The sequence below is a fragment of the Ideonella sp. A 288 genome, from assembly GCF_002198735.1.
Classification (GTDB): domain Bacteria; phylum Pseudomonadota; class Gammaproteobacteria; order Burkholderiales; family Burkholderiaceae_C; genus Pseudaquabacterium.
In genome coordinates, this window is the sequence record NZ_MWLO01000148.1 from 57,672 (window position 1) to 114,564 (window position 56,893).

At 69.5% G+C, this 56,893-nt stretch carries 50 protein-coding genes (2 of these 50 only partly in view); 7 read left to right on the plus strand and 43 right to left on the minus strand.

The window, feature by feature from the left end:
- From EOINJALH_RS25195 to EOINJALH_RS25265, 15 genes are all read right to left on the minus strand, one after another.
- Positions 1-672: the beginning of a glycosyltransferase gene (locus EOINJALH_RS25195; protein WP_158219892.1), read on the minus strand. The gene continues 2,490 nt to the left of window position 1, outside the view; only the first 672 of its 3,162 coding nucleotides appear in the window; the start codon lies at positions 670-672; its stop codon lies off the left edge, out of view.
- A gap of 1 nt (position 673) precedes the next feature.
- Positions 674-2,635, minus strand: coding sequence for a PIG-L family deacetylase (locus tag EOINJALH_RS25200; RefSeq protein WP_088285358.1), 1,962 nt, complete (start codon positions 2,633-2,635; stop codon positions 674-676).
- A gap of 6 nt (positions 2,636-2,641) precedes the next feature.
- Positions 2,642-4,423, minus strand: a complete 1,782-nt coding sequence (locus tag EOINJALH_RS25205) for a bifunctional class I SAM-dependent methyltransferase/GNAT family N-acetyltransferase (RefSeq protein WP_088285360.1) — start codon at positions 4,421-4,423, stop codon at positions 2,642-2,644.
- Positions 4,420-5,691: an ABC transporter ATP-binding protein gene (locus EOINJALH_RS25210; RefSeq protein WP_088285362.1), complete on the minus strand. Its 1,272-nt coding sequence runs from the start codon at positions 5,689-5,691 to the stop codon at positions 4,420-4,422. The genes EOINJALH_RS25205 and EOINJALH_RS25210 overlap by 4 nt, the downstream gene beginning before the upstream one ends.
- 5 nt (positions 5,692-5,696) lie before the next feature.
- The gene (locus EOINJALH_RS25215) at positions 5,697-6,479 is read right to left on the minus strand and encodes an ABC transporter permease (protein WP_088285364.1); all 783 of its coding nucleotides are present in this window, start codon (positions 6,477-6,479) and stop codon (positions 5,697-5,699) included.
- A gap of 21 nt (positions 6,480-6,500) precedes the next feature.
- Positions 6,501-7,349, minus strand: coding sequence for a peptidylprolyl isomerase (locus EOINJALH_RS32420; protein ID WP_199873475.1), 849 nt, complete (start codon positions 7,347-7,349; stop codon positions 6,501-6,503).
- A 14-nt stretch (positions 7,350-7,363) separates the two neighbouring features.
- Positions 7,364-8,779 (minus strand): TolC family outer membrane protein, encoded by a 1,416-nt coding sequence (locus tag EOINJALH_RS25225; RefSeq protein ID WP_158219893.1) that lies wholly within the window; start codon positions 8,777-8,779, stop codon positions 7,364-7,366.
- 2 nt (positions 8,780-8,781) lie between these two features.
- Positions 8,782-10,152, minus strand: coding sequence for an HlyD family type I secretion periplasmic adaptor subunit (locus EOINJALH_RS25230; protein ID WP_088285368.1), 1,371 nt, complete (start codon positions 10,150-10,152; stop codon positions 8,782-8,784).
- On the minus strand, positions 10,149-11,927 hold the full coding sequence (locus EOINJALH_RS25235; RefSeq protein WP_088285370.1) for a type I secretion system permease/ATPase: 1,779 nt from the start codon (positions 11,925-11,927) through the stop codon (positions 10,149-10,151). Before EOINJALH_RS25235 ends, EOINJALH_RS25230 begins: the two co-directional genes overlap by 4 nt.
- Positions 11,924-13,708 carry a type I secretion system permease/ATPase gene (locus EOINJALH_RS25240; protein ID WP_088285372.1) on the minus strand — a complete coding sequence of 595 codons (1,785 nt, stop codon included), beginning with the start codon at positions 13,706-13,708 and terminating at the stop codon, positions 11,924-11,926. The genes EOINJALH_RS25235 and EOINJALH_RS25240 overlap by 4 nt, the downstream gene beginning before the upstream one ends.
- Positions 13,705-14,415, minus strand: coding sequence for a hypothetical protein (locus EOINJALH_RS25245; protein WP_199873476.1), 711 nt, complete (start codon positions 14,413-14,415; stop codon positions 13,705-13,707). Before EOINJALH_RS25245 ends, EOINJALH_RS25240 begins: the two co-directional genes overlap by 4 nt.
- A gap of 196 nt (positions 14,416-14,611) precedes the next feature.
- Positions 14,612-17,842, minus strand: coding sequence for a hypothetical protein (locus tag EOINJALH_RS25250; protein WP_158219894.1), 3,231 nt, complete (start codon positions 17,840-17,842; stop codon positions 14,612-14,614).
- A 370-nt stretch (positions 17,843-18,212) separates the two neighbouring features.
- A complete protein-coding gene (locus EOINJALH_RS25255; protein WP_144290164.1) occupies positions 18,213-19,634 on the minus strand; it encodes a hypothetical protein in 1,422 nt (473 codons plus the stop codon).
- 44 nt (positions 19,635-19,678) lie between these two features.
- A complete protein-coding gene (locus tag EOINJALH_RS25260; protein ID WP_088285378.1) occupies positions 19,679-21,808 on the minus strand; it encodes a CHASE2 domain-containing protein in 2,130 nt (709 codons plus the stop codon).
- Between the two features lie 61 nt (positions 21,809-21,869).
- Positions 21,870-23,249: a FecR domain-containing protein gene (locus EOINJALH_RS25265; RefSeq protein ID WP_158219896.1), complete on the minus strand. Its 1,380-nt coding sequence runs from the start codon at positions 23,247-23,249 to the stop codon at positions 21,870-21,872.
- A gap of 135 nt (positions 23,250-23,384) precedes the next feature.
- On the opposite strand from EOINJALH_RS25265, the gene EOINJALH_RS25270 reads away from it, so the two are divergent.
- Positions 23,385-24,083 carry a Crp/Fnr family transcriptional regulator gene (locus EOINJALH_RS25270; protein WP_088285382.1) on the plus strand — a complete coding sequence of 233 codons (699 nt, stop codon included), beginning with the start codon at positions 23,385-23,387 and terminating at the stop codon, positions 24,081-24,083.
- Between the two features lie 88 nt (positions 24,084-24,171).
- Positions 24,172-25,098, plus strand: a complete 927-nt coding sequence (gene rpoH, locus EOINJALH_RS25275) for an RNA polymerase sigma factor RpoH (protein WP_088285384.1) — start codon at positions 24,172-24,174, stop codon at positions 25,096-25,098.
- A gap of 55 nt (positions 25,099-25,153) precedes the next feature.
- Here rpoH and EOINJALH_RS25280 read toward each other — a convergent pair whose 3' ends face one another.
- The 5 genes from EOINJALH_RS25280 to EOINJALH_RS25300 are packed head-to-tail and all read right to left on the minus strand — an operon-like array spanning position 25,154 to position 29,213.
- Positions 25,154-25,780: an SCO family protein gene (locus EOINJALH_RS25280; RefSeq protein ID WP_088285386.1), complete on the minus strand. Its 627-nt coding sequence runs from the start codon at positions 25,778-25,780 to the stop codon at positions 25,154-25,156.
- The gene (gene cyoE, locus EOINJALH_RS25285; RefSeq protein ID WP_088285490.1) at positions 25,768-26,673 is read right to left on the minus strand and encodes a heme o synthase; all 906 of its coding nucleotides are present in this window, start codon (positions 26,671-26,673) and stop codon (positions 25,768-25,770) included. Before cyoE ends, EOINJALH_RS25280 begins: the two co-directional genes overlap by 13 nt.
- A gap of 7 nt (positions 26,674-26,680) precedes the next feature.
- A complete protein-coding gene (locus tag EOINJALH_RS25290; RefSeq protein ID WP_088285388.1) occupies positions 26,681-27,826 on the minus strand; it encodes a heme A synthase in 1,146 nt (381 codons plus the stop codon).
- A 6-nt stretch (positions 27,827-27,832) separates the two neighbouring features.
- Positions 27,833-28,507, minus strand: a complete 675-nt coding sequence (locus EOINJALH_RS25295) for a hypothetical protein (RefSeq protein ID WP_088285390.1) — start codon at positions 28,505-28,507, stop codon at positions 27,833-27,835.
- The gene (locus tag EOINJALH_RS25300; protein ID WP_088285392.1) at positions 28,491-29,213 is read right to left on the minus strand and encodes an SURF1 family protein; all 723 of its coding nucleotides are present in this window, start codon (positions 29,211-29,213) and stop codon (positions 28,491-28,493) included. The genes EOINJALH_RS25295 and EOINJALH_RS25300 overlap by 17 nt, the downstream gene beginning before the upstream one ends.
- A 68-nt stretch (positions 29,214-29,281) precedes the next feature.
- On the opposite strand from EOINJALH_RS25300, the gene EOINJALH_RS25305 reads away from it, so the two are divergent.
- Positions 29,282-29,503, plus strand: coding sequence for a twin transmembrane helix small protein (locus EOINJALH_RS25305; protein ID WP_088285394.1), 222 nt, complete (start codon positions 29,282-29,284; stop codon positions 29,501-29,503).
- 71 nt (positions 29,504-29,574) lie between these two features.
- Here EOINJALH_RS25305 and EOINJALH_RS25310 read toward each other — a convergent pair whose 3' ends face one another.
- From EOINJALH_RS25310 to EOINJALH_RS25340, 8 genes are all read right to left on the minus strand, one after another.
- Positions 29,575-30,459 carry a cytochrome c oxidase subunit 3 gene (locus EOINJALH_RS25310; RefSeq protein WP_088285396.1) on the minus strand — a complete coding sequence of 295 codons (885 nt, stop codon included), beginning with the start codon at positions 30,457-30,459 and terminating at the stop codon, positions 29,575-29,577.
- 57 nt (positions 30,460-30,516) lie between these two features.
- Positions 30,517-30,747: a DUF2970 domain-containing protein gene (locus tag EOINJALH_RS25315; RefSeq protein ID WP_088285398.1), complete on the minus strand. Its 231-nt coding sequence runs from the start codon at positions 30,745-30,747 to the stop codon at positions 30,517-30,519.
- Positions 30,744-31,367, minus strand: coding sequence for a cytochrome c oxidase assembly protein (locus EOINJALH_RS25320; RefSeq protein WP_234414030.1), 624 nt, complete (start codon positions 31,365-31,367; stop codon positions 30,744-30,746). Before EOINJALH_RS25320 ends, EOINJALH_RS25315 begins: the two co-directional genes overlap by 4 nt.
- A gap of 8 nt (positions 31,368-31,375) precedes the next feature.
- A complete protein-coding gene (locus EOINJALH_RS32030) occupies positions 31,376-31,495 on the minus strand; it encodes a cytochrome oxidase small assembly protein (RefSeq protein WP_234414039.1) in 120 nt (39 codons plus the stop codon).
- A 14-nt stretch (positions 31,496-31,509) separates the two neighbouring features.
- A complete protein-coding gene (gene ctaD, locus EOINJALH_RS25325; RefSeq protein WP_088285400.1) occupies positions 31,510-33,126 on the minus strand; it encodes a cytochrome c oxidase subunit I in 1,617 nt (538 codons plus the stop codon).
- A 34-nt stretch (positions 33,127-33,160) separates the two neighbouring features.
- Positions 33,161-34,324 (minus strand): cytochrome c oxidase subunit II, encoded by a 1,164-nt coding sequence (gene coxB / locus EOINJALH_RS25330; protein WP_088285402.1) that lies wholly within the window; start codon positions 34,322-34,324, stop codon positions 33,161-33,163.
- 8 nt (positions 34,325-34,332) lie between these two features.
- Positions 34,333-34,917 (minus strand): DUF2244 domain-containing protein, encoded by a 585-nt coding sequence (locus EOINJALH_RS25335; RefSeq protein WP_088285404.1) that lies wholly within the window; start codon positions 34,915-34,917, stop codon positions 34,333-34,335.
- 130 nt (positions 34,918-35,047) lie between these two features.
- The gene (locus EOINJALH_RS25340) at positions 35,048-35,998 is read right to left on the minus strand and encodes a methyltransferase domain-containing protein (RefSeq protein ID WP_234414031.1); all 951 of its coding nucleotides are present in this window, start codon (positions 35,996-35,998) and stop codon (positions 35,048-35,050) included.
- Positions 35,999-36,263: 265 nt separating this feature from the next.
- Here EOINJALH_RS25340 and EOINJALH_RS33005 point away from each other — a divergent pair, with 265 nt between their 5' ends.
- Together EOINJALH_RS33005 and EOINJALH_RS25350 are read left to right on the plus strand one after the other, a co-directional pair.
- Positions 36,264-36,728, plus strand: coding sequence for a ComF family protein (locus EOINJALH_RS33005; RefSeq protein ID WP_234414032.1), 465 nt, complete (start codon positions 36,264-36,266; stop codon positions 36,726-36,728).
- 29 nt (positions 36,729-36,757) lie between these two features.
- Positions 36,758-37,228, plus strand: coding sequence for a tRNA (cytidine(34)-2'-O)-methyltransferase (locus EOINJALH_RS25350; protein WP_088285410.1), 471 nt, complete (start codon positions 36,758-36,760; stop codon positions 37,226-37,228).
- Positions 37,229-37,252: 24 nt separating this feature from the next.
- Here EOINJALH_RS25350 and EOINJALH_RS25355 read toward each other — a convergent pair whose 3' ends face one another.
- The 4 genes from EOINJALH_RS25355 to EOINJALH_RS25370 all read right to left on the minus strand — a co-directional run bounded on the left by EOINJALH_RS25355 (position 37,253) and on the right by EOINJALH_RS25370 (position 39,746).
- The gene (locus EOINJALH_RS25355; RefSeq protein WP_088285412.1) at positions 37,253-38,236 is read right to left on the minus strand and encodes an NAD(P)H-dependent glycerol-3-phosphate dehydrogenase; all 984 of its coding nucleotides are present in this window, start codon (positions 38,234-38,236) and stop codon (positions 37,253-37,255) included.
- A 13-nt stretch (positions 38,237-38,249) separates the two neighbouring features.
- The gene (secB, locus tag EOINJALH_RS25360; protein WP_088285414.1) at positions 38,250-38,717 is read right to left on the minus strand and encodes a protein-export chaperone SecB; all 468 of its coding nucleotides are present in this window, start codon (positions 38,715-38,717) and stop codon (positions 38,250-38,252) included.
- A 181-nt stretch (positions 38,718-38,898) separates the two neighbouring features.
- Positions 38,899-39,159, minus strand: a complete 261-nt coding sequence (gene grxC / locus EOINJALH_RS25365; protein WP_088285416.1) for a glutaredoxin 3 — start codon at positions 39,157-39,159, stop codon at positions 38,899-38,901.
- Positions 39,160-39,251: 92 nt separating this feature from the next.
- Complete coding sequence (locus EOINJALH_RS25370; protein WP_404872797.1) at positions 39,252-39,746, minus strand: rhodanese-like domain-containing protein; 495 nt, start codon at positions 39,744-39,746, stop codon at positions 39,252-39,254.
- Here EOINJALH_RS25370 and gpmA point away from each other — a divergent pair.
- Complete coding sequence (gene gpmA, locus EOINJALH_RS25375; protein ID WP_088285494.1) at positions 39,745-40,488, plus strand: 2,3-diphosphoglycerate-dependent phosphoglycerate mutase; 744 nt, start codon at positions 39,745-39,747, stop codon at positions 40,486-40,488. The two genes, EOINJALH_RS25370 and gpmA, sit on opposite strands and share 2 nt — an antisense overlap.
- Before the next feature lie 55 nt (positions 40,489-40,543).
- Here gpmA and EOINJALH_RS25380 read toward each other — a convergent pair whose 3' ends face one another.
- From EOINJALH_RS25380 to EOINJALH_RS25420, 9 genes are all read right to left on the minus strand, one after another.
- On the minus strand, positions 40,544-41,665 hold the full coding sequence (locus EOINJALH_RS25380) for an HD domain-containing phosphohydrolase (RefSeq protein ID WP_088285420.1): 1,122 nt from the start codon (positions 41,663-41,665) through the stop codon (positions 40,544-40,546).
- A gap of 94 nt (positions 41,666-41,759) precedes the next feature.
- Entirely contained in the window at positions 41,760-42,641 is an 882-nt protein-coding gene (locus tag EOINJALH_RS25385) for a ribose-phosphate diphosphokinase (protein WP_088285422.1), read from the minus strand.
- Positions 42,638-44,191, minus strand: a complete 1,554-nt coding sequence (locus EOINJALH_RS25390) for a thymidine phosphorylase family protein (protein WP_088285424.1) — start codon at positions 44,189-44,191, stop codon at positions 42,638-42,640. Before EOINJALH_RS25390 ends, EOINJALH_RS25385 begins: the two co-directional genes overlap by 4 nt.
- A 9-nt stretch (positions 44,192-44,200) precedes the next feature.
- Positions 44,201-44,950 (minus strand): 1-acyl-sn-glycerol-3-phosphate acyltransferase, encoded by a 750-nt coding sequence (locus EOINJALH_RS25395; RefSeq protein ID WP_088285426.1) that lies wholly within the window; start codon positions 44,948-44,950, stop codon positions 44,201-44,203.
- Between the two features lie 8 nt (positions 44,951-44,958).
- On the minus strand, positions 44,959-46,266 hold the full coding sequence (locus EOINJALH_RS25400) for a dihydroorotase (protein WP_088285428.1): 1,308 nt from the start codon (positions 46,264-46,266) through the stop codon (positions 44,959-44,961).
- Positions 46,263-47,225: an aspartate carbamoyltransferase catalytic subunit gene (locus EOINJALH_RS25405; protein ID WP_088285430.1), complete on the minus strand. Its 963-nt coding sequence runs from the start codon at positions 47,223-47,225 to the stop codon at positions 46,263-46,265. The genes EOINJALH_RS25400 and EOINJALH_RS25405 overlap by 4 nt, the downstream gene beginning before the upstream one ends.
- Entirely contained in the window at positions 47,225-47,728 is a 504-nt protein-coding gene (pyrR, locus tag EOINJALH_RS25410) for a bifunctional pyr operon transcriptional regulator/uracil phosphoribosyltransferase PyrR (protein WP_088285432.1), read from the minus strand. The genes EOINJALH_RS25405 and pyrR overlap by 1 nt, the downstream gene beginning before the upstream one ends.
- Positions 47,725-48,117, minus strand: coding sequence for a Holliday junction resolvase RuvX (ruvX, locus tag EOINJALH_RS25415; RefSeq protein WP_088285434.1), 393 nt, complete (start codon positions 48,115-48,117; stop codon positions 47,725-47,727). The genes pyrR and ruvX overlap by 4 nt, the downstream gene beginning before the upstream one ends.
- A 30-nt stretch (positions 48,118-48,147) precedes the next feature.
- Complete coding sequence (locus EOINJALH_RS25420; protein WP_088285436.1) at positions 48,148-48,726, minus strand: YqgE/AlgH family protein; 579 nt, start codon at positions 48,724-48,726, stop codon at positions 48,148-48,150.
- A gap of 34 nt (positions 48,727-48,760) precedes the next feature.
- Between EOINJALH_RS25420 and EOINJALH_RS25425 the strand changes: the two genes are divergently transcribed.
- Entirely contained in the window at positions 48,761-50,230 is a 1,470-nt protein-coding gene (locus EOINJALH_RS25425; protein ID WP_088285438.1) for a deoxyribodipyrimidine photo-lyase, read from the plus strand.
- 35 nt (positions 50,231-50,265) lie between these two features.
- Here the strand turns inward: EOINJALH_RS25425 and EOINJALH_RS25430 are convergent, their stop codons facing one another.
- Together EOINJALH_RS25430 and EOINJALH_RS25435 are read right to left on the minus strand one after the other, a co-directional pair.
- A complete protein-coding gene (locus EOINJALH_RS25430; RefSeq protein ID WP_088285440.1) occupies positions 50,266-51,291 on the minus strand; it encodes a GGDEF domain-containing protein in 1,026 nt (341 codons plus the stop codon).
- A gap of 30 nt (positions 51,292-51,321) precedes the next feature.
- Positions 51,322-56,893, minus strand: the 3' portion of a protein-coding gene (locus EOINJALH_RS25435) for an Hpt domain-containing protein (protein WP_234414033.1). It continues 797 nt past the right edge of the window; the window shows 5,572 of its 6,369 coding nt (coding positions 798-6,369); its start codon lies off the right edge, out of view; its stop codon occupies positions 51,322-51,324.

Sequence of the window (56,893 nt, forward strand, 5' to 3'; positions counted from 1 at the left end):
CCACTGGCGGTAGATGCGCGCGCGGCCTTCGGACGCCACCTGCACGTCGGCATGCTCGGACAAGCCCGAATTGCCGACCAGCCGGTAGGTGGCCGACACGCCGGGCAGGTGCACGAACGCGTGGCGGCTGGCCAGCCGGCGCCAGAAGTCCCAGTCCTCGTACACCGGCAGCGATTCGTCGAAGCGCAGGCCTTCGTCGACGACACTGCGCGCGAACAGCACCGCATGGATCGGCAGGTAGTTGGCCAGCCACAGCCGTGTGTCGTCGAAGGGCTCGTCGAGCACGCCGGCCGGCTGGCCCTTGCTGTCGACGAGGCGCACACCCGTGTAGGCCACCTGGGCCCCTGGGGCCGCGGCCAATGCACCGAGCAGGCGGGCGACGTGGTCGGCGTCGAGCAGGTCGTCGTCGTCGAGGAAGATCAGCCAGCGGCCGGCCGCGCTGGCCAGGCCCAGGTTGGCGGCGGCGGCACGGCCGAGTGGTGCACCGCCCTGGTTGATCAGGCGCAGTGTGTGGCGGCCGCAGTGCACGCCCTGCCCGCTGTGGTGGCCACCGGCCGCGTTGACCACCACCACCTCCAGCCCGTCGGCGGTCTGCGCGGCCACGCTGGCCAGCGCCTGCGCCAGAGAGGGCCGGTCCATGCTGCGCACCAGGACGCTCACTTCACAGGTCATGTCACGATTCTCGATCACCAGCGGCCCAGCCCGCGGGCCAGTCGAATTGTCGGTCGCGGCCGGTGCACAGGTAGCCCTCGGCATGGGCCACGCCCAGCAACAGGCCGCGGTGGCGGGCCAGGCCGGCGGTGGCCTCGACATAGGCGCCGCAGGCCAGCGCGGTGCGGTGCCGGCCCAGCGCGTCGAGCTTGGTGTCGATCACCGCGCCGATGTCCAGCGCGTGGGTGATGGGCAGGGTGCTCCAGGTCTCGTACTCGCACAGGCGCTGCACGCCGGCGTGCGACAGCGCGGCGCGCCGGGCCGCTGCGGCCACGACACGGTGGTCGCGGTGCAGGTCGACGCGCGAGGGGCACAGCACCCAGTCGGGGCCGAAGTCGTTCACCTGCGCCGCCAGGGCCGCGTCGAGGCCGGGCTGCTCGGACAGTGCACCATCGGGAAGGCCCAGCAGCACCGCGTCGGCCACACCCAGGCGGGTCAGCGCGTCGCGGAACTCCTGCTGGCGCACCTCGCCCGCCCCCGGGGGCAGACCGCCCGCGCCCGAGCCGTCCGACACCAGCACCACGCGCACCGCCGCCCCGGCCTGCGACAGCAGCGCCAGTGCGCCGCCGCAGCCGATCGACTCGTCGTCGGGGTGCGGCGCGAACACCAGCACTCGACGCGCCTCGGCCAGCGGCAGCGGCTGCGGCAGCACGCACAACGGCGCGTCGGCGGCAAGGCCGGCGGCCTGTGCAGGCGCCGGCGAGGAGGACGGGACTGCGTGCAGGGCCTCGGCAGCCTGCGACACGCCGGGTGGCCCACGGTAGATCGCCTCGAGGCGCGCCGCCACCTGCGCGGCATCCGGCGCCTGCAGGGCCTGGCGTCGGCCCGCCTGGCCCTGCACCTGCGCCAGAGCCGGCCGATCGCTCCACTCGCGCAGCGCCTGCACCAGTGCGGGCAGCAGTTCGGCGTCGCCGGTGGGAAGCCACCGCGCACCCGCGCCGCAGACCTCGGGCACGCCGCCGGCCGCGGTGCACAACGCCGGCAGTCCGGCCGCCAGCGCTTCGAGATTGGCCAGGCCGAAGGATTCGTTGCGGGTGGTGCTGACGTACACGTCGGCCGCCGCCAAGTAGGGCGCCACGTCGTCGACCTCGCGCACGTCGAGCGTCACCGATGACGACGCGACCTCGGGCACCGCCTGCCGCAGTGCCGCGGCATCGCCCGCGCCCAGCACGGTCAGGCGCAACGGCCGGCCCAGGCGCACGCAGGCGCGCAGCAGCGCCTCGAAGCGCTTGACCGGGTTGAGCCGGCCGATGGCCAGCACCTGCCACTGGTCGGACGTCCACCCCAGGCGCAGCCGCGCCTCGGCGCGGTCGGGCAGCGACAGCACGGGCCGCGCATGCGGCACCGCATGCCAGTGCGCGGGGGGCTCGGGCAGCGAGAGGTCACGCGCCAGTTGCGCGCGGCCGGCGCGCGTGGGACAGACCACCCAGTCGGCGGCGGCCAGCAGGCTGGCTTCGAGCCGGCGGTGCTGTCGCAGCAGCGCCGGCGTGTAGCGCACGCCTTCTTCGCGGATGGCATCGGTGTAGCTGCCGAAGCCATGCTCGGTGACGCCCCAGCGCGCCCGCGCGCCCAGCGCCCGGCGTGCCAGGCGGTAGCCCCAGCCGATCCAGGGGTCGTGCAGGTGCACGGCATCGGCAGCCTCGCGCGCGGCCACCTTGGCGGCCAGCCGGCCCATGTTGAGCCGCTCGATCCAGATCGTGGCGAAGGTCTCGCCCGCGGGGCCATAAAGTATGCGCAGCCACGACTGCGCGCGGGGCGTCCAGCGGCGCTGCCAGGCGCGCGCGCCATCGCCGAGTTCGTCCTGCGTGAGGTAGCGCACCTCGTGGCCGCGAGCCTGCAACGCGCGCACCACGGGATCGAGGCTGCGGCCGATGCCGAAGCGCCGGTCGCTGCCCAACTCGCGCGTGACGTGCAGGATGCGCATGCCGGCCTATCGGAAATCGGTGTCGCCGGCCATCAGCAGCCAGCGGCCGCGGTGCGCGTCGGCGTCGGGGCCTGGCGAGTGGGCATTGGCCGGCACGCGGATGCCCAACGGGCGCAGGCCGATGTCCTGCGGCGCCAGCGCCTGCATCAGGTGCTGCTGCGACTGCGTGATCCATGCCTCGACCATCGGTGCGCCCAGCACGGCCGCGCGTTGCCGGGCCACCGCCAGCAGCGCCCCCCAGGCCGCAGGCGGCGCCACCGCGTCCACCCATTCCAGGTGCTGCTCGTGCCGGCGCAGCACCGCCACGCCGATCGGCCGGCGCGTCAGGCGGCGGCGCAGCAGCCACAGCTCGTAGCGGAAGCGCGGGTGGCCCAGGTAGCGGTGGCGCAGCCAGGCGGCGTCGCGCACGCCCAGCGTGGCCTGCGGCAGCGCCGCGGCCATGTCGCGCCACAGGCCATCGATCACGGGCACGGCCTCGCCGCCGTCGGCCAGGTCGGCGGCCTCCAGCGGCTGCGCCACGGTGCCGACACCGGTGCCGGCGGACGAGGCCGGCCAGGCGGCGCAGACCATCTCGTCGACGGCGGTGTACAGGCCCAGGTGCTCGGCCGCCGCCATCGCGCGGTCGGTCGGGAAGCCGAAGCCGATGCGGTGCGGCTTGCCCCAGCCGATCTGCTCGTCCAGGAAGGTGGCGGTGGTGCGCTGCAGCGGGCCGCCGCGGGCCAGCGCGGTGCGTGCTCGGGCGTCGACCATCACGTCGCACACCTGGCAGGCCAGCACCGGCTCGCCGTGGAAGATCACGCGCCGGCTCAGGCCGCCGTAATGCGACAGCAGTTCGGGTTCGGCGCCGTCGCCGCCCGGCGGCACACGCCCCGGGCGCACCAGTCCGACGGCATGGCCACGCCCGTCCCCGTACTTCCAGGCCCACTCCTCGGCCGACAGCGGGTGGCCGAAGATGCGCTCGAACAGCGTGCGCACCGCACCAGCCTGCGCGCCGCCCAGGCGCACCGGCCGGTCGGCCGACGGCTGCTCGCGCTCGAAGCGCAGCAGTGCGTAGCCGTAGACGCCCTCGCGGTACAGCGTCTGGCTGCGGGTGAGCGCGGCCTCCAGCCCGTCCATCGTGGCGGCGTCCAGCGACAGGTCGGCCATCAGGTCGTCGCGCCGGGCCCGCACGCCGCGCAGCAGGTAGTCGAGCGTCGGTGCGGCCTGTGCCGACAGCTCGGTGCGGTGCACCAGGCGCCAGCCGTGGCGGGCGGCCAGGTCGCAGAACGCGCCGATCTCGTGCAGGCCGGTGTGCGCGGCGTCACTGCGCCGCAGCGCGAACTCGTCCATCACCACCAGGTGGGTGCGGCCACCGTGCAGCAGGCGCTCGGCCGCGTCGAACAGCGCCAGCGGATCGATGTACTGCGCGCTCTCCTGGAACAGCAGCGCGTCCCACTGGCCGGCTTCGTGGGCAAAGTCTTCCAGCCGCGACTCCATCACCTCGACCAGCGGGCCGTGGCGGCGGCGCACCTCGGCCACCTGCGCCGCCTCGGGGGTGATGCCCATCGCTCGGTAGCCGGCCGCCGACAGACGGGCCAGCGTGGTGCCCAGGCCGATGCCCACCTCGAGCAGCCGGCCCGGTGGCGGCAGGGCCTGCCACAGGTGGCGGCTGGCGCGCTCCTGCGCCTGCAACACGGGTTCGTCGGCCGATTCGAAGGTGGGGAAGTGCAGGTACTCGACGCGGCCTTCCTGCATCTCGAGCAGGCGGGCGAAGACGTTGAGCGGGAAGGAGAAGTCCTTGACGGTCATTCGGGGGATCCGACTTGCCAGTGGTGCGGCAGGGCGACGACGCCCTGCTGCACGTCGTGCTGCACCACGTCGAGCGTGATCGCGTGCTCGGCGGCGGCGTAGAGGTTGATGGCGCGGTCGCACAGCACGTAGGCCGACAGCGTGTAGCGGCCCTTGAGCAGCGGCAGCGCCGGGATGCACAGCGTGGCCTCGACGCGCCCGGCGGCGTCGCGCGGCAGCGTGATGCCGTCGAGCCAGGTGCCGGCACTGCTGAGGGTGCGGCCGTCGGGGCCGTGCAGGGTGATGCCCAGCGTCGGGCAGGGGATGGTGGGGTCGCTGCGGAAAGCAACACGCACGGTGAGCGCATCGCGCCGGCTGTGCAGCGGCGCGCCGTCGTCGGTCGGCGACAGCCGCTCGAAGCAGTCGATGGTGGCGGCGGCCGAGGCCAGCGGCGGGCGCCGCACCAGGGCCTCGTCGCCGCCGTCCGGGCCGCCGCCTGCGGTGCCGTCGGCCGCGATGCTGCCACCGTCCGCCGCCCCGGCGCCGCGCGCGGCGGCGAGGAAGGCGTCGTAGGCCACCACGGCCTGCGAGGCCGGGCCATCGAAGCGCACGCGGCCGTCTTCCAGCCAGATGGCGCGCGGGCACAAGGACTCCACCTGGAACATCGAGTGCGAGCAGAACAGCAGCGTGGCACCCCGTTCCTTCAGCGCCATGATGCGCTCGAAGGACTTGCGGGCGAACTCGCCGTCACCCACCGACAGCGCCTCGTCGATGACCAGGATGTCGGGCTCGACGCTGGTGGCCATCGAGAAGGCCAGGCGCACGAACATGCCGCTGGAATAGCTGCGCACCGGCTGGTCGATGTACTCGCCGATGCCGGCGAAATCGACGATGCCGGGCAGGCGACGCTCGATGTCGGCGGCGCTGATGCCCAGCAACGGGCCGTTCAGGCGCACGTTCTCGCGCCCGGTGAGCTCGGGGTTGAAGCCGGCACCGAGTTCGAGCAGCGCCGCGATGCGGCCCTTGACCCGGCGGGTGCCGCGGCTGGGCTGCAGCACGCCGCAGATCACCTGCAGCAGCGTGGACTTGCCCGCGCCGTTGCGGCCGATCACGCCGATGGCCTCGCCGCGGCGCACGCGCAGGTCCACACCATGCAGTGCGTGGTGCTGCGGGCCGTGGTCTTCGCCGCCGGCCAGTTGCTGCCACAGGCGGCGCCACGGACGGGACTCGAGCGAGTAGCTCTTGTCCAGGCCGCACAGGTCGATCACCACGTCGTCGTCGCCGGCCATCGTCGTCACACCAGGTCGGCAAAGCCCGGCCGCAGGCGGGCGAACAGCGCGCGCGCCACCACCAGGGCCAGCAGCGCCCCGCCCAGCGACCAGCCGGCGGATTCCCAGTCGAAGGGCTGGCCGAAGAAGGCCGTGCGAAACGCCTCGATCGGACCGGACAGCGGGTTGATGGCCAGCACGGCCTTCAGCACCGGCGGCGCGGCCGATTGCGGAAAGAACACCGGCGACAGGAACAGCAGCCCACTCATGGCCAGCGGCACCAGGTGCTGCAGGTCGCGCAGGTAGCAGCCCAGCGCGGACAGGCCCAGGGCCAGGGCCAGCATCAGCACCACCAGCCACGGCACGGCCAGCAGCAGCCAGATGGCCGACGGGCCCAGGCCACCGCCCCAAACGGCCTGCAGCGCGCCCAGCACCAGCAACTGGATGGCCACATGCACGCCCACCTGCATCACCAGCGCCACGCACAGCAGTTCGAGCGGGAAGACGACCCGCTTGACCAGGTTGGCGTTGTCCTGCACCAGCCGCGTGGCCCGGGTGGCCACCTCGGCCACGGCCGAGAACACCACCAGGCCGGCAAAGACGCGCAGCGCGAAGTCGACGCCGTCGCCACCGGTGCCGGCCCAGCGCGCCTTGAACACGCCCTGGAACACCGCGCTGTAGATGCCCACCATGGCCAGCGGCCCGGCCAGGGTCCACAGCACGCCGGCCACGCTGCCGCGGTAGCGCGCCATGACGTCGCGCTTGGCCAGCGGCCAGGCACGCGCCAGGTGGGCGGCGAAGGCGTGCATCGGTGCGGTGGCCCTCTGCGCTTACTTCGACTGCTGTGCCAGCGTGATCGTCACGTCCGACACCGGCAGCTTGGGGAACCCGCCGCTGGCGGCGGTCTCGACCTTGCCGATTTCATCGACGATGTCCATGCCCGCGACCACCTTGCCGAAGACAGCCCGTCCGGGCTGCGCGTCGCTCACACGGTCGAACTGCGGGTTGTCGGCCAGGTTGATGTAGAACTGCGAGGTGGAGGTGTCGCTGGCATCGCCGCGCGCGACGCCGATGGTGGCGCGCAGGTTCTTCAGGCCGTTGGCCGATTCGACCGCGATCGGGCTGAACAGTTCGACCTTGGCCGCCGGTCCGGCGGTGTAGCCGCCGCCCTCCACCCGCGAGCCCGCCTCGACGCGGTGGAAGATGGTGTTGGCGTAGAAGCCGGCGGCGACGTAGTCGATGAAGTTCTTGGTCGAGATAGGCGCCGCCACCGGGTCGAGTTCGAGTGTGAAGGTGCCGCTGCGATCGCCCTGCTTCACGGCGACGAGCACCTGCGGCAAGGGCACGGTCAGCCGCATCGAGGCCAGCTCGGTGCCACTGGCGTCGTGGATGCGCGGGACCAGCAGCCCGGTGCCTTCGACCTTGCAGGTGAACTGCGCCAGCAGGTCGGTGCCGTTGGCGGCCTTGGTGACCGCGCCGCAGGGGCCTTCGACGGTCATCGTGAGCCCGCCCACGAGCAGCCCGGCCCCGTTGACGGTCACGGTCAGCGTTCGGCTGTAGGCCACGCCGGTGGCCGAGACGTTGGTCACCGCCGCGCTGCCGCCGCCGCCCCCGCCGCCGCAGGCGGTCAGGGCCATGGCCAGGGTGGCCGCGGCGGGCCACAACGGTCTGTTCGACATGAGCATCTTCACTTTCACGGTTGCTTGGGCGCGTCGGCCGTGCCTGCCACCGCCACCAGAGACTGGTCGAGGTCGGCGGCCGCGTCGGCCATCGGCACGCCGGCCTGCACCATCAGGCGCATGCGCGAGATCAGGTAGTCGATGCGGGCCTGCGCCAGATCGCGCTGCACGACGTAGAGCTGGGCCTGCGCATCGGCCAGCTCGGTCATCGTGCCCACGCCGGCCTCGAGGGCACGGCGCGAGCCCTCGAGCGCCAGCGCTGCCGAGGCCACGGCCTGGCGGTGGGCGGCGATCTTCTTGGCGCCGTTGGCGGTGGCCTGGTAGTGGCGTTGCACCTCGAGCTCGACGTTCTCGCGCTCGGCGCGGATCTCTTCCTCGGCCCGGGCCTGCGAGGCCAGGGCCTGCTTGATGCTGGCCTCGACGCCACCGCCGTTGTACAGCGGCACGTTGAGCTGCACGCCCACCGTGCGCAGCGTGGCCGACTGGCCCAGGCTGGACAGCGATTCGTTCTCGCTGCGCGCCATGCTGGCGATCAGGTCGAGCCGCGGGTAGTGCCCGGCCGTCTGCCGCTGCACGGCCATGCGCGCCACGGTCAGGGCTTGCTCGCGCGCGCGCAAGGTGGGGCTCTGGCGCAGCGCCAGGTCGAGCCAGGCCACCATGCCTTCGGGGATCAGCGAGGTCGGGGTGTAGTCGGGCGGCACCTGGCGCAGCGGCGGCGTGGGAAGCCCGGTGACTCGGCGCAGCGCACGGCGCGCCAGCTCGACCTGGTCCTGGGCATCGATCTGGCGGGCGCGGGTGAGATCGAGCGCAGCCCGGCCCTGCGCCACGTTGACGCGCGTGCCCTCGCCGCGCTCCAGCCGACGTTCGGCCTGCTGCAACTGGACGATCAGCGCCTGCTCCTGCGCATCGACCAGGCGCTTGCCCTCCTCGGCCAGCAGCGCCTGGAGGTAGGCCACGGCCAGGCGGTCGACAAGGTCCAGGCCCTGGCCCCGGTAGACCGACTCGGCCACTTCGGACTGCGCCTGCGCCTGCTGGTAGACGCTGGACGCCTCGCGGTTGAACAGCGGCATGCGCAGCGTCACGCTGGTCTGCGGCGCGTCGTAGTCGACGCGCAGCCGCACGTCCTGGTTGGAGCCGTTGGCGATGCGGCGCGTGCCCAGCACGCTGGATTCGGACACGTTGAGGTTCACCGTGGGCAGCAGCGCCGCCCGGGCCACGGGCACGCCTTGCCGTGCGGCCGTGAGCTCGTGGTTGGCCGCGCGGTAGCGCGCATCGTGGCCCCGCGCGGCCTCGTAGGCCTCGGCGAAGCTCATGGCCTGGGCACCGCTCGACAGTGCCATCAGGGCCAGCCACACCAGCCGGCGCGGCACCTTGCAGGGCGAGCCCGCCGCGCGCGCGGCGCGTCGGCCCGATCGATCGATCACGGACATCCTCATTCCTCGGTCATCGAAGCCGACAGGCGCTTGAGCAGCGGGTGCAGCAGGTAAGTCAGCATCGAGCGTTCGCCGGTCTTGATCAGCACCTCGCCCGTCATGCCGGGTTGCACAACGCGGTCGCCGAGCGCCTTCAGGCCCTCCGGCGTCAGCACCACGCGGGCCAGGTAGAAGCTCTGCACCATGCCGGCCACGCTCTCGGACACCGCATCGCCCGACAGCGACACCAGCTTGCCGTGCACCACCAGTTGCGGCGAATTGGAGAAGGCCGAGAAACGCACCTCGACGGCATCGCCCACCTTGACGCGGTCGATCACGTGCGGCGGGATCTTGACGTCGAGCAGCATCGATTCGCCGCGCGGCAGGATGTCCATCAGGTGCTGGCCCGGCTGCACCACGCCGCCGACGCCGCTGACCTGCAGGCCGATCACCTGGCCGGCCACCGGCGACTTGATCTGCATGCGGCCGAACTCGGCCGTGACGGCCGCGAGCCGCTCCTGGTTGGCCTGCACCTCGCGGCGCACGTCGGCGAGCTGGGTGCTGATCTCCTTGAGGTACTCCTGCTGGCGCTGGGCCAGGCGCAGGCGCGCCTCGGCGGCCGAGCTTTGCACGCGCAGCACGTTGGCCTCGAGGTCGGCGATGGTCGTCTGCAGTTCGGCCTGTTGCTGTTCGAGCTGCAGCGCCTGGTTGCGCGGGGCGAAGCCGTCGGCGGCCAGCGACTTGACGCCCGCCACCTGGCGCGCCTGCAGCGCCTGCTGCGCTCGACGGCCGTCGATCATCTGCTTCAGGCCCGCGACCTGCCCTTCCAGGCCGACGATGCTTTGCTGCGCGGCCGCGATGTCCGCCGCCTGGGCCGCCTTCCGCGACGCGAACAGCTGCTGCTGCACGGCCATGTGCTGTGCGGCATAGGGCTCGGTCGATTGCGTCAGGTCCGGGTGGAAGGTGATGCTCGCGGCCCGGCTGGCCTCGGCGATCAGGCGGCTCTCGGTGGCACGCTGGCCGAGGTAGTTCTGGCGGATCGATTCCTGCGCGGCGCGGGCGGTGCCATCGTCCAGCACCAGCAGCACGTCGCCCGGCTTGACCTCGGCGCCTTCCTTGACGACCACCTGCTGGATGATGCCGCCCTGCACGTGCTGGATGGTCTTGCGCCGGTTCTCGACCGACACCACTGCGCCGGCCGACACGCCTTCGTCCAGGGGCGCCCAGGCGGCCCACGCGAGGAACAGTCCGAAGCCCACGATGAGCACCCAGAACCCGAGCCGGATGGGACCTCGGGTGTCGGCGGTCTGGCCGGCGTCGTCGACGTCGGTGATGTCGCCGGGTGCGCCCGGTGTGGGCGAGCCGCCGGTGGAGTTGGTCAGTGCGTTCATGTGTTGGGCGTCCCAGGCTGAGCGGTGGGTGCGGGTCGCACCACCACGGGAAGTAGCTTGTCGATGCGGCCGGCGTCGAGCACGAGCAGGCGGTCGGCCACGGCGATCAGGTGCTGCTGGTGCACGATCATGAAGACGGTGGCACCGCGGGTCTTGAGCTCACGGACGGTGCGGGCCAGCGCGGCCTCGCCGGCGTCGTCGAGGTTGGCGTTGGGTTCGTCGAGCACCACGATGGTGGGCGCGCCGACGATGGCGCGGGCCAGGCCGATGCGCTGGCGCTGGCCACCCGACAGCAGGCTGCCGGCCTCTCCGATGGGCGTGTCGTAGCCCTTGGGCAGGCGCAGGATCATGTCGTGGATGCCGGTGCGCGTGGCCGCCTCGATGATCTGCTCGGGGTCTGCGGCGCTGAAGCGCGCGATGTTCTCGGCGATGGTGCCGTCGAACAACTCGATGTCCTGCGGCAGGTAGCCGAGGTAGGGCCCGAGGGCCTCACGCGACCACGACTGGACGGGATGGCCGTCGATCAGCACCTGGCCCTCGGTGTCGGGCCAGATGCCCAGCAGGCAGCGCGCCAGGGTGGACTTCCCGGCGCCGGACGGGCCCATGATGGCCACCACCTCGCCGGCCTTGAAGTCGGCGTCCAGGCCTTGCAGGATGGGGCTGGCGCGCCCAGGCGCCGTGGCCACGAGGCCGCGCAGGCTGACCTGCCCATGCACTGTGCCGCTGCGCAGCGCGGCATCGGGTGCGGGCTGCGACTGCAGCAGCGTGTCCAGGCGCCCGAAGGCCTGGCGGGCCTCGACGAACTGGCTCCAGATCTGCACGATGATGCCGATCGGTCTCAGGGCATTGCCCATCAGCGCGTTGCTGGCGACCATGGCGCCTGCGCTGATCTTGCCGTCGATGGCGAGCAGCGCGCCGAGCGCCAGCATCATGCCCTGCTGTGTGTACTGCACCCACTTGGCGAGGGCCTGGATGCGCCGCGTGGCTTCCTGCGCCTGCGCGTGGCTGGCCATCTGCTTGTCGTGCAATGCCAGCCACTGGTAGCGCAGGTTGCCCTGCATGCCCATCGCCTCCACCGTTTCGGCGTTGCGCAGCTTGGCCTGCAGGTACTGACCCGACTCGAGCGCCAGCTCCTGCGTCGCCTTGAGCCGGCGCGACGTGTAGCGGTGCGCTCCCAGCGCCATCGCGCCCTGCACCACGCTGAACACGATCGACGCCCAGCCCAGCCAGGGGTGCATCAAGAAGAGCGCGGCGATGTAGACCACGGTCCACGGGGTGTCGACCACCGCGAAGACGCCGTTGCCGGTGAGGAAGGTGCGCAGGAAGTTCAGGTCGGTGAGCGGCTGCTGCGAATTGCGCCGCGTGGCCGACAACTGCGCCAGGTAGGTGGCCGAGAAGACCGGGCGGTTCAAGGCCTCGTCGAACCGCCCCCCCGAGCGCACCAGCAGGCGCGAGCGCACCCATTCCGCAAAGCCCTGCACGAGATAGAAGAACACCATCAGCCCGGTGAGGGCCAACAGCGTGAGCGTGTTGCCGCTGAGCATGACGCGGTCGAACACTTGCAGCATGTACAGCGTGGGCGTGAGCTGCAGCAGGTTGACGAACATGCTGAACACGCACACCCAGGCGAACTCGCGGCGGAAGGTCCACAGCACGCGGCCGAGCTCGCTGCGCTCGAACAGGCTGCGGCGGGGGCCGGGCGTCGACGCGGCGGCCGGCGAACCGGTCGGCCGGGCGACCGTGGTGCTGGGCGTGTGGGCGGGCGTGGCGCTCATGCGGCACCTCCTCGGGGAGCAGGCGCTGTGAACGCGGGTTTGGGCAGTTGCACGGTGCGCCCGCGCGCCTTTTCGTTGGCTTCCTTCATCGCGGCCAGCACGTCGTCGCGCGGCCCGAAGGCGCCGACGGTGCCGTCGGTGAGCAGCAGCAGCTTGTCGGCCGCCGGCAGCACGCTGGAGCGGTGGGTGATCGCAATGAGCGTGGTGCCACGCGACTTGAGCCGTTGCATCAGGTCGAGCAGCGCCTTGTCGCCGGCCTCGTCGAGGCTGGAATTGGGTTCGTCCAGCACCACCAGCCGCGGCTGGCCGTAGATGGCGCGGGCCAGGCCGATGCGCTGGCGCTGGCCACCCGACAGCACTGCGCCCTCGTCGCCGATGGCGGTTTCGAAGCCTTGGGGCAGCTGCTCGATCATCGCCGTGATGCCCACCTCGTCGGCGGCCTGGCGCACCAGGGCCATGTCGACCTTGCCGAAGCGGGCGATGTTCTCGGCAATGGTGCCGTCGAACAGCTCCACGCCCTGCGGCAGGTAGCCGATGTGCGGGCCCAGCTGCGACTTGTGCCAGGCGTAGACGTCGGCGCCGTCGAGCCGCACCTTGCCGCCCTGGGCCGGCCACACGCCGATGAGCACGCGGGCCAGCGTGGACTTGCCGGCGGCCGACGGCCCGATGACCATCAGCGCCTCGCCCGGCGCCACCTGGAAACTCACGCCCTTGAGCACCGGCGCCTGGCTGGCGGGCGGGCTGACATAGACGGCCTCGACCGTGAGCACGCCCTTGGGTGCCGGCAGTTCCATGCCCGGCTCACGCTGGGGCACGTGGGTCAGCAGTGCCGACACCCGCGCGTAGGCACTGCGCACGCTGGCGATCTGCCGCCATTGGCCCACCAGTTGCGCCAAGGGGGCGAGCACGCGCCCGCCGAGGATCGACGCGACGATCACCATGCCGCCGCCACCCAGCAGGTTGTTGCCCAGCATCAGCCAGGTGGCGAGGCCGAGCAGCAGCGAACCCTGCATGTTCTGGATCATCTTGGCCGCCGCCGAGGCCACGCTGGCCTGGTCGGAGGCCTGCGACAGCCGCTGCAGGAAGCGCCTCTGGCTGGCCATCCAGCGCTGGTACATGGCGCCTTCCATGCCCATCGACTCGATCACCTGGGCATTGCGCAAGGTGCCGGTGGCGCGGTTCTGGGCCTCGATGGACGCCTGCATGGCCTCGCCATAGGGCGGCGACGTGCGGCGCTCCTGGACCAGGCCCAGGCCAGCCTGCAGCAGCGCCCCCAATGCGGCCATCAGTCCGAGCCAGGGGCTCATCAGGTAGAGCAGCACCAGGCACAACAGCGAGGCCGGCACGTCCATCGCACCGGTGACCGCCGGCGACGGGATGAAGTCGCACACGGCCCGCACGTCGGACAGGGCCTGCGTGGTGCCCCCGGGCTGCTTGCGCAGGTTGGCCTCGAAGCAGGCGTCGAAGACCCGGGGCGTGAGTTGCCGATCGACGGACTGCGCGGCGCGGAACAGGATGCGCGAGCGTGCGATCTCGAGCAGCTCGAGAACGACGTACACGCCCACCGCCGCCACCGACAGCCAGACCAGCGTCATGACGTTGCGGCTGTTGAGCACGCGCCCGTAGACCTCGAACATGTACCAGGACGGCACCAGCATCAGCGCGCCGATGACCACGCTCAATCGAAGGGCCTGCATGAAGAGCGCGCGTTGGCCCAGGATCAGGGCCTTCACCTCGGTGCCCGGGGCCTGTGGCGGCCTTGTGGAGGATGCTTTTTTCATGCGTTGGCCTGGGGGGTCTGGGGACTCGTCGGCGCGAGGGTGGCGGCGTGCGCGAGCGATGCAGCCGCCATGGCGGCTCCCGGCAACCCGACGCCGCCCTGATCAGAGCCGTCGAGGACCATAAGGTACTCGGGGAACTCGCTGGCGACGGGCGCGGCTTCCGCCGCCCCATCGGCCAGGTCGTCGCCTTCGGCGAAACTGAAGCTCAGGAGGTAGCCGTCTGGTCGTGACTGCAGCACGATCTCGCGCAGCTTGCCATGCCGGAACCGCAACTCATCCTGCGGCTCGAGCGGCAGGTTGAAGCGCATGCGGCCATCGAGCGTGTACATCGACACCTGCCCGTCCTTCAGGCTCAGCGTGTGCCGGTCGAAGTACACCGGCGCCTGGGGCTGGAACTGCACGACCGGCAGCGGCCGGCCCCCCAGCCGTTGCACATTGAATGGACTGGCCGGATGCTGATAGACCAGCCGGCAGGCGCGTGAGACCGAGTAGATGGCGTTGCACACCATCTGCGAGCCCAGCGCGGGGAACTGCTCGCGCAGCTGGCGATAGGCCATGTGGTGCAGTGCCACCCGGTTCCAGCAGGCGGTGCGTTGCGCCAGCGGCGCCAGCGTGTTGCACACCTGGGCAAACGCCTGCTGCAGCTCATGCAGGCGGGCGTTCTGGGCGGCCGTGGTTTGCAGCCGGATGTGCAGACTGGAATTCATATAGGAGCGGGATGATAGCGCACTCCTATATGAATTCCGGCATCCTCATGCGCCGACGGGCACCGGCGTCGCACCCACCCAACGCCGCAGCCGAAACGAAAAAGGCCTGCACCCAGGAAGGTGCAGGCCCTTGAATGATCACCCCGGCTTGGCCGGGGACAGCCACCACCCCGTGAAGGGCGGTGGATGCGGTCGATCAGACGAAGTTGTCGGCGGTCAGCGCGGCCCAGGCCACGTCGGCCAGGTCGATCGAACCCATCAGTGTGGCGGTCACGTCACCGACGGCGACCGAGGTCGTGTCGACAACTTGGTAGACCTTGCCGACGTTGCCGGTGGCGGCGTCGAACACGATGTAGACGTGCGACGAAGCGGTGGCGTCGTTGGCATACAGACCGGCGATCAGGGTCTGGCTGGCAGCCTCGGTGGCACCTTGGTTGCTGGCGTCAGCCACGGCCACGGTGATCGACTTGTTGGTGTCGATCGCCACGCCGAACTGCGCGCCAACGCCGTTCCAGGCGGTCAGGTCGAGCTGGTCGATGCCAGGGCCCGCCACGTCGAAGTTCAGGATGTAGTCGGTGATGGCCGTGTCGGCCGCACCGCTGTACACCACGACTTCGTTGCTGGAGTTCAGCGTGTCGGCACCGATGGTCGTGCCCAGCACGATCACGTCGCGGCCAGCGGCACCGGTGGTGGTGTTGTCGCTGGTGGTGACGCTGTCGAGACCAGCCACATCCGCCGCGGCGATCTGGCCGAAGGTGGAGGCGTAGTTGGCGGCGACGTCGGTCGTCGTCATGGCACCGGTCACGGCGGCATAGGTGGCCGCCAGGGCGGGGCCACCCGCCGGGCTGTACGCAGCGGCCAGGGCAGTGATCTCGGTCGAGGTCAGTTGCTCCACGGTCGGCAGCGTGACGACCACGGCCAGGTCGCCGGCAACGCGGTCACCGTCGATCAGCGAGGTGACCACCAAGCTGGCAAACGGGCCATCCGACGCGACCAGCAGCTTGCTCAGCACCGGATCGTTGTTGATGGCAGCCTTGATGGCCTGGTTGATGTGCAGGTCGGTGGTGCGGAACGTGGCGGTGCTGCCGATGACGGCCTTGCCGACCAGACCCTTGAACGTCACCGTCATGTTGCCCTTGTAGAGCAGGTTGGTGTCGTTGGTGTCCGAGCGCAGGTCGCCCAGTTCCAGCACGCCAGGCAGCGCAGCCAGGGCCGCATCGGCCGACTGGAACGCGGTGTTGAACACCCACGTGGCCTTCTGGGCACCGGTGTTGTCGTTGTAGCTCGTGTCGTTGCCGGTGCCGAGGTTGATGACGATGTCACCAGCTCCCGGGGTGTTGACCGTGTCGTCACCGTCGCCGGCGTTGATCGTGACGTTGGCATTTTCCTTCTGGTGCGAGTACCAGAATTCGTCACCGCCGGGGTTGGCGGTGTTGGTGATGCGCGTCGTGATCTTGTCGTTGCCGGCGTTGCCGTTCACCACGAAGGTGAAGTCTTCGCGGCCGACTTGCACGTTGCTGTTGCTGCCGGCGATGCTGCCGTCGATGTCGACGGTGATCGAGTCGGCGGCCGAGCCACCCGAGTAGATGAAGTCAGCAACCTGCTGGACCTTCTTGCCCGTGTTGGAGGTGTTGTCACCAGCCGGATCGGGTTGGGTGTCCACCGTGTTGATGTACTTGGCGAACGAGTTCTCGCTGATCTGCGCGTCGAACGAGAACGCACCCTTCAGCGCGGAACCGTCGATCAGGCGAACGTCGGTGAAGCCGTAGTTGCCATGGATGTCGCCAGGGGCGCTGGTGTTGACGCCAGGATGATCCTGGTTGGTGCTGTCGTTCGTGCCCGAGAAGCCCAGCACCGACAGCGTGCCGTTGCCGGCCGCATTGGTGTTGGTGCCGTTGACCAGCACGACTTCCTTCAGCGTGTTGGCGGTGGACGACATGATCTCGAGCTTGCTGTTGCGCTCGACGGTGACATCGAAGCGCTCGACGCCCTTCGACGACGAGGTCTCGCCGACCGACAGGCCGCCGATGACCAGATCGCCGCCGTTGCTGCCGCGGCCCACGTCGTCCAGGATCACCTTGACCGTGACCAGGTCTTGCGACGTGGTGGCGGTGGTGTTCTGCACGGTGTGCAGACCGGAACTGGCGGGAACGGTGCCGTCGGCGGTCAGGAAGGCGCCGGTGGCCAGCGTGTCGCCGCTGCTGCTCGACAGGGTGATGACCTGACCGACTTGCGGGCGGCCAGAGATCGTGTCGATCGCGGTGAAGGTGCCGGTGATGCCGACGGAAATGTTGGCCAGCAGCGGGTTGGCGGCGACGGCGGCCTGCACGGCAGTCAGCAGCGCCGCGTAGGTGGTCGCGTCATCGATGGCTTGCGACTGCAGCTTGATCAGCGTGCCACCCAGCGTGAACTGGAAGCCGTTGAACGGGCTTTGCAGCAGGGGATCCAAACCGGCATCGGCGCTGCGGGTGTCCATCAGTTCGATGTTCAGGACCGAGGCGGTGTTGCTGTTCGAACGCAGCGAATGCTGGTCGAAGTACAGCGCGTAGTCGACGTGGCCCGGATCGGTCGACACCATCGCAACGGTGATGTCCTTGGTGATCTGGGTCGACAGGATGCGCACGTCTTCGACGATGACGTCGGCACGGCTGTTGTTCGATTCCCAGCGGTTGACACCGACGGTGCGCTCGGCGTCGACGTTGACGCGGCCTTCGAAGGCCACGTTGTTGTCGCCCGTGTCGGTGGCGCGCGACTGGGCGCGGATCATGAACGTCTCGATGCCGGTGGTCTCGGGCGTGACGGCGAAGTTCTGCGACGCACCCATGTCGGCCAGCAGCATGTCGGTGCCAGCACCGCCGGAGACGACGTCACCGGATTGCAGCGTGTTGCTGTTGTCGATGATGCGGGCGGCGAAGCTGTCGTTGCCAGCGGTGCCGGACAGGAAGTCCAGGCCGGTGGTCAGGTTGAAGCTCGGCGTGACGTTGACCACGTCCGACAGCAGCGCGTCGGAGGTGCCGGGGGTCTGCGCGTAGGTGACGGCAGAGGCGACTTGCGCGTTGAACGCGGTGGCGGCGGCGCCCCACAGCGGGTCGCTGGTCAGCGTGGAGAACACGTTGACGAGGTTGGCGACGGTGGAACCCTTGGTGCCGGCAGGCGCGGCGGCCAGGGCGGCAGCGACAGCGGCTTCAGCACCCGCGGCGTTGGCGCCGGTGATGCCCAGGTTGGCGACAACGGCAGCGGCGACAGACGCGTCGGTGGCGGAACCATAGCTGGCGTTGAAGGCGTCATTGATGACGGAGTTCAGGCCACCGCTTTGGAATGCGGCCTGTTGCAGAACCGAGGCCGTCGTGGCGGCGCCGAGCTTCACGCCCCACAGGGCGGCAGCGGCGCGGGCGACGATGGTGTTATTGAAAGTGGGAGTTGCCATTCAGAACGCTCCAGTTGGATGCTTTGGGAAGGTAGATTTCTTTGCAAAGAAATCGAGTGTGAGTGATCAAGCTTTCACCCGCACTCGACTCAACGCCGGCAAAAACCGGCGGCGTTGAGTCGAATTGGGTTCGAGTCTGGTGATCATCGTGGACGCAGTGTGTGTCGGTTTCCTGCCACCCCATGTGATCGCCATCACATGGACCGGCTGCTTTTTGGTGGGGCGCCTTGGACCGCGCCTCCCCAGCCAGAACCGACAACCGCGGGATTATTGCACCCGACTCAGGGGGTGGATTCCAGGGGGGCCCCGGAACGAGACGCTGTGCACGCCCAGAGAGTTGTATCTCAACAACAGTGAGCAGTGCCATGCACTACCAAGCCCACCGAATGCCCGCATAGATCGATTGTGCGTCGTAATTGAAGAGGGCCAGATTGCTGGACTGCCGGATGGCATGCCACTGAAGCAAGGCTTCGGCACCCGGCCAGCGGTCGGAATGCAAGGGCCGGGACAGTTCGACCGCGAGTTGCGGTTGTGTCAATGTGCGCCGCGCGTTGTACTCGAGCAACGGGCTGTAGCCCTCGGCGTCGTTCACACGCCCCAATCGGGCCGTGGCATCGAGGCGAACGTCCGCCCCGACCGGCCCCGTCAGGCGCAGCGCGGCGTTCCACAGCCGCTGCACACCGCCGGGGCGGTCGTCGCTGGCGGGTTTGTCTAGCCCGGCCCGCAAGACCGTCGACCAGGTCCAGTCGGGAAACAAGGGCACCGCACATTGGTTGCCGCCAAGCAACACGATGCTGGTGCCATCGGCGCTGCGCGTCGTGCTCTGGCGTCGCTGCTCGGCCTCGAGGGCGAATCGCCACCGGCAGCCATTGACCTGGCGGTCGACCGCGGCGCCCAGGCGGGTCAGGCGATAGGACTCGCTCAGCGGTCCGCCCACCCAGGCCAGCCCGAGTTCCACCTGACCCCGCCACGCCGCCCACTGCCGCGACGCACTGGTCACCCACTGGATATGGTGCCAGTCGGTGCGGCCTTCTGCCGGGGTGCTGCGGGCGGCCAGGTGAATGCCGCTGCGCCAGATTTGGCCAGCCGATGGGCTGCGCGCGACCTGCCACGAGAGGTTGACCAGGGCGGCGGTGCCCGCGCGCGGGTCACTGATCACCGGGAACTGGGCGGAGGTGCCATCCGGCGCGGTCAGCGTCAGCTCGGTCAGCCGGGGCGAGTGGTCGAGGTTGGTCTCGCGACCGATCAGGACACTGGCCTCGCGGAGGCTGACCCACCCCGACGGGGTGTCCTGACCCAGGCGGGCCCGGGGCAACTGCGCACCTGGTGCATTGGCCGCCTGGTCCGGGAACAGCTTGTCGCGCAGCGACGCCGGGATGTCGCGCCGGCCCCGCAGGGCCCGGCTCAGTTCGGCCAGCGCAGCGGGCTGCCCCAGAGCGGACAGCGCCAGGGCGAGGTCCGCCTGGGTGCCGAGGTTGCCAGGGTCCAGCAGCAGGGAGCGCTCCAGCCAGATCAGCGCCTGTTCGGCTTCGCCCTCCTCGAGCCACAGCGCGCCGACGACCGCCAGATAACCAGGGTGCTGCATGCAGTGGGGTCGGGCCAGTTCCATGCGGAGGAGATGCGCCCGCCGCGCGATCGTGCCCTCGGGCCAGGGCGACGGGATCAGTCGGTCGCAGGGGTCGAGAAGCTGCCCCCTGTCGCCGGGCGGTGTTCCTGCGGGTGTCTGCTCGGACGCCTCGGATGTCGACACCTGCGCGTCGACACGCGCCGCCACCAGGACGAGCGCGGCCAACAGCAGGCAACATCGAGCGATGTGCCCGGGCCAGACTGCAGATTTCACGCGTCGCGGAGCTGGATCGACCCGACAGCGCGCAGTGGACCGGCGACCGTGGTGCCCGACGATGCGTTGTCTGCCCAACGCGACCATTCGGTCGAGTCGTTCTGCCGATCGGCACCCGCAGCGGCACTGGCGGCCCAGTTCGGGTCGATCGACACCAGATCGGACCAGCCCACCGGAGCGAACAGGCGATAGTGCTTGCTCAGGCCCTCGAGGAGGTATTCACCTTGCGGCTCGACGCCCTCTGCTGGCAGGCCGGCGGCGAGGGTGGGCCCCACCAGGATGGGCATGGAAAGGTCTGCAGTCATTTGCTGGATGCGATTGGCCACGCTCACCGGCTCACCCAGAGCGGCGTGGGCACGTCGCCGCGCCGGGCCGAACGAGCCGACGATGGCCGAACCGGATTCCAGGCCCACCCCCAGCGCCAGCGGCTGGACGGGGCTGCTCTCGGTGATCGGCGGGCCGCTGGCCAGCAATTGCCGCGTGGCACGAACGAGTTCCTGGGCGGCGGCCATGGCTTGCTTGGGGTGGTCTGGGCAGTCGGAGTAGGCGTTCCACACGGCAAGCACGGAATCGCCGACCACATTCTCCACCACGCCACCGAACTGCTCGACCACGTCCACTGCGATGCAGCAGAACGAATGAAGCATGATGGCGGTTTCCTCGGCCGGCCGATGGGTGGCGAAGGCCGAAAAGTTGCGGATGTCGGCCACCAGGACCGTCACGTCGCGCTGCTCGACCTGCAGGCTGCCGCTGGGGTCGGACTTCATCAGGCGCTGGGCCACGGGGGCCGGCAGGTACGACCCAAGGTGGGCAGACAGTCGCTCCCGCTGAGCGCGCGTGAGCGCATGCTCGGCCGTGGCCAGCATCACCGATGCGAGCATGGCGAACAATGCCGTCGATGCCCAGGGCAGCCACAGGTCGAATCGCAGCAGCCCAACGACCGCACCGGCAATGCACACTGCCGCCAGCGCCAGCCCCGTCAGCGGCAGACGCTTGGCCGGTGCCCCTCGGCCCTGGCGAGCCACCAGGTGAAGCGTCGTCGCGACGACCAGCATCGCCACCCACTGCAGCGCCGGCCAGGTGGTCGGGGTGTAGGGCAGCCGATGGTCGAGCAGACCGACCAGCGCTTGCGCATGGACCTCCAGGCCGGAGGCGACCGCCCCGTGTGGGGTGGCCACCGTGTCGCCGATGCCGAAGGCGGTGGCGCCCACCAGCACCACGGCGCCCTTCAGCATGGCCGTGTCGGCCCGGTCCTTCAACACGTCCGAGGCCGACACCGACGCGAAAGCCTTTCGGTCGAGCGCATAGGGCACCCTCAAGTCGCCCTGGGCGTCCAGCGGAATCACCAGACCCGGCAGACTGCGGCTGGTCAACCAGGCCGCCGGCGCCAGCAGGCCGGACACAAGGCGATGATCCGACGCGATGTGCCACTCCCAATCGGGCAGCGGCAATCCGCGCGCTGCCCCCTCGGCCGCGCCGGATTCGGGCTGCGCTGCACGCCAGAGCGTGGCCAGCGCCAGGCTGGGATAGGCGCGCCCCTGGTGACACACGAGCGCCGGCAGCTTGCGCACGACGCCGTCGGCTTCGATGCGGGGCGTGAGGTGTCCGACGGCCGGATGCGCCGGCAGCAGCGCCTCTGAACTGCCGTAGTGGCCGTGGCTCACTGGCGCGAACGGAGGACAACCCGCCATGCCCAGGTGGCCGGAAACGACACCTGCGACGGGCGTGACCGACGGATCGATCGAGAACACCTGCCCGGCCACTACCGCGGTCTGCGCCCAGGCTTTCTGCAGTTCGTCATCGCCAGCCTTGGCATCGGTGAATGCGATGTCGTAGGCCTGCACCAGGGCACCCGCCTTGGCGAGCTTCTGCGCCAGTTCGGCCATGGTGGCGCGCGGCCACGGCCATGGGCCGACATCGCGCAGGCTGGCCTCGTCGATGTCGACCACTACCAACCGACGCTCAGGCTGACTGGAAGCGCCCACCCGCCAAGCCATGTCGCCGGTGAACGCCTCGACGCCGCCGAGGGTTCGCGGCGCCAGCCACTGAACGAGCACGACCACGATGGCCGCAGCCACGAGCGCTGAGGCACGAAGCAGCCACGGGCGATTGCGCCAAAGTGCCATCAGGACGCCTTCGTGGTGCGTTCAGGTCGACCGGGAACCGCGGCGCGGGATCGACGGGAGCTCAGTTGCCCCAGAGGGTCTTGCCTCGGAAGGTGGCCCCGCCGCCGACACCACGCTCGAAGAGGTAGCCCGCCTCCTTGCCGTCCAGCGACACGGCACCGGCGATGCGGTCGTCCCCTACCTTGCGGGCGAAGAGCCCATCGCTCCGCAGGACACCGTCCATCGTGAACTGTGTCTTGACGCCGGAGCTGGATGCCAGCGCCAACGCCGTGGCAAAGGTGCGGCGCCCGAAGTCGATGGTCAGGTTGCGACCGGAGACGGACGCAGCCTCCTGGGTGGTGCCAGATTCGTAGGTGACGTTGGCCCGCGTCAGCCTGAACTCGACACTGGCGTTGAGCGAGTCGGACAGCAGTTGCCCCGGCTGGGTCGGGTTGGTGCGGAACAGACCGGCAGAATCGTCGGCCACCGTGACATGGCGTCCCAGCCGCGCCAACGCGAAGGGCACGCTGAGTGAGTCGTCGGCCGCCGCGCTGATGCCCCATCGGCCCCAGACCAGTTGCGACGCGATGAGCGTGGAATCCGCGGCCCTGGCGGTCAAGGCGACACGGTCGGCGACGGTGACCGACGCCAATGTCAGCAGTTCTGCGGTCGTGCGGTCGTTGCCGCGCGAATGCTCTGACGGCGTAGGCTCCGCGGCAGACAAACCGGCCGACCGGGCGGCCGTGGCCGCACGGGCCGAGGCCCGGTCGTCGGCCACCGATGCGGTGGCGACGATGGCGCCCGCCGTCGGCACCAGGCGAGCCATGCGGTCGCCGGGCTTCAGTTCGGCCATCACCCGGCCCATGTCGGCCGACAGCACACGGTCGTCTGAGCCACCGCAGGGGCCGAGCCCCGCCGCCGAGCACCCCGCTCCCAGCGCCCCGACCACGATGGCGCCGTCGGCCACCGTGGCCCGCACGCCGGACGCGTCGGTCTGCACGATGAAATCGGTGCCGCGCACGCCGATGGCGGCAATGGGCGTGTTGAGGCGGAAACGGGTCTTGTCGAGTTCGGTCGCCGCGCCGGAGATCGAGCGGCTGGTGCCCTGCTCAACCCGCAGGCGGACCTCGTTGGACTGGGGACGCTGCGCGTCGTAGCGATAGGCCTGCACCTCGAGCACGCTTTCAGGCCGGACGCTGACGGCCGCGTTGTCGATGAAGCGCACGTGCACGTGGCCGTTGGCGGCGGTCTCGATGCGGTCGCCCACCTGGATGCTGGCACCCCGGTGCAGCACTTCGCGGCTGCCATCGGCGCGGACCACCCGCGCCTCACCGATGAGCAGGCTGACCTGGCCGACGGCGGATTCCGAGGCCCGCGCGACGCTGACCCCGCCGATCGAGAACGCTGCCAGGATGGCGGCGGCCACGGGTCGGACGACTCGGGCTGAACGGTAAGAGGTCATGGCGGGCTCCATCGATGCACTGGCGCTCGCACCGGACGAGGTGCGAGAGAATGGATATTGCACCCAAACACCCGGCCCAGTTGTGTTGTGCGTCACAAGCCCCTCGGCTTTGCGGCAGCACAGTTCGAGCCCCACATGCCGATCCTGATCCCGATATTGCAGGGCCTGCGCCTCTTCGACCGGCTGCCTGCCGAGAAGCTCGCCGAGATCGCCCCCACGATGAGCGAGCGCAAGGTGGAGCGGCGCGAGGTGGTCATCAAGCGCGGCGAGACCGATGCGGGGCTGGGTTTCCTGATCGAAGGCCGGCTCCAGACCGTCAATTTCACGCTGGATGGCAAGGAAGTTGGCATTGACTTCATCAACGACGGTGACTTCTTTGGCGAACTGTCGGTGATCGACGGGCTGCCCGCACCCGAGTACATCATTGCCGTGGCGCCGTCCCGCCTGGCCTTCCTGGACCGTGACCGCGCGCGCGAACTGATGTTCGCCACACCCAAGGGGTCGGAAGCGGTCGCCACCCGACTGGCCGAGCGGATGCGCAAGGCCGCCAGCCACCGGGCCATGCTGGCCCTGCCGAGCTCGTTTCAGCGCGTCTGCGCGCAACTCAGCCTGCTGGCGCAGCGCAGCCCGACCGGTCAGGTGGTGATCGTGATGCCCCCCACCCACCAGGAAATCGCCATCATGGTGAACACGAGCCGGGAGACGGTGACGCGCACGCTGCAGTTCCTGCAGGGCATGAAGGTCGTGTCGCGGGCAGGCAACGAGCTGGTCGTCGAGCAGCCCGACACGCTTCAGCAGGCCGCCGATGGCAAGGTCGCCCCCGCGAAATCCTGACGCCGGCGGACCCGGCCCTTTGGCACTCATCTTAGCCGAGTGCTAATATTTGTGGAACCAACCCCAGGAATGCCGGTCAGAACCCACCATGTCACTGTCCACAACCACTGCGCTGTCCCTCCGTGATCCCTGGGCCCTGGTCCCCTCGCTGGGCAACCTCGATGCGTACATTTCAGCCGTCCATCGGCTGCCGATGCTGTCGCAGGAAGAAGAAACATCCCTTGCCCGCCGGCTTCGCGACCAAGGCGACGTGGCGGCCGCCGGGCAGATGGTGTTGTCGCACCTGAGGTTGGTGGTGTCGGTGTCTCGGCAGTACCTGGGCTATGGGCTGCCCCACGGCGACCTCATCCAGGAGGGCAACGTCGGCCTGATGAAGGCCGTCAAGCGCTTCGACCCGGAGCAAGGGGTGCGGCTGGTGAGTTACGCGCTGCACTGGATCAAGGCCGAGATCCACGAATACATCCTGCGCAACTGGCGCATGGTCAAGGTGGCCACGACCAAGGCGCAGCGCAAGCTGTTCTTCAATTTGCGCTCCAAGAAGCAAAGCTTCAAGGGCGAGGCCGACGATGCCAACCTGCATCGCAGCACGCTGTCGCCGGCCGAGATCGAGCGGATGGCCGAGGATTTGAACGTCAAGCCGTCCGAAGTCATCGAGATGGAAACCCGGATGTCGGGTGGCGATGTGGCGCTCGAACCGCAAGTCGACGATGGCGAGGAGAGCTTTGCGCCGATCGCCTACCTGGCCGACGAAAGTTCGGAACCGACCCGCGTGATCGAGTCGCGTCGGCGCGATGCCTTGTCGGGCGACGGCTTGTATCAGGCGTTGGAAGTGCTGGACGCGCGCAGCCGGCGCATCGTCGAAGAGCGTTGGCTGAAGGTCAACGACGACGCCTCGGGCGGCATGACGCTGCACGAACTGGCGGCCGAGTACGGCGTGAGTGCCGAGCGAATCCGTCAGATCGAGGTGGCGGCCATGAAGAAGATGCGCAAGTCGCTGGAAACCGTCGCGGCTTGAGCCGGTGCCCGGGCCGCTGGGTTGGGGCTCGGGCGAGCCCCAGTGACCGCGACGCTCAGGCGGCTTCCGACAGCAGCGCCTTCAGGTCATCGGTGAGGGCCTTGCGGCCGGTGCCGTAGCGCGTGAAGAGGCGAATCTTGCCTTTTGCATCGAAGACATACGAGCCGGCCGTGTGGTCGACGGTGTAGCTGCTGTCCGTCTTGCCCGGCACCTTGTTGTAGAACACCTTGAATTCGCGAGCGACCTCCTTGGTCTGCTCAGGCGTGCCGCGCAGCCCGACGATGTCGGGCCCAAAGTTGGCGGCATATTCCTTCAGCAGGGGCGCCGTGTCGCGCTCGGGATCGACGGTCACGAAGATGCCCTGCACCCTGGCACCATCCGCGCCCAGTCCACGCTTGACTTCGGCCAGTTCGGCCATCGTGGTCGGGCAGACGTCCGGGCATTGCGTGTAGCCGAAGAAGACCACCACCACCTTGCCCTTGTAGTCGGCCAGCGTACGCGTCGCGCCATTGCCATCGGTGAGCGTGAAGCCCCGCGCATACTCTGCGCCAGTGATGTCGACCGCATTGAAGGCACGCGGCGCTCCCACGGACAACCCCTTGCCATCGCAGCCCGCCAGGGCCGCGCTGGAGATCGCAACGAGACCGAGCAGACGTCGGCGAGAGAGGGTCAGTGGAGCCATGGCATCAGGTAGTGGTCGGCGAGCAGCGCCGCGAACAGCAGCGACAGGTAGAGGATGGAATAACGGAACGTGCGCCGGGCCAGTGCGTCGCTGTATTCGCGCCACAGCATCACACCGTAGGCGATGAACACGAGCCCCAGCACGACGGCCGAAGCCAGGTACAGCCAGCCGCTCATGCCGGTGATGAACGGCAGCAGCGTGGCGGCGAAGAGTACCAGCGTGTAGAGCAGCACATTGAGCCGGGTGAAGTCGGATCCGTGCGTCACCGGCAGCATGGGAAGGCCAGACTTGCGATAGTCCTCGACGCGGTACAGCGCCAGGGCCCAGAAGTGCGGCGGTGTCCACAGGAAGATGATCAGGCACATCATCAACGCCTCGGGCCCGACCTCGCCACGGATGGCCGCCCACCCCAGCACCGGCGGCATCGCGCCCGAGGCCCCGCCGATGACGATGTTCTGCGGTGTCAATGGCTTGAGCACGACCGTGTACACCACGGCGTAGCCCACGAAGGTGGCGAAGGTGAGCCACATGGTCAGCGGGTTGACCAGCAGGTACAGCACCACGCTGCCGCTCAGACCCAGCACGCCGGAAAAGACCAGGGCCTGGGTGTTCGACAACTGCCCCTTGGCCGTGGGCCGCCACGCGGTGCGCGCCATCTTGCGATCGATGTGCTGCTCGACCAGGCAGTTAAACGCAGCCGCTGCGCTGGCCACCAGCCAGATGCCGACGGTGGCGGCGGCCGCCACCCGCAGGTCGGGCAGGCCCGGGACGGCCAGCAACATGCCGATGACCGCGCAGAAGACGATCAACTGCACCACGCGTGGCTTGGTCAGGGCCATGTACTGTGACCAGGCAGAACCCGTCTTGGCCGGGGTGGCGATCGTCTGTGTCATCGACATCTCAGATTCTATGGACTGGGCGACCCACGCCCGCGAGCGGCGATGGGCAGGCCGATGAGCCCGCCCGGACCCGGGACGACAGCGACACCAGCACCGCCACCAGGGCCGCCGCCCCGGCGCTGTGGGCCAGCGCAGCGACGATGGGCCACCCCAGCACGACGTTCGACAAGCCACTGCCCACCTGAGCCAGCATCAGCACCAGCAGGACGATGCCGAATCGGCGGCCCTCGGCGCTGCCACAACGCCACAGGGCACGCACCAGCGCCCCCAACGCCAGCACCGCCACCAGCGCGAAAAGCCGATGGGCCATGTGGATGGCCACCAGCGCATCGAAGCTGAGCAAGGCGCCGTGCCCGGCGCGCCCCAGTTCGCGCAACACGGTGAAGCCCTCGGCCGGCGCCATGGGCGGCCACCAATGGCCATTGCAGGTGGGAAAGCCACTGCAGGCCAGCACCGCATAGTTGGTGCTGACCCAGCCGCCGAGCAACACCTGAACCATCAGCAGGGCCAGGACGCCCAGCACCGCCCCGCGCGACACCGGCACGGCACTGGACCGCGCCCGGAACGACTCATGCTGCAAGACCAGCAGACCCAGCAGCACCAGGCCACCCAACAGGTGCAAGGTCACCACCGCCGGATACAGCTTCAGCGTGACGGTGTACTTGCCGAACAGGCCCTGGACGATCACCCAGACCAACGTGGCCGTCGGCCACCATGGTGAATGCGGCAAGGCTGCACGCTGTCGCCAACCGAGACCAGCGGCGACCAGGATCAGGGCCCCGACGACCATCGCCAGGTAGCGGTGGGTCATCTCGATCCATGCCTTGGTGGTGGTCACCGGGCCGGTGGGCATCGCCGCCTCTGCGGCGGCGATGTCCGATCGTGCGCCGAGCGGGCTCGCCTGCCCGTAGCAGCCGGGCCAGTCGGGACAGCCCAACCCGGAATCGGTGAGCCTGGTGAAGGCGCCAAAGGCGATCAGATCGAAGGTCAGGAACAGCGTGATCGCGGTCAACGCGGCCAGTCGGGCCCGGGCATCGGCGCCACGCTGGCGCCCCCACCACCAGGCCAGTGGCACCAGCGCCGCCAGGGCCGCGACGGCCAGCAGCTTCAACAGGGCCGGCAGGCCCGCCATCGCGGCACCAGTCATGTCGGATCAACGGCCTGGCAGATCCCAGCTGGCGCTGGCACGGAGCAGGCGCTCGAGGTCGCGCTTGACGCGCGTCGGGTCGGCCTGCGCCGGCACACGCATCATCCATTCGCCCATCGGGTCGACAAGGTAGAGGTGGTCCTCGAGGCGCTGCCCGTCGGCCGGCCGCAGCCAGGCCGCCACGGTGTCGCGCGGCAAGCGCAGGATGGTCATGCCGGGTGAGCCCTGCAAGGCCGAACGCAGCGCAGGTCGCACGGGCGCGTCGTCCACCACCAGCCAGACCTTGTCGATGCGGGAACGCTCTCGCCCGGTCATCTCGCGCAGTTGCCGCTGCATGAACAGGCGCTGCTCGCAGGCCTCGGCGCAGGCACCACCGTCCACCGCCACCAGCAACCACTGGCCCTTCAACGAGCGCAGTTCCACAGGGCGCCCTTCGAGATCGCCCGCCAGCGCGGCCGGCGTACCCACCGTCGGCTGGATCAGCGTGCCATAGGCACTGCCACCGCCGCCGGGCCGGATGACGAAGTAAGTGAAGTAGCTGGCGATCACCGGCGCCGCGCAGACCAGCAGGACGGCGATCATCTTGAGGCGCCCACTCGTCGTGCGCTGGCGCTGCAGCATCTGCTGTGGCGACGGCATCGAGTGCACGGTCAGGCCGAGTGGTTCACTGGGTTCGGGCATTTCGGGGACGGAGGAGTTGGAACCAGACATACAGGCCGATGATCAGGGCACACAGCGCGAACCACTGGAAGGCATAGCCATGGTGCTTTCCGACACCGAGGGCCGGCGCCAGCCACTGGCGGCGAAGGCCGTCGTCGGGCGCATCAGGGGCGTCGAGTTGCTGGACCGAGAACGGCCGCAACGGCAGACCGATCTCGCGCGAGAAATCCGTCAGATCCAGATTCTGCCGGATGGGGCCTGAGGCTGCCGTGTCGAACTCGTACAACTTGGAGGGCGAGGGGGCCATCCGGCCGATCACCACCACCGCGCCGTCGGCGCGTGGCAAGGGCTGCAGGCGGGTGCGGTCGGTCGGATCCCGAGGCATCCAGCCACGTTGCACCAGCACATGGTCCCCGGGGGACAACTGCAGCGGCGTCACGACGAAAAAGCCAGGCACGCCGTTCATCTGACGGTTCTCGAGGAACACGGTGTGAGCGTGCAGCCAATGGCCGGTCACGACAACCCGCCGATGCAACTGGCCCGTCACTTCGGCAGCGTTGCGAGGCAACTCGGCCGGCGCCAAGGCCGGCATGGCGCCGCGCTGCTCGAGCTGCGTTGCCAGGTCGACCTTCTGCGCGGCGCGGTCGAGTTGCCATAAGCCCAGTCTGGCCGTGAGCGCCGCCGAAAGCAGCGCGACCACGGCCACGGCCCAGCGCGAACGGATCATCGGGGAGCGCTCCGACCGTTCACCACGGTATGCCAGCGGCGCGGCGGCTCGCCGGATAATCCAGGCCGATGAAGACCTTCATCGTGCTCGCGCTGGTCCTCGTGCTGGCGGCTCTGGCCAGTGCGGGGCTGTTCATGTTGCGCAAGGGCAATGACACCGCGGGGCGCGACGCACGCATGGCACGCGCGCTCGCCTGGCGGGTGGGCTTGTCCATCGCCTTGTTCCTGTTCGTGCTGCTGAGCTGGCGCATGGGCTGGATCCAGCCCACCGGGCTGCCCATCGTCCGCTGACGAAGGCTCCCGGGTCGCCAAAGCAAAGACGCCGCGCGAGGCGGCGTCTGCTGGAGTGTCGAGGCTGCCGATCAGAGCCAGTAGACCAGGAAGTACAGGCCCAGCCACACGACGTCGACGAAGTGCCAGTACCAGGCGGCGCCCTCGAAACCGAAGTGCCGCTGTGGCGTGAAGTGGCCCTTCATCAGGCGCAGGGTGATGAACAGCAGCATCAGCATGCCGATGAACACGTGGAAACCGTGGAAGCCGGTGAGCATGAAGAACGTGGAGCCGAAGATGCCAGAACTGAGCTTGAGGTTCAGGTCGCTGTAGGCATGCGCGTACTCGTAGCCCTGCACGAACAGGAAGGTCAGGCCCAGCGCCACGGTGATCCACATCCAGGCGATGGTCTTGGCGCGCTTGTTGGCGATCAGCGCATGGTGGGCGATGGTCAGGGTGAGGCCGGAGGTGAGCAGCAACCCGGTGTTGATGGTGGGCAGCCAGAACGGGCCCATGGTGGCGAACGGCTCCACGGTGCCGGCAGGCGACGCGGTGAGGCCACCGCCCGCGCTCGGCCAGATGGCCTTGAAGTCGGGCCAGAGGATCTGGTGATCGAGGTTGCCCAGCATCGGCAGCGTGTGGACCCGCGCCCAGTACAAGGCGCCGAAAAACGCCGCGAAGAACATCACCTCGGAGAAGATGAACCAACTCATGCTCCAGCGGAACGACACGTCGATGCGCTCGGAATACATGCCGCCTTCGCTCTCGGCGATCGCCTCCCGGAACCAGACGAACAGCGTGGACAGCAGGATCAGCATGCCCACGAGCAGGGACCACGCACCCCAGCCGTGGCCATTGACCCATTGGCCGGCACCGAGCACCACGAAGAACAGGCCGAACGCGGCCATGGCCGGGTGCCTGGACGGGCTTGGCACGTAGTAGTAGGGCGTTGACCCGTGATGCGTCGCTGCGGACATCTTGTGTGCTCTCCTCGAAACCGAAAGTTGAATTTGGTGGAACCGGGATTCGGTGGGCTAGGTGGCCACGCCACTGCCGACCACCCACTTGACGAGCAGGATCAGCGACAGCACGAACAGCGCCGCCCCAATCAGGCCCGCGATGATCACGTGCACCGGGTTGAGCCGTGCCACGTCGTTCTCGAGGTCGGTCGATCGGCGCACACCGAAGAACGACCAGGCCACGGCCTTCATCGTCTGCAATGGCGAAGCCTTGCGGCCGGCAGCGGACTTGAGGTCGCCGCTCATGAGTTGGGCTCCGCCGCCAGGACCGACACAGACTTCGGAGCGGGCGGCACCTTGCCACCCACCTCGAAGAAGGTGTACGAGAGCGTGATGGTCGTGACGTCCTTGGGCAGCTTGGCGTCCACGTAGAACACCACTGGCCACTGCTTGCTTTCGCCGGGCTTCAAGATGTATTCGTTGAAGCAGAAGCACTCGAGCTTGTTGAAGTGCGGTGAGGCCTGTTGCGGCGCATAACTGGGGATGGCCTGAGCGGCCATCGTGCGGTCCTGGCGGTTGCGGAACTCGTACATGACCGTGGCCAACTCGCCCGGGTGCACCTGCACCGAGCTCATCGCGGGCTTGAAATCCCAGGGCCCCCGTGCGTTGGCATCGAACTCGACAGTGATCTTGCGCGAGTAGTCGACCTGCGTGTTGGCACTGCGCTCGCGCGTGCCCGACATGCCGGGCGACGTGAGCTTCTCGCTCAGGCTCAGCACGTTGATGCCGAGCGCCGTGCAGATGGCCCGGTACATCGGCACCAGCGCATACCCGAAGCCGAACATCAGGCCGGCGATCAGGATGAGCTTGCCGAGCATGCGACGGTTGTCCCGCCGCAGGCCGATGAGCATCTTCTGCAGTGGCATCGCGGGCTTCAGCGGCCGAACAGCACGATCTTGGCCACAAAACCGAGGCCCAGCACCAGGGCCACGGACGCCAGCACCAACGCCAGCTTCACGTTGGCCTTGCGCTGTCGTTCGTCCGGCCCGGTCATGGTGCGCAGATCGTTCAAGCGATCACCTTGGTGGCCGATGCGTTGAGCTTGGGCGGGTTCTCGAAGGTGTGGAACGGCGCCGGCGACGGCACTTCCCATTCCAGGCCTTCGGCGCCTTCCCAAGGCTTCTGCGGTGCCTTCTGGCCCTGGCCGCGCATCATCGGCACCACCACGAAAACGAAGAAGTACACCTGCATCAGGCCGAAGCCGAAGGCACCGACCGAGGCCAGGGCGTTGAAGTCGGCGAACTGCATGGGGTAATCGGCATAGCGGCGCGGCATGCCGGCCAGCCCGAGGAAGTGCATCGGGAAGAAGGTGACGTTGAAGGTGATCAGCGAGCCCCAGAAGTGGATCTTGCCGCGGGTCTCGGAATACATGACGCCGGTCCACTTCGGGCCCCAGTAGTAGACGCCCGCGAACAGGGCGAACAGCGAGCCCGCCACCAACACATAGTGGAAGTGGGCGACGACGTAGTAGGTGTCCTGCAACTGGATGTCGATCGGCGCCATGGCCAGGATCAGGCCGGTGAAGCCGCCGATGGTGAACACGAAGATGAAGCCCACGGCCCACAGCATCGGGGTCTCGAAGGTCATCGAGCCGCGCCACATCGTGGCCACCCAGTTGAAGATCTTCACGCCCGTGGGCACGGCGATCAGCATGGTGGCGTACATGAAGAACAGCTGGCCGGTCACCGGCATGCCGGTGACGTACATGTGGTGCGCCCAGACGATGAACGACAGGATGGCGATCGACGCGGTGGCATAGACCATCGAGGTGTAGCCGAACAGGCGCTTGCGGGCGAACGCCGGCACGATGGCGCTGACGATGCCGAAGGCCGGCAGGATCATGATGTAGACCTCGGGGTGCCCGAAGAACCAGAAGATGTGCTGGTACATGATCGGGTCGCCACCGCCCGCGGGCGTGAAGAAGCTGGTGCCGAAATGACGGTCGGTCAGGGTCATCGTGATGGCGCCGGCCAGCACGGGCATCACGGCGATCAGCAGGTAGGCCGTGATCAGCCAGGTCCAGGCGAACAGCGGCATGCGCATCAGCGTCATGCCGGGCGCGCGCATGTTGAGGATGGTGACGATGATGTTGATCGAGCCCATGATCGAACTGGCGCCCATGATGTGCATCGCGAAGATGCCGGCATCCATGCTGGGGCCCATCTGCAGCGTCAGCGGCGCATAGAGCGTCCAGCCCGCGGCGGGTGCGCCGCCCGGCATGAAGAACGAACCGGCCAGCATCAGCGCGGCGGGGATCAGCAGCCAGAAGCTGAAGTTGTTCATGCGCGCGAAGGCCATGTCGGACGCGCCGATCTGCAGCGGGATCATCCAGTTCGCGAAGCCCACGAAGGCCGGCATGATGGCGCCGAACACCATGATCAGCCCGTGCATCGTGGTGAACGAGTTGAACAGTTCGGGGTTGAAGAACTGCAGGCCCGGCTGGAACAGTTCGGCGCGGATGCACAGCGCCAGGATGCCGCCGATCATCAGCATCGTGAACGAGAACAACAGGTACATCGTGCCGATGTCCTTGTGGTTCGTCGCGAAGACCCAGCGCCGCCAGCCGTGCAGCGGGCCGTGGTGGTGATCGTCGTGGTGGTCGGGGTGGTCGAGGACGGCGCTCATGGGCGGTGCCTTTCAGCGATCTTGTTCGGGTGAATCACTTGCGCGCGGCGACGATGTCGGCGGGCTGGACGATCTGGCCGGTCTTGTTGGACCAGGAGTTCTTGGCGTAGGAGATCACCGCGGCAAGCTCGGTGTCCGACAGCGCCTTCCAGGCCGGCATCGCACCGTTCAGTCGGCCATTGAGCAGCACATCGATCGCCTTGGCCTTGTCGGCATCGGTGACGAGCGCCGAGCCGTCCAGCGCCTTGATCGGGCCGGCGCCCTTGCCGTCGGGCTTGTGGCAGACCGCACAGTTGGCGCTATAGACCTTTTCGCCGCGGGCGACGATCTCCTCGAGCTTCCAGACCTTGGTCGGGTCATCCGCCTTGGCGGCCAGTTCCTTCTTCTTGCCTTCGACCCACTTGGTGTAGTCCGCTTGCGAGACCACCTTGACGTGGATGGGCATGTAGGCGTGCTCCTTGCCGCAGAGCTCGGCACACTGGCCGTAGAAGTCGCCGGTCTTGTCGGCGCGGAACCAGGTGTCGCGCACGAAGCCCGGGATCGCGTCCTGCTTCACGGCGAAGGCCGGCACCATCCACGCATGGATCACGTCGTTGGCCGTCGTGATGATGCGGATCTTGCGGTCCACCGGCACGACCAGCGGGTTGTCCACCTTCAGCAGGTAGTCGTCGCCCGCGGGCTTGCCGGCATCGGACATCTGCCGCTGTGCGACATCGAGCGTGGCCAGGAAGCCGATGCCCTCGCCCTCGCCCTTGAGGTAGTCGTAGCCCCACTTCCACTGGTAGCCGGTGGCCTTGATGGTGACGTCCGCATTGCTGGTGTCCTTCATGGCCACGACGGTCTTGGTGGCGGCCAGGCCCATGACCACGACGATCACGAAGGGCACGATCGTCCAGGCGATCTCGACCGCCACGCTCTCGTGGAAGTTGGCCGACTTGTGGCCCACCGACTTGCGGTGCTTGAGGATGGAATAGAACATCACGCCGAACACGGCGATGAAGATCACGAGGCAGACGATCAGCATGAAGCTGTGCAGCCCCTGAACCTCGGCCCCGATCTTGGTGGCAGCCGGATGCAGGTCGATCTGGTTGCGGGCGGGACCGCCCGGCAGATCGTTGACCGCCATCGCGGTGGTTGCGGCTGCCGCCGCGGCCAGAGCCAGCACACCCTTGCCGGCCCGTTGCCAAATCGTCTTCATGGTTGTCGTCATGCTTGATGTCCGTGGTCCAAATCGTGTTCGCCGGCTGTTCTCGCCAGGCTCAATGCGCGACGCAGTTCGTCGGCCAGTTCGACCCGCAGTTCAGGGCGGATGTGACGCCCGACCTTGACGCTGCGACCTTGGCCGGACAGCTCGACCAGCGAGCCATCCGCCCCAGCCGGTTCGACACGCACCCATTCGGCCCGAAAGGATGCGCGGTCGACATGGGCCCCGCAGTGGTGCTCGACCGCAAGCTCGCGATCGGCCAAGGTGATGAGTTCGCGGTCGCCCGTGTGCCGTGCAACGAACAACAGCGCGACGCCCGCAGCGGCCAGTTCGATGCCCGTGAACACCATGACGGCGCCGACGCCCTGCCACCAGAAGCTTGTGGCCACGGCCAGCGACACGACGCACAACACCGCATAGGACAGCAGCAGCTGGCGCGGGCTCATGGAGACGTTGCGCTTGAGTTCGAAGCGCCAGCCCCGGCCTCGCCCCGCCTGTGCGGCCATCTCCCGAGCAAATCGCCAGCCCACATCACGGCACCCTGAACGGGGTGCCGGCCAGGGGCTGGGGGCGAAAGTGGTGTTCATGTCCGAGTGGGCGTCCGCATGCACTGTAGGGGATCTCGGCCCCGAACTGACTCGGGACAAAGACCGAGTAGGAACCGGCTGGCCGGTGCCGAATGCATGAGCTGGATCAACCGATGATTCTAGCGGAGTGTTATGAGCGATCCGGACCGGCCCGGGGTTTCCGAAGTGATGAGCGAACCTCTTCCACCGAGATCGTGACGGGTTCCCCGCGTCGAGCGCGTGGCTTGACCTTCACGGCATGGCCGTAGACCAGCTCGAAGCTCATGCGGATGCGCCCCTCGGCGTCCACCCGGCGGGCCAGCGCAGCCAGCAATCGGTCGCGCCAGCGCGGGGTGCGCAGACCGGGCGGGCGCGACCCGTCGAGTTGGGCCCCCATCGACCGCAGCTCGGCCAGCAAGGCCTGGGGCGACGACCAGGTCAAGACCAGGTGCTCCTGGTCCATCACCGGATCGGCGAAGCCGGCGTGCACCAGCGCATCGCCGATGTCGTGCATGTCGGTGAACGGCGCGTGTGGCGGCGCCCAACCCTCCTCGGCGTAAAGCTCGCGCAGCTCCAGCAAGGTGTCCGGCCCAAAGGTCGAGAACATCAGGAAGCCGTCGATGTCGAGCGCGGCCTGCCAGCGCGCCATCGTCGCCGAAGGGTCCGGGCTCGCATGCAGCACCATGTTGGCCCACAGCAACTGCGCCTGCCCGGCGGGCACCTCCGGTTCGAGGTGGAAGGCCTGTGCATCGCCCGGTCGGGCTCCGATCGACCACCAGGGCCGACGTTGGCTGCGCCGGCTGGCCTCGAGCAGGGCCGACGTTGGCTCGACGACGCGCCGCGCTGCCTTTGGCAGCACCTGCGCCACCGCGTTGGCGCTGCCGCCCTGATGGCCCCACCAATCGAGCCAGTCGCGCGGGGCCTCGCGGATCAGGGGCAGGCGCTCGGCCATGCGCCGGGCCGTCTCCTGGTGCAGCCATGGCGCCTGCTCTGCACGCGACAGCCGGGCCAGCAGGCGGTTCAGCGATGCCGCATGCACGCGGGACGGTGGCTCGGCTGTAGACGGCATGGCCGGGCAGTATATTGAGGCGATGACGGGCACCTCGCCAACTCGCGCCGCAGGGGCGTCCCATCGCCGGCCGTGGCGCTGGGCCACGTTGCCGCGAACCTGCGAGCTGTGCGGCGCCTGGGGACCGGCGTCGATCTGCGAGGCCTGCGTGGCGCGATTCGCGGCGCCACAACCGCGTTGCCCATGTTGCGCCCTGCCCTGCCCCGGCGATCAGGTCTGCGGCGAATGCCTTCGGCAGCGGCCTCTCCAGGACCGCACCCTGGCGGCGGTGGACTATGCTTTTCCGTGGGATCGCCTGGTGACGCGGTTCAAGTACCAGGCTCAGCCCGAACTGGCAACCTGCCTGGCCGAGCTGATGGTCGATGCGATGGGGGCCAGCGGTGCCTCGGGTACCGACACGGTCCTGGTGCCCATGCCATCGAGCGCCTCGCGGCTGCGTGAGCGGGGATTCAACCAGGCCTGGGAACTGGCTCGCCGCGTCGGCGCCCGGCTCGGGCTGGACACCGACGTCGACGGGCTGCGGCGTTGGCGCGACACACCGCACCAGGTGGGGCTGTCGCGCCCCGCACGCGACGCCAACCTGCGCGACGCGCTGTGGATGCCGCCGGACGCCGCTCGGCGGCTGCACGGCCGCTGCGTGGCGGTGGTCGACGACGTGATGACCACGGGCGCCTCCGCCAACGCGGCCGCCCACGCGCTGCGGCAGGCCGGGGTCGCGCAGGTGCAGGTGTGGGTGCTGGCACGGGCACCCCGGCCAGATTGACGGCACCGCGCAGGCCCACAATCCGGGCCATGTTCAACATCGTCCTGGTGCACCCCGAGATCCCGCCGAACACCGGCAACGTGATCCGGCTGGCGGCCAACACGGGCTGCCAACTGCACCTGGTCGAGCCTCTGGGCTTCTCGATGGAGGACAAGCTGCTGCGGCGCGCCGGCCTCGACTACCACGAGTGCGCGTCCGTGAAGCGGCATGCCTCGTGGCAGGCGCTGCTGGACGCCGAGCGCCCGCCGAGCCACCGCACCTTCGGCTTCACCACCCGGGGCAGCCGGTCGTTTGCCGACGTGCGCTATGCACCGGGCGATTGGCTGGTGTTCGGCGGCGAATCGACCGGGCTGCCGACCGATTTGCGAGATGGCCTGGCCGACGAGCAGCGCCTGCGACTGCCGATGCGTCCCGGCCAGCGCAGCTTGAACCTCAGCAATGCGGTGGCCGTGGCCGTGTTCGAGGCATGGCGGCAATGCGGGTGGGAAGGCGCCGCTTGACGCGCGGCACTATCGCGCGGGCGGTCAGTCGATTTCCGACCGCGACTCGCGCGCCATCAGGGCCTGCAGCGCCTGCCCCGGCGAACTGCGGCCGTCCAGCACCGACATCACCGCCTCGGTGATCGGCATCTCCACCCCCAGCGCGCGGGCACGCTGCAGCACCGTGGGGGCGCTGTACACGCCTTCGGCCACATGGCCCAGGCGCTCGAGGATGGCCGGCAGCGCCAGGCCGGTGGCCAGCATCAGGCCCACGCGGCGGTTGCGCGACAGGTCGCCCGTCGCGGTGAGCACCAGGTCGCCCAGGCCCGACAGCCCCATCAAGGTGGACGGTTGCGCGCCCAGCGCGGTGGCCAGGCGGGTCATCTCGGCCAGGCCGCGGGTGACGAGGGCCGCGCGGGCGTTCTGCCCGAGCGACAGGCCGTCGGCGATGCCGGTGGCGATGGCCATCACGTTCTTGACCGCACCGCCCACCTCGACACCCACCGGATCGGCCGACGAGTACACGCGCACCACCGGCCCGTGGAAGGCCTGCACCATGCGGGTGGCCAGGTCGGCATCGTCGCTGGCGGCCACCAACGCGGTGGGCCGCCCCTGGGCCACTTCCAGCGCGAAGCTGGGGCCCGACAGCACGCCGTTGGCCGCACCGGGCCGAAGCTCGCGGGCGATCTCATGGCCGAGCGCCCCGCTGCCGGCCTCGAAGCCCTTGCACAGCCAGCAGGCCGGGGTGTGCGCGGGCATCACGGCCAGCAGGGCGCGCAGGCCCGCCATCGGCGTGGCGACGACCAGCAGGCCGCCTTCGCCCCAGGCCAGCGCCTCGGCAAGATCCGCCGTCAGCGTGAGCGATGCCGGCAGCGCGACCTCGGGCAGGTAGCGCTCGTTGACGCCGCCCCGGCGCATGGCCTCGACTTGATCGGCGTCACGGCCCCAGAGCATCAGCCCATGGCGGGGCGCGGCGGCGATCGCCAGGGCCGTGCCCCACGCACCGGCGCCCAGGACGGCGATGCGCATGGCCGGGCAACGATCAGTTCGGTGCCGACAGGCTGCCGTTGCCGGCAGCGGCGGCCTGGGCCTGCTGGGCCTCGAACATGGCCTGGAAGTTGACCTCGGTCAGCACGATCGGCGGGAAGCCCGCGCGGGTGCACACGTCGGACACGATGGCACGCAGGTAGGGGTAGATCATCTGCGGGCACACCATGCCCAGGATGCCTTGCAGCTGGTCCTGCGGGATGTTGCGGATCTCGAAGATGCCGGCCTGCTTGGCCTCGATCAGGAACACCGTGCGGTCCTTGATCTGGGTGGTGATGGTGGCAGTGACGGTGACCTCGTAGACGCCCTCGGCGATGCTGCCGGCACCCATCTGCAGGTTGATGTCGACCTGGGGTTGCTGCTGCTCCAGCAGGATCTGCGGCGAGTTGGGCTGCTCGAGCGACAGGTCCTTGAGGTACATGCGCTGGATCTGGAACACGGGGTTGTCGTCTTGGTCGGCCATGGTGGGTGGTGCGCGGGCAGCGGCTGGAAGGAAAGAAAAACCCGCGACCGGCAAGGGTGCGGGCTGGTGGAGCCTGAGATTATCTCGCAGCGCCTGTGACCGGGGCCTGCGGCAAAAGCACGCGCCGGCGGACAAGGTGCGTCGTCTGCCACGGGCAGGCCGCCCGCGGCCCCGGGCGCGCTCAGGAGGCTTGCAGCAGAGGCGCCAGACCGCCGCTGCGATCGAGCGCGATCAGGTCGTCGCAGCCCCCGACATGGGTGGAGCCGATGAAGATCTGCGGCACCGTGCGCCGACCGGTGGCCTCGATCATGCGGTCGCGCTCGGCCGGGTCGAGATCGATGCGGATCTCGTCGATCTGCTCCACGCCACGCTGCTTGAGCAGGGCCTTGGCCCGCAGGCAGAAGGGGCAGACCTGGGTCGTGTACATGCGGACGGCGTTCATGGTGGCACGTTCAGTGGTCAAACCGACATTGTGGCGTGAGGGCAAGCCCCGCGCAGGCGTGCGCCTTCAGGCCAGCGCCCAGGCGTGCACCGTCAGGCCGACTTCCTGTCGACCGGCAGGCCGGCCTCGCGCCAGGCGGCCAGGCCGCCGCCGACGGCGATGGCGTTCTCGTAGCCCGCCTTGCGCAACAGGCCGGCAGCGCGGCCGGCACGGGCGCCGCTCGGGCACATCAACACCAGCGGCAGCGCCTTGTTGCTGGGCAGGTCCTTCGAACCTTCCAATGAACCCAGCGGGATGTTGCGTGAACCCGTCGCGTGCGCGGCGGCGAACTCCGCCGGCTCGGCCACGTCGATCAGCACCGCCTTCTCGCGGTTGATCAGCCGCACCGCCTCGGCGGTGCCGATGGAGCCCGCCTGGCTCTTCTGCAGCGTCTGCCACAGCAGCAGGCCACCGGACGTGGCGGCCATCAGGATGAGCATCCAGTTGTCGATGATGAATTTCACAGGTGGGCAGCCAGGGACGGAAAGGGCCCGAATTATAGAATTCGAGGTTGCCCAGCCCATGACCACGTCCACGATCCCGACCATGCACAAGCTCGTCCTCATCCGCCACGGCGAATCCACCTGGAATCTCGAGAACCGATTCACCGGCTGGACCGATGTCGAGCTCACGCCCACCGGCGTGGCCCAGGCTCAGGAGGCCGGCCGCCTGCTCAAGGCCGGTGGCTTCGAGTTCGACGTGGCCTACACCTCGGTGCTCAAGCGCGCGATCTGGACGCTGTGGCACACCCTCGACCAGATGGACCGCACCTGGCTGCCGGTGGTCAACGACTGGCGGCTCAACGAGCGCCACTACGGCGCGCTGCAAGGCCTGAACAAGGCCGAGACCGCGAAGAAGTTCGGTGACGAGCAGGTGCTGGTCTGGCGCCGCAGCTACGACACGCCGCCGCCTGCGCTGGAGCCGGGCGACCCGCGCAGCGAACGCAGCGACCGGCGCTACGAGAAGCTCGCACCCGGCCAGGTGCCGCTGACCGAGTGCCTGAAGGACACCGTGGCGCGCGTGCTGCCATGCTGGGACGAGGTGCTGGCGCCGGCCATCCGCGGCGGGCAGCGCGTGCTGATTGCCGCGCATGGCAACTCGATCCGCGCGCTGGTGAAGTACCTCGACGACATGAGCGACGCCGACATCGTCGGGCTGAACATCCCCAACGGCGTGCCGCTGGTGTACGACCTGGACGCAGACCTGAAGCCGATCGGCCGCCGCTACCTCGGCGACCCCGAGGCGGTGGCGCGCGCCGCGGCCGCCGTGGCCAACCAGGGCAAGGCCTGAGCATCCCGCCGATGGGCCCGCTCGGGCCGGCCTCGCGGCGCCCGAAAGCGCTCGCTCACTCGACCAGGCCGTAAAGCCGCTCCGGCAACAGTCGCTGCATCATGGCCTTGTCCACCGCCAGGGCCTTGATGGCGTAGCCAGGCTGCGCGGTGTCGCGACGTTGGGTGTTGACCACGGGCATGCCCTTCCGGTCGGTGATCGCCGCCGCCAGTGGCGTGTGCGCCGTGGCGCCACGCCGAATGACCACCGCCAGTTCGCCGGAAGCCAACTGCACGAAGTTGCCCGGTGGGTAGATGCCGTACTCCTTGATGATGGCCGCCGCCGCCGGGCTGCCCTTGGCCTCGCTGAACATCTGCCGCGCCGCGTCCTGGATCGACAGCGCAGCCCGTTCGACCCGCGGGCTGATCTTGGCCATGAACACGTCGGCCAGGCGCAGGGCGTCGGCCAGTTCGCCGATCTGCATCAGATTGGCCGGATAGCCGCCGCCACCGGGGTGCTCGTGGTGCTGCAGCACCGCCTCGAGCCAGGCCTCATCGTCGACACCGGCGGCACGCAGCTGCTCGACCGCCTGCTCCGGATGGGCGCGGATCTGCGCCCGCTGGGCCTCGCCGAGGCGCCCCAGCGCCGCGAAGCGACCTTGCACGTCGATGATCGACAGGTTCATCGTGAGCGCAGCCTTGACCAGCGTGCGGGTGCGCTCGGGCGCCCAGCCGATGCGCAGGGCCATCAACTGGCACAGCAGCGCCGTGTGCAGGGCATGGGTGAGGCCATACAGGCTCAGCCGCCGCTCGTCCTGGCGCACCGAGAGGTAGATGGCGATGTCGGGATCGCGCGTCACCAGGGCCATCAGCTGGCCGGCGAACTCGTCGCAGCGGGCGGGGAAACCGGGCTCGGTGCCGATGCCGCGGAGCAGGCGGTCGAGTCGCCAGACGATCTGCTCCCACAGGTCGAACAAGGTGAGCTTCTGGCGATCGGCCTCGTACTTTCGCCCTTCCTTCAGGGCCTTGACCTCATCGAGGTCAACGAAGATGCCGCGGGAGAGCAGCGCCTCGAGCTGCAGCTCGCTGCCGACCATCTGGCCTCGGGCGAGCAGCAGCTTGCCTCGCTCGTCGCGGATGCCAAAGGGCAGCGGTTCGCCCAGCTTCACCTGGTTGGACACCAGCTTGAGCAGGTCCATTGCCAACGCGGTCTCCTGAATCGGGCCGGTGCTTCGACCGAAGCCCCGACTCTAGGGTCGGCCCGCCGCGGCAACAAGCGTGCAAACGATCGGATCAGAGTTGCCCGACGGCCTCGGCGAGCAGCCCGGCCAGCGGCACCACCGACGTGACGTGCGGCACCGCATCGGTGCTCCACACGTGGCGCGCACCCGCCCGCCTCAACTCGGCCAGCGCGTCGCCGACAAACAAGGCATGCGTCACCGCCACGTCCACGCTGGCCGCGCCGGCGCGCAGACTGGCGGTGCAGGCCTCGATCAGCGTTCGGCCGGTGCTGGCCACGTCGTCCATCAGCACCACGTGGCGGCCGGCCAGGTCGACGTCCGGCAGCACGACCCGAACGTCGTGGTCGCCGAAACGCTGCTTGCGGCACACCGCGTGCTCGATGCCGTGCAGACGACCGGCCTCGCCCACCCACTGCGCGGACTCTTCGTCCGGCCCAAGCAGCAGCGGCCGCGGCACCTGCTGCGCCACCCATTCGCCGAGCAACGACGCCGCACTGACCGCGCGCGTGCGGCAGCCCGGCATCACCTCGTCCAGGCTGGCGATGCGGTGCAGGTGCGGATCGACCGTGACCAGCGCGTCGACGCAGCGGGCCAGCAGGCCGGCGATGTGGCGCTGGCTCACCGCCTCACCCGGATGGAAGGCAATGTCCTGCCGCATGTAGGCCAGGTAGGGGCTGACGAGCGCGATCTCGCGGGCCCCCAGCGCCCGCGCCGCCGGCACGGCGATGACGATCTCGACCAGCTTGTCGTTGGGTTGGTGCAGGCCCCTGAGCAGCAGCACCGTCGGCGGCAACTCTGGCGGCAGCTGCAGGCGCAACTCGCCGTCGGGGAAGCGGTGGCGTGTGACCTCGGCCCACGGCACGTCCAGCGCCGCTGCCAGGGCCTGGGCCTGGGGACGCTCGTCGTCGAAGGCCAGCACCACCCCGGGCCTCATGCCGCCTCCGCTTCGCCAGGGCGGTCGCCGTCGTGCGCCGTGCCCAGTCGATAGCCGCTGTCCTTCCGGGCCAGGTCGCGCGCAAACCGCAGGTCGGTCTCGTACTGCGCGTGCAGCCGGTACAGTGCCTGGCCAGCCGCCACGCTGTCGCCCACCTTGACCAGCAGGTCGACGCCGGCACCGGGCACCTGCGGCGCGCCGGCCAGCCGCGCGATGCGGGCCAGCCGCAGGTTGTCGATGGACTGCACGGTGCCGCCCGCCTCCGCCAGCACCTCGTGCGTCATCTCGCCGAGGGCCGGTGGCTGGGTACGGCGCCCCTGGGCCTCGATGATGGCCTGCATCTGCGCCAGCGCGCGGCCCGATTCGAGGATGTCTCGGGCGATGCGCCAGCCGTCGCCACCGCGCACGTCGGGGTCGAACTCGATCATGCGGCCGGCCAGCAACAGGGCCTTCTGGCGCAGGTCGGCCGGCGCCGCCGGGTCGTTGCGCAGCACGCGCATCACGTCGCGCGCCTCCAGCACCGGGCCGATGCCCGAGCCGATGGGCTGGCTGCCGTCGCTGATGACCGCGTCGAGTTGCAGGTTCAAGCGCCCGGCGACGAATTCGAACAGCTTCTTCAGCCGCTGCGCCTCGGCCATCGAACGCACCTTGGCGCTGGGCCCCATCGGGATGTCGAGCACCAGGTGGGTGGAGCCGGCGGCGATCTTCTTCGACAGGATCGAGGCCACCATCTGGCCCGGCGAATCGAGCGCCAGCGGCCGTTCGACCGAAATCAGGATGTCGTCGGCCGGCGACAGGTCGGCCGTGCCGCCCCAGGCCAGGCAGCCGTTGGTCTCGCGCACGATGGCGGCCAGCTTCTCGAAGGGCAGCGCCACCTCCGCCAGCACCTCCATCGTGTCTGCCGTGCCGGCGGGTGAGGTGATGGCGCGCGACGAAGTCTTGGGGCACAGCATGCCGTGGGCGGTGACGATGGGCACCACCAGCATCGAGGTGCGGTTGCCCGGGATGCCGCCGATGCAGTGCTTGTCGACCACCGGGCCGCCGCGCACCTGGGTGCCCCAGTCGAGCCGGCGGCCGACCGAGATCATGGCCTCGGTGAGGTGCCACACCTCGTCGCGGTCGAGCCCGGTCTGGTGCGTGGCGACGACGAAGGCCGCCAGCTCGATCTTGGAATAACGCGCTTGCGCCACATCCTGGATCAGGGCGAACAGGTCGGCGCGGTCGAGGCGCTCGCCGGCGATCTTGCGGTGCAAGGCCGCGATCGAGGCCGGCGCCTCGGCATGGGCCACCTGCACGTCGTGGCCCTCGGCCACCTGCAGCCGTGCGAACGCATCCTCCGACAGGCCCAGTTCGCAGGCTTCGACGATGCGGTCGTCGTCGACGACGTTGAGCACCGCGGCGATGGTCTTGCCGTTGGCCCGCACCGCCACCTTGGCCAGCGCCTGGAAGCCGGCAGCACGCACCACGGGGCAGTTGCGGTGCAGGTAGGCGACGTTCTCGCGCCAGGTGTCGATGCCGACGCGGCGGATGCGCAGCGCGGGGGTGTCCATGGCCCGACTCTACGCCGTCCCGGGCCCCTGCCCGGCAACGCCTGCGATCAGTTCCCGCAGGTGCTCGGCCAGCGCGCGCCTGTCGGCATGCACCGAGGCCACCGGCGGCAGGGCCACCACGCGGACGACCACGCCCTGGGCGCCGGCGATGTCCCACAGGCTGCGCACGAGCGTGGTGTCACCGACCCAGCCGACCGTCGGGCTGGTGGCATGGCCCGGCTCGCGGTAGTGCAGGCACACCGGCTGCACGGGGGTGCCGGTGGCGATGGCGGCCTGCAGCAGGTTGGCATGGAAGGGCAGCAGCGCGCGCCCATCCCCGGTGGTGCCCTCCGGGAACACGCCGACGGTGTGGCCGGCCGTCAGCGCCTCGGCCATCTGGTGCACCACGCGCAGCGCGTCGCGCTTGCGCTCGCGCTCGATGAACAGCGTGCCGGCCGAGGCGACCAGCCAGCCCAGCAGGGGCCAGTGCTTCACGTCGGCCTTGGAGACGAAGCGGGCCTGAGGGCACACCGCGTGGATGGCCAGGATGTCCAGCCACGACACGTGGTTGGACACCAGCAGCGACGCGCCGGGCCGGTACAGGCCCTGCGACTCGACCCGGATGCCCAGCAGGCGCAGCAGCTTGCCGGCCCACCAGGCGATGCGCGCATGCCGGCCGGCGTCGTCGAGCCGCGGAAAGGCCAGGGCCACCACGGCCATGCCGTGCAGCACGTGCACCACCGTGCGCGCCAGGCGCCACAGCGCGATCGGGCCGCGCATGCCGGGGGTCAGCGGGCCTGGTGGGCCAGCGTGCCGGCCACCAGTGTGGCCTTCACCCGGCCGGGCAGGGCCATGCCGGTGGCGTCGAACGCGAACGGCGTGTGGCGCCCCTGGCTGCGCAACTGATCGGGGGCCACCGACCAGGTGGTGGCGGGGTCGAACACGCACACGTCGGCCACGCCGCCCTCGACCAGCCGGCCGGCGCTGGACACCAGCGAGCCCAGCGCATCGCCGAGCACGCGCACGGGCTCGCTGGTCACCCTGGACAGCGTGGCGGGCAGCGACAGACCGGCATCGGCGCCCCACTTCAGCGCCAGGCTCAGCAGCAGTTCCAGGCCCGTGGCGCCCGGCTCGGCCTCGCCGAAGGGCAGGTTCTTGGCATCGGCATCCACCGGCGTGTGGTCGGACACCAGCGCATCGATGGTGCCGTCGGCCAGCGCCGACCGCAGCGCCTCGCGATCGGCGCCCTGGCGCAGCGGCGGCGTCAGGCGCATCGCGGGGTTGAAGAAGCCGATGTCGACGTCGGTGAGGTGCAGCGAGTTGATGCTCACGTCGGCCGTGATCGGCAGGCCTTCGGCCTTGGCCTGGCGCACCAGGGCCACGCCGGCGGCGCTGGACAGGCGGCACAGGTGCACGCGCGCGCCGGTGGCGCGCACCAGTTCGATGATGGTCTGCAGCGCGATGGTCTCGGCGGCCACCGGCACGCCCGACAGGCCCAGGCGCGTGGCCACCGCCCCGCTGGCCGCCACGCCCTTGCCCAGCCAGCCGTCCTGGGGCCGCAGCCAGACGGCATAACCGAAGGTCGACGCGTACTGCAGGGCGCGCATCAGCACCTGCGTGTCGCGCACCGCCACCTCGGCCTGCGAGAAGCCCACGCAGCCGGCGGCGGTGAGCTCGGCCATCTCGGTGAGCACTTCGCCGGCCAGGCCACGGGTCAACGCGCCCAGCGGGAACAGCCGGCACCGCGACAGCTTGCGGGCGCGGAACTTGAGCATCTCCACCAGGCCCGGCTCGTCGAGCGTCGGGTCGGTGTCGGGCGGGCAGACGAGGCTGGTGACGCCGCCCGCGGCGGCCGCATTGAGCTCGGACTCGAGCATGCCTTCGTGCTCGTGCCCCGGCTCGCGCAGGCGCGCGGCGAGGTCGACCAGGCCGGGCGCGACGACACAGCCTGTCGCGTCGATGGTGCGGTCGGCCGCGAACTCGCTGCCCACGCTGCCGATGCCGACGATGCGGCCGCCGGCAATGGCCAGGTCGGCGCGCTCGTCGCGGCCGGAAGCGGGGTCGACCACGCGGCCGTTGCGGATGAGGATCTTCATGCGTCGTTCCCGGCAATGATCGACATCACGGCCATGCGCACCGCGATGCCGAAGGTCACCTGCGGCAGGATCACGCTGTGCGAGCCGTCGGCGACCGATGAATCGATCTCCACGCCGCGGTTGATCGGCCCGGGGTGCATCACGATGGCGTCGGGCTTGGCCAGCGCCAGCTTGTCGAGGTCGAGCCCGTACTTCATCGAGAACTCGCCGGCACTGGGCAGCATGGCGCCGCTCATGCGCTCGTTCTGCAGGCGCAGCATGATCACGACGTCGGCGTCGCGGATGCCCTCGGCCATGTCGTGGCACACGCGCACGCCCATCGAACGCAGGTCGCCGGGCACCAGGGTCTTGGGGCCGACCGCGCGGATGTCGGGCACGCCCAGCGTGGTGAGGGCATGGATGTCGGAGCGCGCCACGCGCGAATGCACGATGTCGCCGACGATGGCCACCGACAGCTGCGTGAAGTCGCGCTTGAAGTGCCGGATGGTGTACATGTCGAGCAGGCCCTGCGTGGGGTGCGCATGGCGGCCGTCGCCGGCATTGACCACGTGCACGTGCGGCGCGCAGTGCTGGGCGATCAGGTAGGGCGCCCCGCTCTCGCTGTGGCGCACCACGAACATGTCGGCGTGCATGGCCGACAAGTTGGCGATGGTGTCGAGCAGGCTCTCGCCCTTGGCCGCGCTGGACTTGGCGATGTCGAGGTTGAGCACGTCGGCCGACAGGCGCTTGGCGGCGATCTCGAAGGTGGTGCGCGTTCGCGTGCTGTTCTCGAAGAACAGGTTGAACACGCTCTTGCCGCGCAGCAGCGGCACCTTCTTGACCTCGCGGTCGTTGACCGACAGGAAGGTGCCCGCCGTGTCGAGGATGTGCGTGACGACGTCGCGCGGCAGGCCCTCGATGGACAGCAGGTGGATCAGCTCGCCCTGGCGGTTGAGCTGCGGGTTGCGGCGGTTCAGCATCAGCCGTGCTCCTTCACCGTGAAGCTGAAGCGGCCGTCATCGCCGCGGGCCAGCGCCAGCTTCTGCCCCGGCGGCAACGCGATCTTGGCGGCGGCGAAGGCGGGCTGGATGGGCAGCTCGCGGCCGCCCCGGTCGACCAGCACCGCCAGCGTCACGCTGGCCGGCCGGCCGAAGTCGTACAGCTCGTTGAGCACCGCGCGGATGGTGCGGCCGGTGAACAGCACGTCGTCGAGCAGCAGGATGTGCGCGCCATCGACCGCGAACGGGATCTTGGTGGCGCCGGTGCCGCTGGCCAGGCCGCGCTCGCTGAAATCGTCGCGGTGCAGCGCGCTGGAGATCACGCCCGGCTTGCCAGGCAGGTGCAGGTCGGCATGCAGCCGCTCGGCCAGCCAGGCGCCGCCCGACCAGATGCCCAGCAAGGCCATCTCGGGCCGCCACAGGCTGCGCACGCCGGCCAGCAGTTCGGTGTAAAGCGCCTCGGCATCCAGGGTCAGGGTCGTCATGGCAGGGTGTTGAGGTACTGGTCGAGGATGATGGCCGCCGACGCGGCATCCACGTCCGCCGCGCCGCTGGCCAGGGCTTCGGTGGTGCTGTAGCGCTCGTCCACCTCGTGCACGGTCAGGCCGAAGCGGCCGTGCAACTGGCGTGCGAACTTGCGGGCGCGCTGCGTATTGTCGTGTGGCGCGCCATCGGGATGGAACGGAATGCCCACCACCAGCGCATCGGGCTGCCATTCGGCGACCAACCGGCCGATGCGCTCGAAGCGCTGTGAGCCTTCTGCGGCGATGGTGGTGAGCGGTGTCGCGCTGCGCAGCAGGCCATTGCCGCTGGCCACGCCCACGCGCTTCACACCGAAATCGAAGGCGAGGTAGGACAGCGGACGGCTCGACACGGGTCAGAGGCGCAGGGTGGCCTCAGGCCGTCACGCGTGCCCGGCCTCTTGGCTGAGCATGCGCGGGTCGATGCCCAGCAGCGACAGCGCACGGTCGTAGCGCTCGCCGACCGGAGTGTCGAAGATGACCTCGGGCGCGGCATCGACGTTGAGCCAGCCGTTGCGGCCGATCTCGTCCTCGAGCTGGCCGGCCCCCCAGCCGCTGTAGCCCAGCGTGACGAGCAGGCGCTTCGGGCCGGCACCATGCGACAGCGCCTCGAGCACGTCCTTGCTGGTGGTCATCGCCAGGCCGCCCGGGATCGACAGCGTGGAGCTGTACGGGCTGTCGTCGTCACCCAGCTTGTCGTGCAGCACGAAGCCGCGTTCGGTCTGCACCGGGCCGCCGAAGAAGACGGGCTGCTCGCCGAGTTCGGTGGAGTCCAGGCTCAGCTCGACCTTCTCGAACAGGTTCTTCAGCTTGATGTCGATGGGCTTGTTGATCACCAGGCCGAGCGCGCCCTTCTCGGTGTGCTCGCACAGGTAGACCACCGACCCGGCAAAGGTGTCGTCCGCCATGCCGGGCATGGCAATGAGGAACTGGTTGGTCAGGTTGATGCGGGCCGCGGACATGCGCCGATTCTAATGATCCGCGACACTCGGGTCCGTGGAGAAGTCCGTCGATCGAGCGCTGGTCTGGTTCCGCCGCGATTTGCGGGCGGATGACCATGCGGCGCTCTACCACGCCCTGAAGGCCGCGCGGCACGTGTGGTGCGCCTTCGTGTTCGACCGCGACATCCTCGATCCGCTGCCCCGCGCCGACCGCCGGGTGGAGTTCATCCGCGACAGCCTGGTCGACCTCGACCAGCAGCTGCAGAGCCTGGGTCTGTCGCACGGCGTGGCCGGCACGGGGCTGCTGGTGCGCCACGGGCACGCGGTCGAGGCACTGCCCGCGCTGGCCCGTGAACTGGGCGTGCAGGCCCTGTACACCAACCACGACGACGAGCCGGCCGCCCTGGCGCGCGACGCCCGCGTGCGCGGCGCCCTGGCCGATGCCGGCATCGTGCTGCACACCGCCAAGGACCACGTGGTGTTCGAGCGCAGCGAGGTGCTCACCGCCACCGGCAGCCCCTACAGCGTGTTCACGCCCTACAAGAACGCCTGGCTGAAGAAGCTCGAGCCGTTCTTCCTGCGCGCCTACCCGGTGGCCCGACACGCGGGCGGGCTGGCGGCGCGGCCCGAGCCGGCGTCGGTGCCCACGCTGGCCGAGATCGGCTTCGAGCGCACCAACCTGCACGCGCTGAAGCTGCCCACCGGCACCAGCGGCGCCCATGAGCTGCTGGACGACTTCCTCGACCGCATTGACCGTTACCACGAGCAGCGCGACCTGCCCGCGGTGAAGGGGCCGAGCTACCTGTCCACCCACCTGCGCTTCGGCACGGTGTCGATCCGCCGGCTCGCACGCGAGGCCTGGCAGCGCATGCAGGCCGGCTCGCGCGGCGCCGAGGTGTGGTTGTCCGAGCTGATCTGGCGCGACTTCTACCACCAGATCCTGCACCACCATCCGCGCGTCGTGACGCAGGCCTTCCGGCCTGAGTACGACACGATCCGCTGGGACCACGGCAAGCACGCCGACGCGCTGTTCGAGGCCTGGTGCCAGGGCCGCACCGGCTACCCGCTGGTCGACGCCGCGATGCGGCAGATCAACCAGACCGGCTACATGCACAACCGGCTGCGCATGGTGGTGGCCAGCTTCCTGACCAAGGACCTGGGGCTGGACTGGCGGCGCGGCGAGGCCTACTTCGCCCTGCACCTCAACGATTTCGACCTGGCCGCCAACAACGGCGGCTGGCAATGGGCCGCCTCGACCGGCTGCGACGCCCAGCCCTATTTCCGCATCTTCAACCCGGTGAGCCAGAGCGAGAAGTTCGACGCCGGCGGCCGCTTCATCCGCCGCTACCTGCCCGAACTGGCCGCCCTGCCGGACGACCTGCTGCACGCCCCCTGGCTGGCGCGCGAGATCGACCTGGCGGCTGCCGGCATCGTGCTGGGGCGCGACTACCCGCGGCCGATCGTCGACCACGCGCTGGCACGGCAACGCACGCTGGAGCGCTTTGCGGTGGTCAAGCAGAAGTGACCGGCAGGCGCCCGTTGGGCGCCAGGTCACGCGGGTCAGAACAGCTCGACGTCCCCGCTCTTGGACGCGTCGCTGGCCTCGCCACTGGCCAGCAGGTCCGCCAGGTTGCACACCCGGTTGCGACCGTGGGCCTTGACCCAGTAGACCGCCTTGTCGGCGCGCTCGAAGGCGCCGCTGGGCGAATCGCCGGCCAGCACCTCGGTGTAGCCCACCGACACGGTGATGGTGCCCACCTGCGGGAACTTGTAGGCCTGCACGTTGGCGCGCAGCCGCTCGAAGGCCTGCCCGGCGTCCTCGGCCGAACCGCAGCGCATCAGCACGACGAACTCCTCGCCACCGAAACGGTAGAGGCGGTCGTGGAAGCGGAAGCTCGACCGCATCAGCCGCGACAGCAGCAGCAGCACCTCGTCTCCGATGAGGTGGCCGTGCGAGTCGTTGACGGCCTTGAAGTGGTCGATGTCGATGACGCCGATGAAGTGGTGCTGCGGCTGGTGCTCGAGCCGGCGGTCGGCCGCCAGTTGCGCGTCGCGGTGCGCTGCCGCGGAGATCTTGTAGAAGGCCTCGTCGAAGGTCTTGCGGTTCAGCAGGCCGGTGAGGGTGTCGCGCTCGCTGTAGTCGAGCAGGCCCTGGAAGTTGCGGTAGATGCGCAGGATGCTGCCCACCAGGCGCAGATGCTCCGGGTCGATGGCCACCACCGACTCGATCTCGACCACACCGACCACCTCGCGGTCGGTGGCCAGCGGGAACACCGTGACCACGGACTCGCCCAAGGTCACCACCGGACCGTCCTGCGCCAGCGCCGCCATCCGCGTCGGAAAGTCTTCTAGGCGCGGCAGCGATTCGAGCTCGACCCACACCGGGTCGGCCTCTGCCGCCGCGTCGCCGGCGCCCAACCGGGCACGGGTGAGCCAACGTTGCGCGCCCTCGTCGCCGACGCAGCGATGCACCGCCACCCGGCGCGGACGCAGCAGGTCGCGGATGGCGGCGGCCAGCGTGGTGTCCAGCACATCGCGGTCGCGATGCCCGGTCAGCTGGGCCAGGTGGTCAGCCAGCTGGGACATCGGGGCGCTTCTGGCGGACCGGCAACCGGCTCAGGCCGCGGCCACGGCCCGATTGGCATAGCGGGCCACGAGCGCCAGCAGGTCGTCCTCGACGTACGGCTTGCCGAGGTAGTGGCTGACGCCGAGTTCGGCTGCGTAGTCCCGGTGCTTCTGCGCGATGCGCGAGGTGATCATGATGACCGGCAGGCGCGCCAGTCGTGCGTCGGCCCGCATGTTGCGCACCAGGTCGAAGCCGTCCATGCGCGGCATCTCGATGTCGGTGAGCACGACTGCCGGCAGCTCGTCGGCGAGACGCTCGAGGCCATCGAGGCCATCCTTTGCGACCAGCACCCGATAGCCTTCGCGGACGAGCAGGCGCTGCGTCACGCGACGCACGGTGAGCGAATCGTCGACCACCAGCACCAGTGGCGCCTGCGGCACCGCCGGCGCATCGCGCACATCGTGGGCCGCCAGCCGTGCCACACCCAGTGCCGCGAGCGTGTTGCCGCGAGCAGCCTGCCCATACAGTGCAGCCAGAGCCACCGGGTTGTAGATGAGCGTCGGCGCACCCGACGGCAGCAGGGTCAGGCCGGCCAGACCCGGCAGGCGCGACAGTTGCGGGCCCAGGTTCTTGACCACCACTTCCTGGTTGCCCAGCACTTCATCCACGTGCAGGGCGATGCGCTGGGCCGCGCTGCGGATCACGACCACGGCCACGGTGCGGCCGACGGCCGAGCCGAACGGCGTGCCCTGCAGCAAGGACCCCAGCCAGTGGAACGGCAGGTCGGCATCGCCGTGGCGGTAAAGGCCCCGCTCGTACAGGCCGGCCAGTTCGGTCGCCGGCACGCGCCGCACGATCTCCACCAGCGTCGACGGCACCGCCACGGTGAGCTCGGCGCAGCGCATCAGCACCACCTGCGTGACCGCCGTGGTCAGTGGCAACACCAGCCTGAAGCTGGTGCCGCGCCCGATGGCGGTGGAGGTGACGATGCGACCACCCATGGCGTTGACATCGGACCGCACCACGTCCATGCCGACACCGCGACCGGCCAGGCCGGTGACATGGTCGACGGTGCTGAAGCCCGCCTGGAAGATCATGGCGGCGAGGTCAGCCTCGCTGGGCTCGGCATCGGGCGGGATCAGGCCACCGGCCAGCGCCTTGTCACGGATGCGCTGCAGGTCGAGGCCCGCGCCGTCGTCGCGGAAGTCGATGGCGACTTCATTGCCTTCCTGCGCCACCGAAATCGTGACGGTGCCGATGGCGTCCTTGCCGGCTGCGACGCGTTCGGCCGGCGTCTCGATGCCGTGCACCACGCTGTTGCGCAGCAGGTGTTCGAAGGCGCCCGTCATGCGGTCGAGCACGCCACGGTCGATCTCGATGGTGCCGCCCGCGATGTCCAGCCGCACCTGCTTGCCGGTCTCCTTGGCGGCCTGTCGGACCACCCGATAAAGGCGCTCGGACAATCCGTCGAACTCCACCATGCGGGTGCGCAGCAGGTCTTCCTGCAGGTCGCGCGTCAGGCGGGCCTGATGGGCGAGTTCGTCTTCGGTCGACTGCAGCGTGCGCTGCAGGCCGCGCTGCACGGTGGCGACGTCGTTCACCGACTCGGCCATCATGCGGGTGAGTTCCTGGAAGCGCGTGAAGCGGTCCATCTCCAGGGGGTCGAACACCTGCGAGGCGGCACGGGCGGCCTCGAGCCGGGTGTCGATCTGCGTCTCGGCCTGCAGTTCGATGTCGCGCAGCTGGCTGCGCAGCCGCTCGAGGTTCTCTGTGAGATCGCCGAGCGCGACCTTCATCTGGCCCACGTCGGACTCGATGCGGGCCCGCGTGATGCTGACCTCGCCAGCGTGGTTCACGAGGCGGTCGAGCAGCGGCGCGCGCACACGCACCGCTGCGGCCGAGGTGCCGGCCGGTGCGACGCGCGCCTCGCTCGCGGCGGTCGGGCCGGACACCGCGTCTGCGGGTTCGAACTGCGTCCAGTCGATGGCCAGCGATGGCATCGCATGGGCCGGCATCGTCGCGACCGGCTGCGGTCGGCGCTCGGGCGCTGTGGCCGGGACAACGATCGGTGCCTGCGCCAGCGGTGGCTGCGGCAGCGGCTGGTCCGCGAGGACGTCCGCGGGTTCGCCCTGTCGCAGGACGTCGAAGCGCGCTTCCAACACATCGACGTAGGCCACGAGCTTGTCGACATCGGAGGCGCTGGCATCGCCGTCGACGTGCAAGGACTCCACGGCGCTCTCGAGCCGGTGCGCCATCTCGCCCAGGCGCATTGCGCCGGCGAGACGGGCACTGCCCTTCAGCGTGTGCAGCGTGCGCATGCAGGCCGAGGCCAGCGAGTGGTCTTCCGGCCTGACGGCCCATTCGCGCAGGCGCGTCTGCAACTGCGGGATCAGCTCGGAGGCTTCTTCCTCGAAGATCTCGAAGAGTTCGGCATCGATCGCATCGACCGCGTCGATGTCCTCGTCGACGCCGAGCGCGTCTGCGCGGGACGCCGCCGACCGCTGCACTGGCTCGGCCAGGGCCTCGAACGGCATGAGGGCCGGCTGGCCCAGCTGGCCGAACACGTCTTCGACTTCGGAAGAGGCGGTCGATGCCGGCCCCGCATCGGCCGCCGGCATCGGCGCCGCGTCGGCCGGCAGCTCGGGCGCCGCTTCGAAGGACACGGCCTCGGGCTCCGCAGGGGGCGCCACCCATTCCGACACCTCGGGCTGGTCCTGCAGGTCGTCATCGAGGGGCGTCGACACGAATGCCGACAGCGGCTCGGGCGCCGCATGCTCCACATCGAACAGCCGCTGCAGCAGGTCTTCATCGGGAACCCGCAGGAACCCGGCCGCGAACTGGTGCAACAACCGGCGAATCTCTTCGGCCGCCGCGCCAAACAGCTCGGCATCCGCGGCGCGACCATGCTGGCGCCCGTTCGACCGCATCAGCGCGTGCTCGAGCGCGCGGGCCAGCTGAGAAAGGCCACTGAAACCCACCGTGGCCGAACTGCCGGCCAGCGAATGCGCCAGCACGACGGGTGTCTCGCCGGCCGGACGGTACAGCTCATGGGCCCACTCGGCCAGGTCGGTGGACAGGCGACGCGACAGCTCGTCGGCCTCGTTGAGGTAGATGTTGAACAGCGGGATGCTGACCCGCAGGTCACCGATCACCTTGAACTGTTCTTCCTCGTCGGCGGCCAGGAATGCGTCCGAGGCCGCGGGCTCGGCCGGTGACGTCAGATCGTCGACATGCAGATCGGTGACCAACGGATCGGCCACCGGCAGGTCGGAGCCTGGCAGGTCGGCGCCTGGCAGGTCGTCGAGTGCGTGTTCGACGAACGGCGGAGCAGCGGCGTCGCCCACGTCACCCAAGTCGGTGCCCACGGCTGTGTCAGCAACGGCCTCGTCGGGCAGGGCAAGATCGGGCAAGGGCACGGGCTCGGGCGGCGGCACCGCCGGCTCGAGGCCGGCAAACGCCGGGAAGTCGGGCAGCGACGCCAGATCGAGCTCGATCGCTTCTGCGGCCGGGGGGGCAGGCGTTTCAGGCGACTCCAGCGCCTCAAGGTCGAGTTCGATCAGCCCCTCGGGCATGGGCTGCAAGGGCTCGCCACCTGCCGGGGTTTCGGACGACAGGTCGAATGACGGCAACGTCACCCAATCGGCGCCAAGATCGGCAACGATCTCGGGCACCGACAGGTCCAGGTCTGTGGCGCTCGGCAGGTCGGGCACGCGCGACTGCAAGGTCGACACGTCCGGCATGGCGGCCGAGTCGGGCCACGGCGGCGACAGGTCGACGGCCTCTGGTTCGGGTGCGGCCGTGGGTTGCGGCGGCTCGACCTCGGACGCAAAGGCCTCCAGCGGTGCCGGCGCGGGCGCCGGGGCGGTCGGCACGGCAGGGGCGGCGCCGTGGGCCGGTGCCGCGCTGGCCAGGGGCACCCAATGCCCCTCGAGCCGCAGGGCATCGGCCGATTGAACGATGGGCGCGGACCCGAACCCCGTGACGTCGCCGGCTTCGATCGCATCGACCCAGTGCTCGAAGTGGTCCAGCACCTCATGGCTGAAGCCGCGGAAGTCACCATCGGCCGACCGGGAATCGGCCAACCGGGCGTTGTAGAGTTGCTCGCAGGCCCATGCGGCATCGCCCAGGTCGCCCAGACCGACCATTCGGGCGCTGCCCTTGAGCGTGTGGAACGCTCGACGCACGACCGTCATCGCAGGCAGGTCGTCGGGACGCTCGCGCAGGTCTGCCAGGCCCTGCCTGGCGGTGGCCACCACCTCGCGGGCCTCCTCCAGGAAGATCTCGCGCATTTCGGCATCGTCTTCGAGGCCGGTCTGACCGGGCGCCGCGGGCGGGCCCGGCGGCGGGATCGGGCGCGAGGGCTCCAGCGCTTCCGGCAGGGTTCCTTCCTGAGTGGACACGAACTCACTGATCGACTCGGCCAGATCGCGACGGGCCTGGTCGAAGTCGCCAGGCTGCGTGGCGCGCGCCAGGCTCGACTGGGCGCGGCTGACCACCTCGGCCAGCCCCGCCTGATCGGCCGCGCGGGCTTGCTGCGACAGGCGCTCGAGATCGCGCCCGAGGGCCGTTGGATCCGCCTGCGGCTGAGTCGCGGCCAGCGCGAGTGTTTGCGCCTGCTCCACCAGCGCCGGTTGCTCATTGGCCAGCGCGTCGAGGGTGCTGAATCCGCTCGGCCTTTCGGCTCGACCCATCGTGGCCTGCAACTGCCCGGTGGCCGCGTCGAAACGGAACAGCGACTTGGCCATCTGCGGCTGGACGCTGACCATGTCGATCAGGAAGCTCAGTGCGCCCAGGTTGTCGGCCAGGCGGTCGAATGTGCCGGTCTGCGCGGCGCGTTCAGGATCGACTTCGGTGCTGGCCAGGGCGTCGACGTCGTCGCGCATGCGCAGCACGGCCTGCGAGGCCTGATCCATGTCGAGCAGCGACAGCACGCCACGCATCGACGACAACTGGCTGGGCACGGGGATCAACACGTCGCGCTGCGCCGGATTGCGGAAGTACTGGTCGATCTGCTTTTCGACCTCGGACAAGGCGGCGCGCAACTCCTGCACCACGTTGCCGATGGTCTGCCGGTCGGAGACTCGGCGGTACAGGTCTTCCATCCAGGCCTCGAGAGGGCCGGTGGGGTGGCCCTGGCGCACCTCATCGAGTCGATCGGCCAGGCTGCGCACGCGAGCAGGCATCTCGGCGTGGTCGAACTCGGCATCCTCCAACGAGGCGTCGAGGTACAGCAGGGCCGTGGCCACTTCCATGGCCAGGGGCGCCGACGGCTCGGCACCCAACATCTGGCATTGCTGCGCCACCGACTGCAGCGATTGAGCCAGTTCGACGCCGTTCGGATACAGGCGGTTCAGCGAATCGCCGACCAGCGAGAACGGCTCCGTCAGGCCAGACAGCCGGGCCAGTTCTCCGGCGGCCACGGCCGACCAGACTTCCTTGGCCGCGGTGACACGCTTGCGAGCCTGCGCCACGAGCGCTGGATCGAATCGGCCCAGAGAAGACGACTCGTAATCGACAGCGACCTCGGCGTCGAGACCGTAGGCGCGGCGCGCGGCCGACAGCCGCGGCCCTGCCGCATGTTGAGCGCTGGGCGTGGCCTGCGCGCAGAAAAACAGCAGATCC

Coding starts and splice junctions, on each gene's coding strand:
- EOINJALH_RS25260 (WP_088285378.1), bottom strand. CDS start 21,808: ATGGCACTTTGGCGCAATCGCCCGTGGCTGCTTCGTGCCTCAGCGCTC.
- rpoH (WP_088285384.1), top strand. CDS start 24,172: ATGTCACTGTCCACAACCACTGCGCTGTCCCTCCGTGATCCCTGGGCC.
- EOINJALH_RS25315 (WP_088285398.1), bottom strand. CDS start 30,747: ATGAGCGGCGACCTCAAGTCCGCTGCCGGCCGCAAGGCTTCGCCATTG.
- EOINJALH_RS25420 (WP_088285436.1), bottom strand. CDS start 48,726: ATGTCCGCGGCCCGCATCAACCTGACCAACCAGTTCCTCATTGCCATG.
- EOINJALH_RS25305 (WP_088285394.1), top strand. CDS start 29,282: ATGAAGACCTTCATCGTGCTCGCGCTGGTCCTCGTGCTGGCGGCTCTG.
- EOINJALH_RS25320 (WP_234414030.1), bottom strand. CDS start 31,367: ATGCCACTGCAGAAGATGCTCATCGGCCTGCGGCGGGACAACCGTCGC.
- EOINJALH_RS25300 (WP_088285392.1), bottom strand. CDS start 29,213: ATGATCCGTTCGCGCTGGGCCGTGGCCGTGGTCGCGCTGCTTTCGGCG.
- EOINJALH_RS25245 (WP_199873476.1), bottom strand. CDS start 14,415: ATGAATTCCAGTCTGCACATCCGGCTGCAAACCACGGCCGCCCAGAAC.
- EOINJALH_RS25235 (WP_088285370.1), bottom strand. CDS start 11,927: ATGAGCGCCACGCCCGCCCACACGCCCAGCACCACGGTCGCCCGGCCG.
- EOINJALH_RS25215 (WP_088285364.1), bottom strand. CDS start 6,479: ATGCACGCCTTCGCCGCCCACCTGGCGCGTGCCTGGCCGCTGGCCAAG.
- EOINJALH_RS25405 (WP_088285430.1), bottom strand. CDS start 47,225: ATGCTGAACCGCCGCAACCCGCAGCTCAACCGCCAGGGCGAGCTGATC.
- EOINJALH_RS25290 (WP_088285388.1), bottom strand. CDS start 27,826: ATGACTGGTGCCGCGATGGCGGGCCTGCCGGCCCTGTTGAAGCTGCTG.
- grxC (WP_088285416.1), bottom strand. CDS start 39,159: ATGAACGCCGTCCGCATGTACACGACCCAGGTCTGCCCCTTCTGCCTG.
- EOINJALH_RS25240 (WP_088285372.1), bottom strand. CDS start 13,708: ATGAAAAAAGCATCCTCCACAAGGCCGCCACAGGCCCCGGGCACCGAG.
- EOINJALH_RS32420 (WP_199873475.1), bottom strand. CDS start 7,349: ATGTCGAACAGACCGTTGTGGCCCGCCGCGGCCACCCTGGCCATGGCC.
- EOINJALH_RS25400 (WP_088285428.1), bottom strand. CDS start 46,266: ATGAAGATCCTCATCCGCAACGGCCGCGTGGTCGACCCCGCTTCCGGC.
- EOINJALH_RS25380 (WP_088285420.1), bottom strand. CDS start 41,665: ATGGACCTGCTCAAGCTGGTGTCCAACCAGGTGAAGCTGGGCGAACCG.
- EOINJALH_RS25295 (WP_088285390.1), bottom strand. CDS start 28,507: ATGCCCGAACCCAGTGAACCACTCGGCCTGACCGTGCACTCGATGCCG.
- EOINJALH_RS25250 (WP_158219894.1), bottom strand. CDS start 17,842: ATGGCAACTCCCACTTTCAATAACACCATCGTCGCCCGCGCCGCTGCC.
- EOINJALH_RS25210 (WP_088285362.1), bottom strand. CDS start 5,691: ATGGCCGGCGACGACGACGTGGTGATCGACCTGTGCGGCCTGGACAAG.
- EOINJALH_RS25395 (WP_088285426.1), bottom strand. CDS start 44,950: ATGCGCGGCCCGATCGCGCTGTGGCGCCTGGCGCGCACGGTGGTGCAC.
- EOINJALH_RS25230 (WP_088285368.1), bottom strand. CDS start 10,152: ATGAACGCACTGACCAACTCCACCGGCGGCTCGCCCACACCGGGCGCA.
- EOINJALH_RS25350 (WP_088285410.1), top strand. CDS start 36,758: ATGTTCAACATCGTCCTGGTGCACCCCGAGATCCCGCCGAACACCGGC.
- EOINJALH_RS25270 (WP_088285382.1), top strand. CDS start 23,385: ATGCCGATCCTGATCCCGATATTGCAGGGCCTGCGCCTCTTCGACCGG.
- gpmA (WP_088285494.1), top strand. CDS start 39,745: ATGCACAAGCTCGTCCTCATCCGCCACGGCGAATCCACCTGGAATCTC.
- secB (WP_088285414.1), bottom strand. CDS start 38,717: ATGGCCGACCAAGACGACAACCCCGTGTTCCAGATCCAGCGCATGTAC.
- EOINJALH_RS25310 (WP_088285396.1), bottom strand. CDS start 30,459: ATGTCCGCAGCGACGCATCACGGGTCAACGCCCTACTACTACGTGCCA.
- EOINJALH_RS25430 (WP_088285440.1), bottom strand. CDS start 51,291: ATGTCCCAGCTGGCTGACCACCTGGCCCAGCTGACCGGGCATCGCGAC.
- EOINJALH_RS25265 (WP_158219896.1), bottom strand. CDS start 23,249: ATGACCTCTTACCGTTCAGCCCGAGTCGTCCGACCCGTGGCCGCCGCC.
- EOINJALH_RS25225 (WP_158219893.1), bottom strand. CDS start 8,779: ATGTCCGTGATCGATCGATCGGGCCGACGCGCCGCGCGCGCGGCGGGC.
- EOINJALH_RS25385 (WP_088285422.1), bottom strand. CDS start 42,641: ATGAGGCCCGGGGTGGTGCTGGCCTTCGACGACGAGCGTCCCCAGGCC.
- EOINJALH_RS25335 (WP_088285404.1), bottom strand. CDS start 34,917: ATGAACACCACTTTCGCCCCCAGCCCCTGGCCGGCACCCCGTTCAGGG.
- EOINJALH_RS32030 (WP_234414039.1), bottom strand. CDS start 31,495: ATGACCGGGCCGGACGAACGACAGCGCAAGGCCAACGTGAAGCTGGCG.
- EOINJALH_RS25355 (WP_088285412.1), bottom strand. CDS start 38,236: ATGCGCATCGCCGTCCTGGGCGCCGGTGCGTGGGGCACGGCCCTGGCG.
- EOINJALH_RS25390 (WP_088285424.1), bottom strand. CDS start 44,191: ATGGACACCCCCGCGCTGCGCATCCGCCGCGTCGGCATCGACACCTGG.
- EOINJALH_RS25280 (WP_088285386.1), bottom strand. CDS start 25,780: ATGGCTCCACTGACCCTCTCTCGCCGACGTCTGCTCGGTCTCGTTGCG.
- pyrR (WP_088285432.1), bottom strand. CDS start 47,728: ATGACGACCCTGACCCTGGATGCCGAGGCGCTTTACACCGAACTGCTG.
- EOINJALH_RS25205 (WP_088285360.1), bottom strand. CDS start 4,423: ATGACCGTCAAGGACTTCTCCTTCCCGCTCAACGTCTTCGCCCGCCTG.
- EOINJALH_RS25200 (WP_088285358.1), bottom strand. CDS start 2,635: ATGCGCATCCTGCACGTCACGCGCGAGTTGGGCAGCGACCGGCGCTTC.
- EOINJALH_RS25370 (WP_404872797.1), bottom strand. CDS start 39,746: ATGGTCGGGATCGTGGACGTGGTCATGGGCTGGGCAACCTCGAATTCT.
- ctaD (WP_088285400.1), bottom strand. CDS start 33,126: ATGAGCGCCGTCCTCGACCACCCCGACCACCACGACGATCACCACCAC.
- cyoE (WP_088285490.1), bottom strand. CDS start 26,673: ATGACACAGACGATCGCCACCCCGGCCAAGACGGGTTCTGCCTGGTCA.
- coxB (WP_088285402.1), bottom strand. CDS start 34,324: ATGAAGACGATTTGGCAACGGGCCGGCAAGGGTGTGCTGGCTCTGGCC.